Below are 57671 nucleotides of genomic sequence, written 5' to 3' on the forward strand. Positions count from 1 at the left end.
TCATTTGTTCAGCCTCGGTACTGGGGTAAACGCAGCCTGGATTATCTTTGGGTTGGTATTGGTGCGCTGTTGCGTAAGCACCCAAATTATCGTTACTTATTTGGTTCTGTCAGTATTAGCAACGCCTTACCAAAAGATGCGCAGGCCGCTTTAGTTAAATTTTACAGCAGCCATTTTCCGCCGCAAACACCGATGGCCAGGGCGAACATTCCTTATCGTTTAAACACCGACTCAACGGTGCCTGACTTTACCGGTAACAACTACGCCGATGAATTTGTTCTGCTAAAAAGTTACATGGCGAATATCGGCTCTGCCATTCCCACACTTTATAAACAATACTCGGAGCTATGTGAACCCGGCGGAGTGCAGTTTTTAGAGTTTGGCGTTGACCCGGACTTTAACCATTCGATAGATGGGTTGGTGTTGGTGGACACCACAAAACTCAGTGCGAAAAAGCGCAAGCGTTATTTAGAAACGAGATAAGCACTGGCCTGCTGATACCAGTCGCCCAGTACGATACGTTTAGCAGGTTTGCCGTCACCGAGAGTGAAGCAATGCACGGCCGGACGGTGTGTGTGACCATGAATGAGCTTTCTAACGCCGTGCTTTTCCATAACATGCAGCACTTCACTGTGCTGAGCATCCATTTTATAAAGCTGTTCCGGAGTTAATTCAGGTCTTTGGCTACTGGATTTTTGCCGTAGCCGATTAGCTATACGCATACGCCACGACAAGGGTAAGCTGCGCATAATACTTTTGACCAGAGTATTCTGGATAATAGCCCGATAACGCAGGTAACCTTTGTCCAGCGTACATAAAGTATCACCATGCATCAGCAGTATTCGCTCACCATACAAATCAATGACGGTTTCATCCGGAAGAAGGGTTAAACCAACGTCGCTGGCAAAACGCTCGCCCACCATGAAGTCACGATTTCCAGCCATAAAGTAAAGGCGTACACCGCTGTCCGTCATGTGCTTCAGCTGACTTTTTACTTGCGCCGCAAATTCGCTGGTGTCATCGTCGCCCAGCCAGGCATCGAATAAGTCGCCAAGAATATAAAGCGCATCCAGATTCCGGTGTTGCTGACAAAAGTCACTAAAAGCAGCCAGAATATCTGGCCGCCCCGGACTTAAATGTAAGTCAGCAATAAAGCCGGTGGTCATAGAATCATTCTTTAACCGACACACTTTCAATAACCACGTCTTCAACCGGCACGTCCTGATGGAAGCCTGCTGAACCGGTTTTCACGTCTTTAATCGTGTTTACCACATCCATACCTTCAACAACCTCGGCAAATACACAATAGCCATAGCCATTCGGTGTCTCATTCTGAAAGTTTAAAAAGGCATTGTCGTTCACGTTAATGAAAAACTGAGACGACGCTGAATGAGGATCGGGCGTGCGCGCCATAGCCACCGACCCAACCACATTGGGTTTTGCTGTCGGCGCTTCGTTTTCAATATTCGCGCGTGTTTCTTTTTGCTTCATGCCAGGCTCAAAACCACCGCCCTGCACCATAAAGTTGCTAATAATACGGTGAAAAATTGTGCCGTCATAAAAACCGTCACGGGCATACTGTAAAAAGTTATCTACAGTCTTAGGCGCGGTTTCATTGTGCATTTCTAAAGTGATATCACCATGGTTGGTATGTAAAACGACTTGCATTGAATGTACCTGTTTCATTGACTAAACCAGCCAATAGTGTACCAGAGCCGTACCATAGGTGGTATCATAAGCCCCCAGTTTTCATCGCTAACCGTTTAAAAGTAAGAGACACTATTTATGGCATTAACCGTATTTAACACCCTAACCCGCAAAAAGCAGCCATTTGAGCCTATTCAGCCCGGCCACGTGGGTATCTATGTGTGCGGTGTTACCACTTACGACTACTGCCATATTGGTCATGCCAGAACCTATGTCGCCTTTGATATCGTTGTGCGTTATCTGCGCAAGCTCGGTTACGAAGTTAAGTACGTGCGCAACATTACTGACCTAGACGATAAAATCATTAAACGTGCAGCAGAAAACGGAGAAGATTTTCATCAGGTGACCGAGCGTTTTATCGGCGAAATGCACAAAGACTTTGATGCGTTAAATTTGGTTCGCCCTGATATTGAACCCCGGGTTACCGGTCATATGGATGACATTATCCAGATGATTAAAAGCCTTATTGACAACGGCAACGCTTATGAAGCAGGTAACGGCGATGTTCTGTTTGATGTTTCTACATTTAACGATTACGGCAAGCTCAGTCGCCAGGACTTAGAGCAATTGCAAGCGGGTTCACGGGTTGATGTTGATGCGGCCAAGCAAGATCCACTCGACTTTGTACTCTGGAAAAGTGCTAAACCCGGAGAGCCCAGCTGGTCTTCGCCCTGGGGCGAAGGTCGCCCGGGCTGGCATATTGAATGTTCAGCAATGAATAAGAAGCACCTGGGCAAAACTTTCGATATTCATGGTGGCGGCTCTGATTTGTCTTTTCCTCATCATGAAAATGAAATAGCTCAAAGCTGCTGCGCAAATCAATCTGAGTACGTAAAGTACTGGATGCACAGCGGTATGGTACAGGTCGACAATGAAAAAATGTCGAAGTCACTGGGTAACTTTTTTACCATTCGCAGCGTACTGGAACAATACGACGCGGAAACGGTTCGTTACTTTCTGCTGTCGAGCCACTATCGCTCGCAGCTAAACTATACTCAAGAAAATCTGGATCAGGCGCATTCCGCTCTGGAGCGCTTGTACACCGCATTGCGTGACCTAACACCGCAAGCCGCCAGCGACGAGTTACGTAGTAAATACTGGCAGAGTTTTAAACAGGCAATGGACGACGACTTAAACGCACCGGAAGCAATGAGTGTGTTATTTGAAATTGCCCGGGAAATTAACCGCAACCGCGAGAGTGCTCCAGACACAGCCGCGCAGTTAGCGCACGTTTTGCTTGAGCTGGCTGAAGTAATGGGGCTGCTACAACAGTCTCCGGAAGAGTTTTTACAAGGCGATGACGACGATGTCGCCAAAATTGAAGCGTTGATTGCCAAGCGTAATCAGGCCCGGGAAGATAAAGACTGGGCTACAGCAGACGAAGCTCGTGATGAACTAACCAACATGGGTATTGTTTTAGAAGATGGTGCAGAAGGCACTCGCTGGCGTCGCGCTTAACCGACAAACTGATTAAGAGGTTTAACCTATGGCATTTGCACAACTGCAAATCGTCAGCTCGCTGGCTGACGCATACTCAAAAGATGGTGCTGATGCACTTATCTTAATTGGAAATTTTGATTCTATTGACGATTCCGCTCTGGCTGAGACTATCCAGCAGGCACAAATTACCGATCAAAGAGTGGGCAAACAACCCTTACTGTTGAAGGCTGACGGCGTTCCCGGACAGCGTTTGGTCGCTGCGCCTACCGGGCCGTTAAACCGTGACTTCGACGATGTCCGCCAGGTTTTCGATGCAGCACATGCGGCAGCAAAAGTTGCGCAAGATGCCGGTGCCCGCCACCCGGTTATCGCGTTGAATAATGTCAATGTGAATGACGAGCGTTATCAGCAAGCCTTTTTAGCCGCTTACCTTGGCTTTTGTCAGGCACTTTACCAGCCACTGGAAGCTCGCGAAGCTCATGGTGAAGAAGCCATTGAACCGACTCAGAACGTCATTTTAGTTGGAGAGCTCGACGCTGAATGGGCTATGGCAGTTGAAGCCGGTAAACGCGTTGCCCGCGACCTTGCAGGTACCGAACCTGAGCGTATGGCACCACCTAAATTCGCTGAGTATTGCCGCCAGGCCTTTGCCCACACTTCGGTTAAGGTCACGGTTAGTGATGACTACCAGCAGCTACAGCATGAGTATCCTCTACTGGCAGCCGTTGGTCGCTCGTCAATGGCTGTAGAGCGTCACCGCCCTTGTGTTATTCGCCTTGAGTACCACGGTAATAACCCGGAACGTACGGTTATGTTTGCCGGTAAAGGTATTGTTTACGACACCGGTGGTGCTGACTTAAAAACCGGTGGGCATATGGCCGGTATGAGCCGCGATAAAGGCGGTGCTGCAGGCGTTGCCGGCTTCTTAAAAACGGTTTCGGAATTACAGCCAGAACACCTTAATGTGATTGCTGAAATTGGCGCGGTACGTAACAGCATTGGTTCGGATGCTTTTGTTGCCGATGAAATTATTACCGGCCACAGCGGCAAGCGTGTTCGCATTGGCAATACCGATGCCGAAGGTCGCCTGATAATGGCCGACTTGTTGTCGCATTTGCGCGAAGAAGCGTCGAAAAGTGACGGCGAACACGAGTTGTACACGGTAGCAACTCTGACAGGCCACGCAGCCCTTTCAAAAGGTCCATACAGCGCTCTGGTACCCAATGGCCATGCACGTCGTCAAAATCTGGCTCAGGCTCTATTCAATGCAGGCGAAACCTATGGTGACCCAACAGAAATATCCTGGTCCCGTCGTGAAGACTTTGACTTTGTTAAAGGCCGTACTTTATGCGATGACCTGTTGTCATCTAACAACGGTCCTTCTGCCGCTACGCCACGTGGACACCAATTCCCAATGGCATTTCTGACCGGAGTATCCGGTCTGGACAATCATGGCATTGATAGTGAGCATCCAATAAGTTATATCCATATTGATATTGCCGGTAGCGGCGTGGAAGGCGGAGACTGGCAACACGGCAAACCAACAGCAGCTCCGGTTACTTGTCTGGCGGGTCATTACCTGAAGAAATAACCTTTACGAAAGTACTTTATTGAAACAATAAAAAATGCCCGATTCTGATTAAACAGAACCGGGCATTTTTTTATTTAGCATTTACGTTAAGAAATAAAGTCTGGTCCAAAACCATTGGTCCATAAAATGGCGGTGGTTGCCATTAATACAACCATAGCAATAAGACCCGCGGTCACTACCGAGCTCGCGTATAGGAAACCACGTTCTTCCGGAATGTGCATAATAACCGGTAGACCTGAGTAAAGCAGGTAAACCGAATAAGCCACGCCAATAAGGAAAACCGACGCAACAAACCACAATTCAGGATAAACTGACGCTATTCCCGACATAATAACCGGAGTTGCCGCGTAAGCTGCTAATTCAAGCGATTTCGTATAACTGGGATCAGCACCAAAGGTTTTTGCCATCCAGTAAATTAAGTAAGCCAACGCAAACGTGGCTCCCAAAATACCAATATACATTGCAACGCCAAGCATGACGCCGCTGCTTTGGGTAAGATAAATGGACTCGCGTGCACCGACACTCCAGCCAATATGAGCTGAAGCGTAGTAAGCGGCCAAGCAAGGTAAAATTGCTACCAGTAAAATATGAGAACACGAATAAAGAAAGCTCTCACGCTTGCTGTCTATCGATTTCCACTCTTGCGCTGGATGGGCGTATAACCCCCAAATATGATTCAGTATCATAATTTCACTTCCCCATAGTTCGCGGTCATACCGCCGAATTCGTAAATACGTTATAATTTTTGACGCGGGTACTGCTGAAAAATTCACCCCATGCATCTAATATTCAGCACCATCTGTATTCTGTCAAGGCCTTTTGTTATAGAACAAAGGGTTAGTTGTTAATTTATTATTACACCTTTTACGCCAAGAAGGATCGCTGTGAATTATAGTCTCGTCGAACCCTATCTAAATCTGCTCGACCCAATACACTCGTTTTTACTTTGCCGAACGCCTTCAGAGTGGGTTAAGCAGGCGTCGCTGGCTGAGAATCTGCCCGTCATCTTACTGGATCATTTACACTGTGAGCTAAAAGCGGCTCAAAGTGCAGCCTTATTGCTGCGCCGTTATGCCGTTAATAAAGACCACGGACAAACCCTGCTTGACGCTCTGCAGCCATACGAAGATTTGGTTTATCGCGGCCTTGGGAATTTTCAGCAACTTAAACAAAGCAAGCAGTTGTCTCACGCTCTACAAGCCGCTGAGTCACAACCATACGCCGACGAAATTATTGATAAAATGTCCCGTTTAATTCGGGAAGAGCTGCATCACTTCCAGCAGGTTCTTGAAATAATGCAGGTACGAGATGTGCCACTTTATAAGCTCAGCGCATCGCGTTACGCCGCCAGCCTGATCCGGCATGTACGCACTTACGAACCGCAGGCTTTAATTGATAAATTAATTATAGGCGCTCTTATTGAAGCACGCTCTTGTGAGCGTTTTGCCGCACTCGCACCTTATCTGGATGAGGATATAGCCCGCTTTTACGTGTCCCTGTTACGTTCAGAAGCACGCCATTATCAGGACTACCTGGAATTAGCGCAGAAGCTAAGCGATACAGACATTACTGAGCGGGTTAATCAGTTCAGAGAGTGGGAAGCGGAATTAATTACATCTGACGATACTGAGCTACGTTTTCACTCAGGAGTACCGGTGCACGCTTAATTGTGCACCGGCTCTCGGCGGATTATCTGGATAAACCTCAATCGCTAAAGTTCTTCCAGTTTTTTGCCAGCCTCTTTGTCATAATAAACATCTTCATCAAAGTCGCCTTCGGAGCGAGCAACTACGCAGCTGACCATAGCGTCACCGGTTACGTTAACTGCAGTCCGGGTCATATCCAACAAGCGATCCACCCCGATAATAAGGCCAATACCTTCAACCGGTAAACCAACTTGCTGCAGCACCATGGCAAGCATAATAAGCCCAACGCCAGGCACTCCGGCAGTACCGACCGATGCGAGAGTTGCCGTCATAATCACCATAAGGTATTCAGCAACACCTAAGTCCAGCCCATACACCTGCGCGATAAAGACGGTGGCAACACCTTGCATAATAGCCGTACCATCCATGTTGATGGTAGCGCCCAGCGGCACAGTGAAGGAACCCACACTGTTACTAACGCCTAAACGACGGGTAACGGTTTCTAAAGTGATAGGCATAGTCGCATTACTGCTTGCGGTGCTAAAGCCAAACAGTTGAGCGTCACGCATCTTACGCATGAAAAGTCCCGGCTTAACCCGGGCAAGAACGCGCATAAATAAGGGGTAAATAATTAAACCATGAGCGAGCAGCACAAACAGCACAAGCAGGAAGTACTTCGCCAGACTGCCTATCATTTCCACGCCAATTTCCGTAAACAGCTTAGCCATTAACGCAAATACACCATAGGGCGCTACGCTCATCAGAATAACGACTAGCTTCATAATGACCGAATTCAAATCATCGAAAAAGCCTTTTAAACGTTCACCCGGCTTACCGACTAAGGCCATGGAAATACCGAACAACAATGCAAACACAATAATTTGCAGCATATTGCCTTCGGCCATAGCATTAATCGGGTTATCGGGGAACAAGTTAACAATAACTTCACTAACCGACGGCGCTTCGCTGGGCTCAAAAGTGGCGTCCGAAGCGCGCTCAATGCCAGAGCCTGGCTGCACCAAAATTGCCGAACTAATCGCAAAGGTAATCGCTATTGCCGTGGTGATCATATACATGCCAACAGCTTTACCACCTAAGCGTCCAAGCTTACTCGGGTCACTTAAGGAACAAGTGCCGACCACCAGTGACACAAATACCAGTGGCACAACAAGCATTTTCAAAGAGGTAATGAATATTTGACCAACAACGTCGAAAAGACCATTGGTTAAATACAGAGAGACCCAGGCATTATCACCGGCAACGTAACGAATAATGGTACCGAGAATGATCCCAGCAACCATGCCGATAACAATACGGCTAGTCAGGCTGAGTTTTTTCTTTTCGCTCATAAGCGTCCTTTATTATTCATTCTAAAAAACTGCGACAGCCTAGCAGAAAGCTTTTAAATAAGCAGCTATAAAACTGTAAGCCTCGCTGAACACCTTCTATTGTGCGACATCTGACCGGGTTAAGGAAGATTTTAAGGTGTGGATAATAACAGACATACCTTTCGCAAAACGTTCACTTAGCGGTTTACGGATAACATACTGTAATTGTAATACATCAAAACCTTTATGCTGCTTCATTAACCACGCGTCACTGGTCGTCACTTCATCAATTAAGCCAAGCTCTTTTGCTTCCTGACCTGACCAGACCTCGCCTGTTGCAACTTTGTCTATATCCAGCTCACTGCGATTTTCCTGGACAAAAGACTTAAACTGACGATGAATGGCTTCTAAATCCTGTTTAAACTTACGACGCCCTTCATCGGTATTTTCGCCGAAAATAGTCAGAGTGCGCTTATATTCGCCAGCCGTTAATTGTTCAAAATCGACATTATGCTTTTTCAAAAGACGGTGGAAATTCGGTATTTGTGCAACCACACCTATTGAACCGATAAAGGCAAAAGGTGCCGCGAGCAGTTTATGACCGACACAGGCCATCATATAACCACCACTTGCCGCGACCTTATCAATAGCCACATTAACGGTTAAGTTGTGTTCTCTTAAACGCAGTAACTGAGCCGCCGCCAGCCCATAACCATTGACGACACCACCGCCACTTTCCAGCCTCACCAAAACTTCATCTTTTTCAGTGGCCAAGTTTAAAATGGCATTGACTTCATGGCGTAAGCTATCGACTTCCTTCGCGTCCATACTGCCTTTAAAGTCTAGAACAAAAAGCCGTTTCTCTTTGTTCTCCACAGCCTTCTTTTTCTTTAACGCTTTTAGTGCTTTTTTCTGAGCTTTTTTATCCATAAGCTCAATTTTCAATTGTTCACTGAGCTCATTCAGCTCTTTAGATAAATGCGTGACTTGTAAGTCACCTTTACTCTTTTTCTGCTTCTGCGCCGCCTGAGCAATAAGGCCTACAATAAAACCAACAGCCACCACAATAATAGCGGCTTTTAGTAAAAAGCCTCCAATATCAGCAACAAAATCCATACCACTCTCCTAAAACGAAAAAGGCCAGCATAACTGCCGGCCTTTGAATACAAAGTGTTCAATAACCTAGGATTATTCTACCACTTCTTCGTTGGTTACTGGTAACTGCAACATGTCGGCTGCAAACCAGAAAGCAATTTGTTGCTGCATTTCTGCAGTAACATCTGCTGATGCAGAAGAATCAACTAACGAGCCATGCTCTGCATCGCCACCAAAGCGAACGATGCCTGATACCGGCGTGGTTCCATCTTCAGATGTTGTCGTAGTTGAGATGCCCTGCAGACCAAGCAATGCAGCCAAAGGTTCTGTTCCCGCCAGTGGTTTATTCTCCACTGAATTCGGGATAACAGCATCATCAATAGCTTCTATCACATGAATGGGTGTTTCCGATGCGACTACGCTACTTGCATAGTTAACAGGGTCACCTGAATCGATAACGGTCTGAGCTGCAAAGGCGAACTGTTCAAGAGTTGCATTAATTTGCGCGACTTGCTGTTCTGACGCTTGTGCCATAAATCCTGCATAGAATTCTTCAAGAGTGGCGCCGCCAGCGATAGCCTGGTCGGCCGCAGCTTTAAATTCTGGATTAGATGAATACAGCAAAGTTGCTTTAATCGTCGGCCCGAAGCTGTCAGAAGCCAATAGGAAACTCGCTATGCTACCACCAGGCATACCTAAACTTGAGGCTTGAACAGAAAACTGGTTATCAAGTGACACAAGCGGACTGTCTTCACCAAAAGAGGTGTTAGCCAAGGCAGTGAAACCTGTGCCGGCAATTGCCCCCAAAGAGTGTCCAACAAAGTGCACATCACTTCCGTCAAGTTCAGCACCATCACCTGCGATAAAGTTATTCAAACTAACGCGTAAACCGACTAAGTCAGCAATCGATTGACGCAAATTATCGCGTGTCGTAAGCAAGCTGCTCAGATTCATATAAGTTGTAACGTTTTCTGTGCCGGTAGCGGTAATATCAAGATTACCATCGCTATCAACATCAAAGCCTCTATCCCCATGCAGTGGATGATCAATGGCAACAGTTGCAAATCCAGCGATAGCTAACGTCCCGGCAATAGCCGCTGCATTAGATTTATCCTGAGCGATACCGTGTTGGAAAATCACCACAGGCCAACCGTCAGCAGGCGCAGTTAAAGCAGGCAAAGCAGGATCCATTCCGGCGCGAACAGCATTTGCTGTTGCCAAATCAGGAATAGTCACAAAAGCATTAACCGTTTCAGTATCCTGAACAGTCGGCACTGGGTTGTATTTAGTCAAATGGCGCTCTTCATCAACGCCTGGCAAGTCAATTCCATTTGGCTGAGCAATACAGGTTTCAACCAAAGTCTGGATAACTTCTGCTTTATCGGCTGCTATCGACTCTTGAGTGATACCAAGAGTGCCATCAGGAATGGCTCCGCTTTCAATGCCGCCGACGATAGATATCGGACTATCACATTTTGCCGTCCAACGACCTGTTATTGGTGCAGTAGGATTTTCAGCACTAGGTATTGGAGAGTAATAAGGTAAGTCTACTTGTCCGCCATATACTTTTGCCGCACTCGCTGCGGCAAGCGCATTTGGATCGGTGATACCTGCGTCAGTCAAGTCTTCATCTAATGTTCGACCTAAATATGCTGCTTGCAGTTGTGGAGTATTACCAGCCGCCATTTTCTGTCCCAGCAAGGTTTTTGTCATACCCAAAACATCACCCACAGACTGTGTAGTAAAGTTCGAGCTGTAAATCACGCCTTCAGAGTCTACACCATACTGCTCTAAAGAACCTTCATAACTGTTAACCAGGCGCTGCAGAGAGACTGCACTTGCATCACCTGAAACAGGCTTCTCATCGGCATTACGCTTCATTAATGTATAGGTTTGTGATGGTTTAACATCGCGACCGAGGGAGTCTTGAATATTGTCGGTCAATACCACCAGGTAACCGGTTTTAGGTTTGAATGGACGCAGTGGTACAACGGCAACACTGCCCTCACCCGTTGCTTTAACCGTAAAGTCGGTATTGTGTTCAAGCTCACCTGTTACGGCACATACAGCCGCAGGATTTGCAGCGGCACATTGCTCAGAAACAGCGCTGCCGCCCTGAATCGTTTCAAATACCCGTATTGAACCCTGAGCTTCCAGGCTCGCAGCTTCAATAGTGACTTTCTCACCGTTTTCATCAACTGGTAATGAGAAATTAAAAGTTAAGGTTGAGTGCGTACCCCAGCCATCAAGCCCATTGATAGCAACCTGAGGGTTTGCTATATCTGACACATCTTCAACTGGCAAATTCAACGTGCCATCAGTTGAACCGCTTAATAAGATGTTAGTAGGCGCAGATAAAGCACCATTGGACGGGTCAAAAACCACGCGTGACGCAGCAACGCTAACTTCGGTTTCTGTAACAGGAGCTTCGTCGCCGCTGCCGCAGCCTACCAGGCTAAGTGCAGAACCAATCGCAAGCGGGAGTAATAATTTCTTCATGAGGTATCCTCAATTCTTTTTTATGATTTGTTATTTTACGGCTTCTCTTAACGATTTTTATACACCGGTATCAAATAAGATGAAAGGCTTTTTACCGATTTTTCGTTCGTTTGCTGAGAAGTTACTCGAATATCGTTACAATAGCCCACTCACCCGACCACAGTCCAATGGTATTAAGAAACTGTTATGGAAATTAAAACCGTACATGATTATCAGGCAAGCCCTGAATTATTGAAAAATAAGGTTATTTTAGTTACTGGTGCAGGCGACGGAATTGGTCGTCAAGCCGCTCTGAGCTACGCCGAACATGGCGCTACAGTCATTTTACTGGGGCGTACTGTTAGCAAGCTGGAGTCAGTTTATGACGAAATTATCGCTCAGGAAAGTCCTCAACCAGCAATTATTCCGCTGGATTTAAAAGGCGCAACAGAAAGTCATTATCGTGATATGGCGGCCACCATTGCCGATCAGTTCGGCAAATTAGACGGTGTGCTGCATAACGCTGGGCTACTTGGCATTCTGTCCCCTTTTACTCACATTGAAAAAGACAGCTGGGACGACATTATGCAGGTTAACGTAACGGGTCAGTTTGCCATGACTCAGGCACTGATTCCGGTAATGGAAAAATCTCCGAACGCATCATTAGTTTTCACGTCTTCCGGCGTAGGAAGAAAAGGCCGGGCATTCTGGGGACCATATTCTGTCAGTAAATTTGCTACCGAAGGTATGGCTCAGGTTATTGCCGACGAGTATGAAGATACCAAATTACGCACCAACGTCATTAACCCCGGTGCGACCCGCACATCAATGCGGGCAAAAGCGTATCCGGCAGAAGACGCGAAGTCGCTTAAAACGCCAAAAGATCTGATGCCAACTTATTTGTATCTGATGAGTGACGACAGCATTTCTGATAATGGATTATGTTTCGACGCCCAGTAAACCGGCAGCTTCGAACTGACGTATCGGTAAAAAGGAAACGTGTTACACTCAATAACATGCATAATTAATTAGGTTACGTCTATGACATCGAAGCTACAGCAGCGAGCCGTTAATATACTTAGGCTCGCTTTGCCTTTCAGCGCATTGTTCAGTTTGTCAGCAGTTGCTGAGCCCCCGGAAATCGAAGTTTTTGACAACGTCCGCCAGCAACAGTGGGTGGGGGTGAGTCCGGTTAGTCGCGATACTATTTGGATCTCCGGTGAGAAAGGAACTGTAGCCAGAACTACCGATTCAGGAAAAAGCTGGGAATATTTTCAACCCGGACCTGGTGACCTCGATTTTCGCGATATTGAAGCTATTGATGACCGCCGCGCCTATGCGTTAAGCGTTGGTACCGGTGGTCAGTCACGTATTTACTACACTGAGAATGGTGGTAACAGTTGGCGTCTGCGTTATCGCGGCGAGGCGGACAGCTTTTTCAACTGCATGGCACTTTCTCCTAGCGGCGAAGCCTGGGTACATGGCGACAGTGTTGGAGACGAATGGCGGATGGTACGCAGTGCCGATGGCCGCAACTGGATGCAAGTTCGCAGCGCGGTCGCCGAGCCGCCTCAATCTAACGAAGGTGGTTTCGCCTCAAGTGGCAGCTGTGCCCGCTTTAATAAAGACAACTGGATGATTGCAACGGGTAATGCTGATAAAGCTCGAGTATTAATTAAAGGCTCGTTTGGCATTCGCTTTCGTGTGGTAGAAACACCAATGGAAGCAGGGCCTATGGCGGGCATCACCAGTGTGTGGCCTATTGACGATAAAACCTTTTATATTGCTGGTGGTGATTTAAATGATGATTCTGGCGATGAAAATCGCTTGTGGCATTATCAAAACAACGAATTTGAAGCCTTGCCCGGGCCGCCAATTAAAGGTGCTCTTTATAGCTTAAGCCTGGTCGACCACAAGGGTTCCTGGTTGCTGACCTCTAACCCTCAAGGCGCAGCAGCATTAGACCTACAGAATAATGAGTGGTTTAAGCTCTCTGATGCCAATATCTGGAATATTCAGTGTCATGGGGATATCAGCTGCTGGCTGGTTGGTAAAGACGGTTATGTGGGTCGTTTGCAATGGCAGGCGCCGCAACAGCGCCCGAAACTCTAGCGATTAACGCACATTAAGCCGCTGGAGAACTCAATAAAGCCAGCCCACCTAATAAGTGACGGCTATTAAAACCGTGTCGCTTAAGCACATTAGCTACCACCTGGCTTCTGTTGCCTGAGCGACACAAACAAATAATATCGCGCTCACGCAAGTGTGAATTACTGTGTATAAATTGAATGACTTCGGTCAGTGGTACATTAACCACCTCTGCATTGCAGGGAATATCGGACAATACGTGCTCCTGCCGCTCCCGCACGTCAACAATTAATAAATCATCGCGATGCCAGAATTCGTCAGTATCCCCCACCGGAATATTAACTCCATCATCAACACGACAGTCACCGTTTAATTCACAAGGCGTGTAAACAATATGGTGCTCTGAGTCTTGCCCCGGGCAAATAAGCGTACTCTCGCCAATAAAGCACTCATAAGTGCTTGAAGCTGCCTCAGACCCGGTAAATAAAAAGTCTGAACCCACCCGGCTTTTCAGCGCAGCCGATTCACTTAATACATAAACCGGATTACGGTTACCGACTCGAAATAAACGTCGCTCACCGATACTCACACAGCCACTGACACTGCCTTCGCATTCCATTGGAACCACGTCACAGGAATCAGTAGCAGACTTAGGCCAGCCAAACACATCGTACTCGTCTATTGACTGCTCAGGCATAAGTATTGGTAATAACAACTCAATAGACTGGCTGGTAATTGAATCAGCGGATGTCGATACCACCGCTTTCACTTGATAATGCTGGCAGCTGACAATATTCTCAATTCTGCCAGCCAAAGCCGGATGAGGATCGATAACGGCTATTTCTTTAGCTTGCTTATCTATTACCAGGTAACAGCAATGATCATCGTACTTCAGTTGCACAACACCGTCTAACTGAGCGTCGTTATCGTTATTCGTGTCCGCAACAATCAAGCAGGAATTTCTCAATGCATCAGCAGCTTGTTTTATACGTACACAAGCCTCAGTAATTTCCTCTTGTCGCGTTGCCGGACCAAAAGATAATCGAATAGCAGAACCGCTGCGCCACTCTTCCAGCCCCATAGCGTCTAAAACAAAGCTTTTTGTTACCTTAGAACTGCATGCAGAGCCTGAACTCACTCTTATCTGACAGGCGTCAAAAACATCCATAATATCGCGCGAGGCAACTCCTTCTACGGAGAAGTTCAGCGTAGTAGGAACCGAGCGCTCAAAGTCATGGTTAAATACAATAGAAGGGAAAGCTGACCGTAGGGCTTCAATCAACTGAGATCGATAATCCTGTAATTTAGCTTCACTATGAAAGCGACGGTTACTATCATCCAGCATCAATTCAAATAACGCATTTAATGCTGCTATTCCCGGTAAGTTTTCGGTTCCGGAACGCAGACCTGACTCTTGTCCTCCACCAATAATTAGAGGGGTATAAGGGGCTGAATCCCGAACCGCCATAAACCCAATGCCTTTCGGCCCATAAAGCTTATGACCACTAAACGGAGCGTAATCAATGGTTGTTTCATCTAAATTAAGAGCTTTTTTCCCCAATACCTGAACGCAGTCAACCATCCAGGGTACATCCGGGCTTTGCTGACGTATTGTCTCTTCCAGTTGTTTTAAGTTCTGAATAACACCGGTTTCATTGTTAACTGCCATAGTACATATCATGGCAGCATCTTTGACATGCTCAGCAATAAACTGGTTATCCAATAAGCCTTGTTTATCAACTGGAATGGCAACAAGCTCAGCTTTCAGTCCAAGTAACTGATTCCAGTGAGCCAGGGCCTGGGGAACAGCTTTATGTTCTGTCGCACCATACAGGAGGTATTTTTTTCGCTTATCGGGAGCAACCTGCATAGCCGCGTGAATTGCAGAAACCACAGCCGTCTGAATGCCTTCTGTCGCGCCACTGGTAAAAATAAGTCGCCCCGACTGCAAGCCAACAATTTTGCGAGCTAACTGACGTGTGGTATCCAGAATATAGCGAGCTTTTAAGCCCGTAATATGGCTGCTTGAAGGGTTACCAAAAACCGTTTCCATCGTATGCGAAACAGCCTGGATAATTTCGGGAAGTACCGGAGTGGTAGCATTACAGTCCAGATAAAGTTCGTTTGCGTTTGTCTGAATATCTACTGGTTTCATGCCACCCTCCAAATTAACTAAAAGTTATATGTTTATAACCTTTATGACTAAAAGGGTCAATGAATCTGGTTTTCTTTCCAGGCTTGTTCCTTTTTCATCCTGTCTTTTCGCTTGTCACATGGTTCATCACAGTCACAGGCTTTTTCCATGCCCAGAGCGCCAATTCCCCCACAGCTACCGGAAATTGTCTTGCGCTGTACAATATAGCCAACGGCCATCGCCAGCACAACGATAATAAATAAGGCGAATACCATTATAAAGGTTTGCATTAAAACTCCTACTACTGCTCGGCCAACAACGGCTTAAATGCATCACTCATATACTCTTCAAAACCGTTTTCGGTTTTATAAATGAGCATCACTGCCATATTGTGTCTTTTTGCGAAGGACTTTGCTCTTTCCGTCCCCATTACAAATAAAGCAGTTGCATAAGCGTCGGCAGACATTGTGTCCTCGGCATAAACTGAAGTAGAAACCAAGTTATGCTGCACAGGAGCACCGGTTACCGGGTTAATAATATGCGAATATCGTTTACCATCTTCTTCATAGTAATTGCGATAATCACCCGATGTCGCCAAAGCGCCGTCTTTAAATTGGACAACATGTTGCACCGCACGTTCCGTTGAAACCGGTTTTTCTATCGCCAGGCGCCATAATGCTTCATCCGGTTTGCCGCCTTTTGCGATAACCTCACCGCCAATTTCCACCAGGTACTGCTTTATACGCAACTGATCCAATAAGTGAGCAACTCTGTCGACGCCGAAGCCTTTGGCTATAGTAGACAGATCGACGTATAGATCCGGGTTGTCTTTAATCAACTGATGATTTTCTACGCGTAGTTTCTGATAGCCCGTTTTTTCCCGAACCGCATTCAACTCTTCTTCAGACGGTTCTTTTTCTGGTCTTGCCTGAGGACCAAAGCCCCAAAGATTCACCAGAGGACCAACGGTTATATCCAGAGCACCTTCCGTTTCCTCAGCAATTTCGAGACCACGATTAACTACCCGTTCAAGGTCACGGCTAATAACCATAGGTTGGGTACTTTTAAACTGATTAAACTGTGAGAGTTCAGACTCTGGATCATAAGTCGACATTTGTGCATTAACTCTTTTGAGCACTATATCAACTTTCTTCTGAATCTCTTCTTTGTTGTGCCTGGGATCCTTAGAGTAGACAGTGACACTATAGGTGGTTCCCATAGTCTTACCGCTAAAGGATATTTTCTCAGGTGCATCAGAACAAGAAACTAAAAAGGCCAGCCCCAGAAGGGCTAGCCAAATTTTAGCAATCGACAGTTTCGATAGCATCATGAATTAACCACCAAAGTCATCCAACATGATATTTTCGTCTTCAACGCCTAAGTCTTTCAACAAGTTGATAACTGCCGCGTTCATGACCGGTGGTCCACACATGTAGAACTCACAATCTTCTGGTGCGTCGTGGTCTTTAAGATAACGCTCATAAAGAACGTTGTGAATAAAGCCAGTATCACCTTCCCAATTGTCTTCAGGCTGTGGATCAGACAATGCCACGTGCCAGTCAAAGTTTTCATTCTCTTCGGCCAGCATGTCGAAATCTTCAACATAGAACATTTCTTTTTTAGAGCGGGCACCGTACCAGAATGAAACCTTACGATCCGTTTTTATGCGACGCATCTGATCAAACAAATGAGAACGCATTGGTGCCATACCAGCACCACCACCAATAAAGACCATTTCAGCGTCAGTGTCTTTGGCAAAGAATTCACCAAATGGACCTGAAATTGTGACTTTGTCGCCTGGCTTCAGACTGAAAATGTACGATGACATTTTACCTGCAGGCAAGCTTAAGTCGTTAGGTGGCGGCGTCGCTATACGGACGTTCAGCATAATAATGCCTTTCTCTTCCGGATAGTTAGCCATTGAATACGCACGCACAACTTCTTCGTCAACTTTAGACTCAACATCAAAGAAACCGAAACGATCCCAATCTCCGTGATATTCTTCAGAAATATCAAAGTCTTTGTATTTAACGTGATGCGGTGGAGCTTCAATCTGAATGAAACCACCCGCACGGAAAGGCACTTCTTCGCCTTCCGGCAACTGAACAATAAACTCTTTAATAAAGGTTGCCACGTTGTCGTTAGACTTAACCGTACAGTCCCACTTGCGAATACCAAAAACTTCTTCTGGTAATTCAATTTCCATGTCCTGTTTCACGTTAACCTGACACGAAAGACGACAGCCTTCACGAGCTTCACGTTTGGTAATGTGGTCAAGTTCGGTCGGCAGTATGTCACCACCACCCTCTTTAACTGTGACACGACACTGGCCACATGAACCACCACCACCACAAGCTGACGAGACGAAAATACCAGCATTAGCCAGCGCGCCCAAAAGTTTAGTACCTGGCTGGGTCACGATTTTTTTGTCTTCGTCGTCATTAATCAGGATTTCTACATCACCCTGAGGTACCAGCTTTGATTTTGCGAACATAATAATCGCAACCAAAACCAGTACGATGATGGTAAACATCCCTACACCGAGATATATCTCTTGCATCGATTCGTACCTTTTTTTACCGATTCAACACACTGGTTATAAGGATACGCCGGAAAACGACATAAAGCCCAAACCAATCAGACCCACTGAAATAAACGTGATACCCAAGCCACGCAGGCCATCAGGTACATCTGCATATTTCAGTTTTTCGCGCACTGCAGCCAAAGCAACAATAGCTAAAGCCCAGCCAACACCACTACCAATTCCGAACACAACGGATTCGCCGAAATTGTAATCACGCTCGACCATGAAAGCTACGCCACCAAAAATAGCGCAGTTAACGGTAATGAGTGGCAGGAAAATACCCAGTGCGTTGTACAATGCAGGCACATATTTATCCAGCGTCATCTCCAGAATCTGTACCAATGCCGCAATAACACCGATAAAGGTCAGGAATTTCAAAAAGCTTAAGTCTGCATCCGGGAAGCCTGCCCATTCCAGAGCACCTGGCGCCAGAATGTTGTGATAGATTAAATTGTTTACTGGTACTGAAACACCCAGTACAACAATAACCGCCACACCCAGACCAAATGCCGTTTTTACTTTCTTAGATACAGCCAAAAACGTACACATACCTAAGAAGAAGGACAATGCCAGGTTTTCAATGAAAACCGCGCGGATGAACAGGTTGATATATTGTTCCATAACCATTACTCCTTAGGTTCAACTTGTTCAGTGCGGAAGGTACGCAGTACCCAGATAAACCCGCCAATGATGAAGAAGGCGCTTGGTGGCATCAGTAACAAGCCAACCGGTTCGAACCAACCACCTTGTGATGCCAAAGGTAAAATCTGTACATCAAACAAGCTACCAGAACCAAAGAGTTCACGAATGAAGCCAACAACCAACAGCACCACTGAGTAACCTAAACCATTACCCAATCCGTCCAGGAATGACATAAACGGAGTGCTCTTCATAGCGTAAGCTTCTGCGCGCCCCATAACGATACAGTTAGTAATGATTAAGCCAACGAACACTGACAACTCTTTAGAAATTGAGTAAGCGTAAGCTTTTAGTATCTGGTCAACGACAATAACCAAGCTCGCAATAATTGTCATTTGGACAATAATACGTACGCTTGACGGAATATGATTCCGTATAATCGAAATAAATAAGTTAGAGCACGCGACAACCGCAGTTAGCGCAATACACATAACCAAGGTGTTGCTCATTTTTGACGTTACAGCCAATGCAGAACAGATACCAAGAATCTGTAATGCGATGGGGTTGTTGGCGAATATCGGCCCGAATAATACGGACTTCATTTCTTTTGCATTAGCCATTGTTCAACTCTCCCTCACGAAGTTTCTTGAGTAATGGACCGTAACCATTTTCGCCCATCCAGAATTGAACCAGGTACTCAACACCATTACTGGTCAAAGTTGCACCAGAAAGCGCATCAATTTCGTGCTCGCCTTTGGCGCCGCCTTTTACCACTTCAAACTGGACGTTACCGTCCTCGCCGTAAACTTCTTTACCTTGCCAAGTTTTCACCCAGGCCGGGTTAGTGATTTCACCACCAAGCCCTGGAGTTTCAGAGTGCTCGTAGAAGTTAACGCCTTTAACAGTGTCAAAGTCGCCTTCTAACGCCAGCAAGCCGTACATGGTTCCCCATAGACCCTGGCCACGAACATGAAGAACAAGACCTGTTGGTTCGCCGCTTTCATCTTTAACAAGATAAATCTGTGTTAAATTTTCGCGGGTACCTAAACCAGCAGGGTCGTTCTTTTTTTCAAGTTTTTTACTTCTTTCAGGGTCACTCGCTGCTTTGCGATTGCTGAAAGATGTCGGGTCAATGTCATCCTTAACGGATAAATCTTCAAGGCTGACAACCATGGTATCGATGCGTTGCTTGTAAGTTTCAACAACGTCGGTATCGGCTTCCAGAATACCGGCAGCATCCAAAACGTTCTTTTGCATATCAAGTGCCGCATTCTTTTCCTGCATTGGTTTCAAACCAATAGCAGCACCGGAAACAACAATTGAGCAAACCAGGCAAAGCGCCAGCACGACACCAACGGTCTTGCCTAAACTTTCATTTTTCTTAGCCATTGCGCGCTAACCTCCGTTTGATATTTGCCTGTGCTACAAAGTGGTCAAATAACGGTGCAAATACGTTAGCAAATAAGATGGCCAACATGATGCCTTCCGGGAATGCCGGGTTAATGACACGAATCATGACCGTCATAAAACCAATTAACAAGCCGTACGCGAACTTCCCTTTATTGGTAAAGGACGCTGATACCGGGTCGGTTGCCATAAACATCATTGCAAAGGCAAAACCACCCAATACTAAGTGCCAGTACCAGGGCATTGCGAACATTGGGTTTGTCTCACTGCCAACGAGGTTCAGTAAACCGGAGAACAGAACCATACCAGCAAAGACACCCAGGACAATACGCCAGGAGGCAATACGGAAATAAATTAACGCTAAACCACCAACCAGAATAAGTAAGGTTGAAACTTCACCTACTGACCCCTGAATGTTACCAAGGAAGGCATCCCACCAAAGCTGGGTGTTACCGTAATCCATTTCCCCCAGAGCCGCTTTACCCAGGTTTGTCGCGCCAGAAAAGCCGTCGACAGCCGTCCAGATGGAATCACCTGACATACTGGCCGGGTAAGCAAAGTATAAGAATGCACGACCGGTTAGTGCCGGGTTAAGGAAGTTGCGACCAGTACCGCCAAAAATTTCCTTACCGATAACGACACCAAAGGTGATACCTAAAGCAACCTGCCATAATGGCGTTGTTGCCGGCAAAATCAGGGAGAATAAAACCGAGGTAACGAAGAAACCTTCGTTAACTTCGTGCTTACGAATAGACGCAAACAACACTTCCCAGAAACCACCAACAATAAAAGTAACCGCATAAATAGGTACGTAGAAACAGGCACCATACCAAAGTTTCGTGCCCCATCCAGCATCGGCTCCAAGTTCACCACCGAACAAGTGGAACAATCCAACCTGCCAGATATCAGAAAGCGCATAGCCGTCAGCCAAAGCCAAAGCAGCCTGGTTACCAACGTTGTACATACCCCAGAACATTGCCGGGAACGTCATCATCCACACCAGGATCATAATGCGCTTAAGGTCGATACGGTCACGAACATGCGTAGCCGACTTAGTCACAGTACCTGGTGTGTACAAAATAGTGGCTACGGCTTCGTAAAGCGCGTACCACTTCTCGTATTTACCGCCTTCTTCAAATTGCGGTTCAATACGCTCGAGTGTGTCTTTCAAGCTCATGGTTAGCCTTCTTTCTCAATCTTAGTGAGACAGTCACGCAGCACCGGGCCATATTCGTACTTCCCGGGGCAAACATAAGTGCACAATGCGAGGTCTTCCTCGTCCAGTTCCAGACAACCCAACTGCTGACCTTCATCAGTATCCCCTGATAACAAGTCACGCAGCAGTAATGTTGGCAAAATATCCAAAGGCATTACGCGTTCGTAGTTACCAATTGGAACCATTGAACGTGAAGAACCATTCAGTGACGTTGTCATGCTAAATAACTTCTTCGGATTAAAGTGTCCGGCATAAGCGCGTGTAACTGAGTGCAAGTCCGAGCCAGGACGTATCCAGCCCAGAAACTCTTTATAATTGCCTTCCGGAATAACGCTAACCTGATTATGGAAACGACCTAACCAGGCGTGTTCGTTATCCGCAGTGTGACCATGCAGGACTGACCCTGAGATAATACGTTGATTATCACCACTTAGCTCACCATCCGTTAACTCATGCAAGTTAGCACCTAAGCGGGTGCGCAGCAGGCGAGGCTCTTTAACGCCTTCACCGGCAACCGCAACAACGCGGTCAGTAAAGATTTCACCTGTAGTGAATAACTTACCGTAAGCGATAACGTCCTGATAACCAATATGCCATACCGGGCGTTTAATGCTCGCTGGCTGAAGGAAATGTATATGAGTACCAACCAAACCTGATGGATGAGGGCCGGAAAAAGACTCCAGCGTGACATCTGCGTCGCCAGTATCAACTTCAGCGTCACCCGCTTTACAAACAAACAATTTGCCTTCGGTCAGGTTAGAAAGAACCTTCAGACCATCAATGAAAGCTTGTTTCTGTTCATTTATAAATAAAGTTGGGTCGCCAGCTAACGGGTTAGAATCCATCGCGTTGACAAAAATCGCGCTGGCTTCTGCATCTAATGCCGGAGTTTTGCTGTAAGGACGGGTACGAAGCGCAGTCCACTGACCAGACTCAACCAGAATGTCCTGAACTTTCTCACGACCTAATGAATTGAGCTTGTCGCTGTCAAATTTATCAAAAGTAACCTGCTCGTCACCTTTCAATTCAATAACAACCGCCTGCAATACTCGGCGCTCACCACGCAGGATGTCTTTTACTACACCAGCCTCGGGGGCTGTGTACTTGACACCAGGGTTTTTCTTATCCTCGAAAATCAGCTGACCTTTTTTAACCTGGTCACCTTCTTTCACGTGCATGGTTGGGCGCATACCCACGTATTCTTCACCTAGGGTAGCGACTGTCGTCACAGCCTTACCGTCGGATAGTTCTTGCTGGGGCGCCCCTTTAATAGGGATGTCCAGCCCTTTCTTGATCGTAATCATATGCGTTTGCACTACTCGTTAAGGGAAGATTCATCACAACCAGCCACCGGGGCTGGAAACCTGAATAATCAAATAGTTACCGACACAAACAACCGCCTTCAGGGGGCTTGTCATCGGCAACCTGAAACATTTTCCACACTTATCGTTGGGATTTTAGCATTTTTCCCACAACGCTTACCAGTTTACTTTTGGATCAATATCCGCGTCATAATCGACATTATCGAAGCCAAAACCGAATAAGTGCAGGAACTCCTGATGATACCCTTCGTAATCGGCAAGTTGATGGAAGTTATCCTGAGTTACTTGCTCCCAGAGTGCTTCTATTTTTGCCTGAGTTTTATCGTTGGTTTCGTAGCCGTCCATGTGAAGCCGGCCTGCGTCATCCAGCTCCGGATTACTATTATATAGACCTTCAGTAAACAGGCGGTAAATTTGTTCGATACAACCTTCGTGCGTGCCTTCTTCTTTCATCACTTTATAAATTAATGAAATATACAGCGGCATAACAGGAATAGCTGAACTCGCCTGTGTTACCAACGCCTTTAATGAAGAAACGTAAGCTTTCAGATTAAGATCATCGCATTCGGTGACGAGCTCTGATGCCGCGCGATCCAGATCTTCTTTTGCGCGGCCGATGGTTGCATGACCGTAAATTGGCAATGTCAGTTTTTTACCTATGTAAGTATAAGCAGTGGTTTGACAGTTTTCGGCCAAAACGCCCGCATTATGCAGAGCTTTAACCCAGCGTTCCCAGTCTTCACCGCCCATCACTTTTACGGTATTGGCAATATCTTCATCGGTAGCCGGATCAAGTGTCACTTCGTGTACCTGATCTTTGTCCGTATTGTAGGTTTTGGTTGTGTATTGTTTGCCTATTGGCTTTAACACTGAACTGTAGACTTCACCGCTATCGGGGTCTTTACGTTTAGGTGATGCCAGGCTGTAAACAACGAGGTCAATTTTCCCCATGTTTTGCTTAATGTAATCGATACTTTCCTGCTTAATTTCATCAGAAAATGCGTCGCCATTAATTGAATGGAAAGCTAAACCGGCTTTGTTCGCTTGCTGATGAAAAGCGGCGGTATTATACCAGCCAGCTGTCGCTGTTTTCTTTTCTGTAGGCTCTTTTTCAAAACACACACCAAGAGTATGGGCTTCGCTACCAAAAGCAGCCGTAATTCTTGACGCGAGTCCATAACCTGTGGAGCAGCCTATGACTAATACATTCTTGGGGCCATTGGTAATGGCAGGCTTATTACGGACAAATTCGATTTGACGTTTGACGTTTTCGGCGCAACCCACCGGATGAGAATTGGTGCAGATAAAACCGCGAATTTTTGGCTTAATGATCATATTGATGTGTCCCTGTTGTTCGCATTATTTCGGCTATTGTAACCAATCAAACGACAGGAACACATCAGACATGCGGAATTTTTCTTAATTTGCCGCTATTTTCGACCCACCCAGGCAGTTGGGTGAACGTCTGGACTCTCCCAGTTGCTCCCACTCACCTTGAGTATAGGTGTGTAGCGCCAATGCATGGATATGATTCATTAATTCATCCGCTAAGATTTTATTAACCGCACGGTGTCGGTTAATAAGTCGCTCACCGCTGAACTTCGGAGTAACTAAGACCACTTTAAAGTGAGATTCAGCATTAGCACCACCCGAGTGCATATGGCTTTCGTCCGCCACTTCCAGATGCACCGGAGTAAACGCTTCGCGCAACTTATTTTCAATATTTAGCCCAATAGACATAACTGCTCCCCTCTGCGTTTGCCTCTAATCTTCAGTTTAGATTACTTATACTGAATCGCAGAAAATTTTTACAAAAACCTGCTAACTCTACGAATTTTCGACAAATAAAGTTTGTTCAATATTCAGAGTCATCAACTGCCGCATGACAAACTTCCTCACTTGAGGATAAGCTAACGACAGCAGGAAAAACTGCATCCACAACTTCGCCTTTTGAGGCAGAGGCCGGTTTAACCACGTGATAGCGTTGTGCACTGACATTTCCTTCTGCCTGCCACAGTAAAACATCGGTTTTATCAAAAAGCCTGGACAAGGCATCTAAGCCCTCGCTTCTGTATGGGGGAAACGCGGTACTTTCTCCCGATAATCGCCAACCTCTGAGCTCTGCCTCCGATGCCAGCAAAGCCTCATTAATGCGGTTACGACAAAAGCTGAGCTCAATCGTTGCCCGACTCAACTGCCAGTTAGCATTAGGCAGTAACTGTTCGTCCAGAGCTTTAACTTCAGCGCTGCGCAAATCGGTTGTACCTTCCTGACCGCAGCCACTAAGAACTGCGAGGAATAACCCTGCCACCAAAAAATTTTTAAAAGTCATAAGGAAACCTCCAAGGCTTGATATTATAACTGAAAAGCGCAGATAAACCGTTGTCTTAGTGTTAAAATTTCTGGCAGTATAGAACGTAATTTGTCATAGGGATTCAAATCAGTTTCATGTCATCCATCTCATTTTTTCGTAACACACTTATTGCTGGCGGTCTTAGCTTACTCATTACCCCTTCTGCACTTAGCTCCGTATGGATTGAAGCTGATGACGCGGAATTGCGAAACAGTCTGATTGTATTGGCTGAATCAGGGCTTATCAAAACACCTATTCAGCAATTTCCAGTCACCTGGAAAAGCTTATTGCCTGAGCTGGATGCACTTGAATTAAAAGACCTAAGTCCAACCCAGCAATTGGCGTTACGCCATGTGCGTCATCAATTGTCACAAGCTCAGAATGGGCCTAAAACACGATGGTATATTGGTGCAACGGATAGTGAACAAGTCGTTCAGGATTACGGCGACGACACCTATGAAGAAGGTAAAATTAGCCTAAGCCGCAGTATGCACGGTACTAACTGGGCGGCCAGAATTCAGGTGAACTATCGTCAGGACCCTTTTGAAGGCGATCACAAAAAGACTTTGGATGGCAGTTACTTAGCTTACAATATGAATGACTGGAGCTTCAGTCTGGATTCACTGCCACTGCGTTGGGGGCCGGCAGAGCACAGCAGCTTGTTGTTTTCTAACAATGCTCGCCCTATGCCCAAAATTCGAATCGATTACGCTCCTGATTATCCACCCGCCGGAATGAATCCATTCAAAATCAGTTTATTCAGTGCCTATCAGGACGATGGATACAGCGACCATTACCGGGTTAGCGGCATCCGCTTTTCCAGTCAGTTATTTCAGCATTTATGGTTTGGCATTAGCGCTATTGAACAAAGCGGCGACAACCGCCCAGACAACCGAATGTTAACAGCTGATGCCAGAACCGGTTTCGACTGGGGAGCTCATCAATTTTCAGCTTACGCAGAACTGGGTATAGACCGAAAACTGGAAACCGATGACAAGCCAGTATATACCCTGGGAGCGCAATGGATGACCGGCTCTAAAGAGCGTCGTCATAGCTTTACGGTTGAATACAGTCAGTTGGATGGCGGAGAAGAACACGACTTCTATTCGCTGGACGAAAATCAAAAACAGTACTTTCTGAACCACCAGCGTAACCCAGGCTCACCCTTTCCCCGTGAAAGTCAGACTGTATCAGCCAGCTATCGCCAGTTTACAGCCGACGGCTCAGCCTGGACGGCGCTGGTCAGTCATAGTAAAGAGCAAGACGATAACACCCTGTCACGAGCGTTACTACGGCGCACTGAACCAGCCTTTTCCGGTTTAGTTAACCTCTCTTTGCAATACCTTGACGGCAGCAACTACGATGGCGAAGTGGGCGTACAGCTGAGCGGAGAATGGCGCTTTTAACGCGCCAGCTTCTGCCCTACTCCCAGGCTGATGGTGTCCATTACATTCAGCCAGGCCTCATCCAGAGCATTGACTAAGGCAGGATAGCCGTCGCTTTTTAATGGCATGCTTTCAGTAAAGGTTCCTTCCAGCACCGTCTGGTTATCCTGGCTTTTGTACTCCCAATGGCCTGCAACCACTGCCCGCGAGTCATTGCTTCCATAAAAATCATCAACCCAAACCGTTAGCTTGCCATCGCAATTATCAGCCAGCAGCAAGCGTTGCGCACTGCGTTGAAGCTGGTGCGCCAAAGGCGTACTCCAGCGATGCTGCCTTGCACTGTGCCAGCGGGTTTCATCCTGCTGTAACTGTAACCCGGGTTTTGCCGCCGAGTCACCGACAAATACAGGACGCTTATTCGTCTGACACAAGGCTTCTGCAGACTGATTTAGATGAGGAAGTCGATATTGCGTTACCTCATAGGTGTTAGAGGAGCACCCGGCAACCAAAGCAATTGTTGCCCCTATAACAAGCGACTTGAGTGTTTTTGGAAAAGAATATCTGCTATTCATAAGCTTTTGGCTCCGGATCGGGCTCTATAGATGGGCTAAAAATAAGCGAGTTCGGCTGTTCCTGTAACAATTCAATGACCGGTTTTAACTCACGTGAAAGCTGCTCAATTTCAGTCAATGTCTGATTAAGCTGCTGTCGTGTCGGGGAACCTTCACTAAAGCTGCCTGTCAGTTCTTTCAGCTGAATAAGGTTTTGTTGAAATAACTGAGGCAATTGCTTCATCTGTGGTTGTTCAACAATAGCAGCAAGACTTTCCGACACACTATCCAGCTTCTTAGCTGTACTATCGACGGAGCTCATTGCTGCCGAAAAATCGTTAAGCCCCTGCTCCAGTGGCAATTGATTGAATTTATCCATCAATGCCGTTAACTTCTCTTCCAGTCGGGCGAAGTCACTGGCCATTGCCGGCATAACCGGATACCCGGCAAATTTATCGTCGACACTTTCCTCATCAGCATTAGGGTAAAAACGAACATCGACAAACAAGGTATTGGTTAATAGGTTAGAAGCCCGGATATTCGCCCGTAAGCCCTGCTTAAATAACTCAGGCAAACGTTTTTCCCAATTTTCAATATCAGTATCGGCCACCAGCCCCCGTAAGCGCTCGGGTTCAAATCGAATAAGAATAGGGATACGTTTTAACGGAGCTTCATCGCCATTTTCCGGAAACCAACGCAACGGCACTTCTCTGACAGTGCCAACGCGCACGCCCTTAAATTGAACTGGAGCTCCTTTTTCAAGGCCTGCAACTGATTCATCCAGTAAGACAACGTAATCAATACCGTGGATATAACCCTGCTGTTTTGCCTCTTCCAGGCTTTCAAACAGTTCGAATTCCTGTTCGCTGGTCAGCTTATCTCCCCGTGGTTGTCCCTCAGGAACACCAAAGGTTACACTGGCTCCCAATAAAGACTCTATTGAGCCCAGAGCCAAATCCAGCCCCTGAGAATTCCACTGAATAGAAACGCCACGCTGCAACCAGAATCGCGTATTCTCGGTAATAAGCTCGTCATAAGGAGCTTTCACAAAAATTTGATAGCGAGTTTGTCGTTCATCAACCAAAAACTCCGCTTGCTCAACCTGACCAACAGTAAAGCCTTGATACTGCACTGAATCGCCTACCGTCACGCTGGTTTGCCCCTCACTGGTTAAATTTAACCGGCGACCGGGAGTTTCCTGAGAAGTGACCGGCGGTTGCTCCAGGGCTTTAAAGTGCGACTGCTGCTCCTTAGATTCACCCGGCTGCAAACGAATATACGCACCTGAGAGCAAGGTTCCCAGACCGCTAATTCCCTGTCGCCCGATCCTTGGTTTTACTACCCAGATACGGGTATCCGGGTTTAGCATGCGCTCAGTTCCTTCGTTCATCGCTACTTCAATAACCGCCGAAGAAAAATCTTCTGATAGACGCACCTCAGTGACCTGTCCGACGTCTACGTTACGGACTTTCACCTGAGTTTTTCCGGCCTCAATGCCTTCGGCATCCCCTACCGCCACTGTAATAGTAGGCCCGGTTCCGCGAGTATCCTGCCAAACCATCCAAAGTGCCACAGCAAGAGCAAGCAGCGGTACAATCCAGACCGGCGATATACCGGTAAATTTGCGGGCCTTACTAGTTGAACTCTCTGTCATTTATCTGCCTCTCGCCAGAATAAGCGTGTATCAAAACTCATTGCTGCAAGCATAGTAAGAACGACGGCTGCCGCAAATGAAACCGCTGCACTGCCGGGATAAACCGACATTACGGAGCCACTACGAACCAAAGCTACCAGTATCGCAACAACAAAAATATCGATCATCGACCAGCGTCCTATCCAATCCGTCAGTTTAAATAAAATAAGGCGGTGACGAACCGTTTGCGGAGTTTGCCAGCGCGCTAATATGAGCAAAGTCGCAAGCACCAGCACTTTTGCTACGGGGATAACCAGACTGGCTACAAAAACAATAGCGGCTATTGGTTTGTCTCCACTTTGCCATAACTCCGTTACCCCGCCAATTATGGTCGACGGTTGATCGTTACCAAAACGGACAGTTTCCATAACCGGCAACCAATGCGCAGGAATTAACATGATAGCGCCGGCAATAATTAATGCGACCGTTGTCCCCGGCTTACGCCACCAGGACGTTTTCTGCGGCTCTGTACATTGGTAACAAGTATCTGCGCTCTGAGAGTTCAGCGCATAACATACCGGGCAAGTCTGCAAGCCTTGCTCAAATGCGGTCATTCCGGGTTTGGCGTCTGGTGCTGACTGTGACGTTTTAATCAAATGTCGCCAAACGGGTGTATGTTTCGCCCGCTCATAAACAAAAAGCAACAGTACAACAAAGGCACTAAAGCTCCAGAAGCCCTCCAGTAAGCGAATGTCTGCCAGGCTGGAGATTTTAACTAGTGCCACCAAAGTGCCAAGCAGGAAAACGTCGGTCATTAACCAGGGCTTTAAGTGCTCGGTTAAGCGAAGTAAATACAAACTGGCTCGGTTCCGCGCTACATTTTTAGTCTGACTATAAACCCAAATAAGGCTTAACAGATAAATTAACGGAATGAGAATAACCGTTAGAAGAACCAACACAGCCAATACTTTTTCGTGAAAATAAGAAAGCTGCCAGGCAGCATCCATTAAAGTCATGGACTGCTCAACACCGGCCGCGGAATAACGAATAAAGTCGACTGACAAACTGGCCAGAAGCATTACCAGAGCGGCGGTGGCTATTGCCACCAAAGTAAAATGCTCTGTTTTCTTACCATGCTCCAGAATATACCCACAACGTGGGCATTCAGCTCGTTCATTCGCCGAAAGAACGACTCGTCGGCTTACCCAGTCGCATTGCGGGCAGCCGACAACATCATTCTTTTCGTTCTGCGTTATCCTGCTCGACGTCATTTTCTTCAGGCTCCGCTGAAATCATGGCTATTACCGTCCAACCCGGCTGCGGTATCAATTCCCTTTCGGTGGTAAAGATATGGAGCTTTTCGGCATCGTCCAATGCAAACATCGGCAAGGCACGAGTTCCATACTTCTGCTGATAGTCTGCAAAACTAAAACTGTCGGTAATAGGTGTCGACTTAATTTTAGCGCCTTTAAAATGCAGGCTGGCAAGTTTTGAATAAGTTACGCTGTCGCCAAACAAGTTTAATGTTTTGCGGTAATTTTCGGTCAACTGGTGGCTGGCCCGGTAATCCTGCTCTCCACCGTTCAGGCCATGCACTTTTCTGGAACCAAACCAGTCCTGATAATACATCGACACTAAAGGGTTTAGTTGTTTGTAGGGTGACATAACTAACAGTTGACCAAGACCGGTTAAATCAATGTTATTAGCGGCGTGCTCAGATGCCGGATTACCAAAATACACCGGTAAATTATCCATCCGCGCTAACTTGATGTTTTCCCAGTTAGTATCAGCCAGACGAACGGGGATGCCGCTTTCCTGTATGCTTTTTGCAACGGCCCGCGCCATTTGGTTAGCACCGAAAATTAAGAAGCCTTTGGCTTGTGGTTCCAGCAGCCCAAGCATTCTGGCTAATGGTTTCGCGGTTAAACTCTGCAATACAACGGTGGTCATTATCACCAGAAAAACCAGTGGAACAACCGCCGCAGCTTCGGTCCAGCCAGATTCTTCCATTTTTAACGCAAATAATGCAGAAACTGCCGCCGCAACAATACCGCGAGGCGCTATCCAGGATAATAAAACCTTATCTTTAAATCTTAATTCGGTTCCTATCGCAGACAACCACACAGCCAAAGGGCGCACCGCAAACAAAATAATGGCAATTAGAATAACCGCAGGGATTCCCAGCGCATCAAACTCTGAAAAATCCAGTCGGGCGGCCAGAATAATGAAAAGCGCGGAAATAAGAAGCACACTGAGGGTTTCTTTAAACTCCAGTATTTCTTCCATATTGAGGTTACGGGTATTGGCCATAACCATGCCCATAACAGTGACGGTTAGTAAGCCAGACTCATGCTGAATCGCATTAGATAACGCGAAGACACCCAGCACTATGGTTAGGGTAGCAACGTTTTGCAAATAATGCGGAAACCAGCCCCGACCTAAAGCTAAACCCAGCAGGCGGGCTGCCCCCCAACCAAGCGCAAAACCGATAGCAATGGTTGTCGCAAAGGCCTGCAAAGCATGCAGGAAAGCAACATCCTGGCTGGCAATAATAAACTCGTATACCAGTACCGCGAGCAAGGCGCCCAGCGGATCAATAATAATGCCTTCCCAGCGCAAAATATTCGCTAACTTATTAATCGGCCGGATAGACCGTATCATGGGCTGGATAACGGTCGGCCCTGTGACCACAACAAGGGCTCCGAACAAGGCTGAAATTTCCCAGCCATAGCCCATAATAAAATGCGTTAGTATGGCGATAACCACAAAGGTTACCAGCATGCCAATGCTCACCAGGTTAGTTACCATGCGACCATGACCACGAATTTCTTCAAATTTCAGGGTCAGGCTGCCTTCAAATAAAATAACCGCCACCGCTAATGAGACAAAAGGAAAGAGTAAATCCTCAAATAGCGAGTCTGGTTCAAGTAACCCCAGAGTGGGCCCTAGCAGTAAGCCACAAATTAACAACGGCAGTATTGCCGGCAGCTTAATACGCCACGCCAACCACTGACAACTAATGGACAATACGCCAATCAGGGCAAGCATCGATAAGTCAGACATAATTTCTCCGCTGAAAGTAAGTCGTTTTAGAATAGCAGAAGCTAACACTCTGACTACCCTCAAATAACGAATTTAGATGACTATTTTTTAAATGAGAATGGCTATCATTATTCGCTTTGTTTGATATAATCATCGCGTTTCTCTCAAGATAGTTCGTTAAGGAGTCATCTGAAATGCGTAAGTTTCATTCACTATTGGCAATATTTGCTGCGACTTCTGCGACACTGGTGTCCTTCACTAGCGCCGCCGCTGAAGTTAATATTTACTCAGCCCGAAAAGAAGCGCTGATCAAACCCGTTCTGGAAAAATTTACCGAAGAGACGGGCATCGAAGTTAATTTATTAACCGGTAAAGCCGACGCGCTACTTGCCCGGCTTAACTCCGAAGGCAAAAATACCCCGGCAGATTTATTCTTAACCGTTGACGCAGGAGCTTTGCACCGCGCTGTTCAAGCTGACGCATTCCAACCGGTAAGCTCTGACGAAATTAATTCAGCCGTTCCTTCGCATTTTCGCTCTACCGACAACCTTTGGTTCGGATTAAGTTTACGCGCCCGCCCAATTTTTTACTCGCCAGAGCGCGTTAACCCGGACGAACTGGAATCTTATTTAAGCCTGGCGGATGATAAGTGGAACGACCGTATCTGCATTCGCTCTTCCAATAACCTGTATAATCAGTCGTTAGTTGCTGCGCTAATTGAACACCACGGCGCAGAAAAAACGGAAGAATGGGCAGAAAACTTTGTCGCAAACTTTGCCCGTAAACCGGTTGGTGGTGACCGTGACCAAATTAAAGGCGTTGCCTTTGGCGTTTGCGATATCGCAGTTGCTAATACCTACTACTTTGGCCATATGCTGAACTCCGATGACGCAGAAGAACGTGCAGCGGCCGAAAAAGTGAAAATATTCTGGCCAGCTCAGGACAAACAAGGTGCCCATGTGAACGTTTCTGGTATAGGTATCACCAAACACGCTAAAAACGTTGACGAGGCTCAAAAGCTAATCGAGTTCCTAGTCTCTGAAGAGTCACAAAAATGGTATGCTCAGGCAAACTATGAATACCCGGTTCGCGAAGGCGTTGAGTGGAGTGAAACACTCCAGCAATGGGGTGACTTTAAACAGGATGATATTGAAATGGATATTCTGGGTGAAAATAACGGCGACGCCGTGCGCTTAATGAACCGTGCCGGCTGGCGTTAATTTGCTACCAGGAGATGTATAAATGAACCGTGGCACGCTGTTGCTGTTTGCCGTCGCGGTCTTGATAGGGCTACCACTCATTGTGGTAGCTTTGTCGTTACTGAACCCTCAATGGGACACTCTGCAACATCTTTGGCAAACCGTGATACCGGAATACATCGGTCATTCAGTGATCTTATTATTCGCTGTCGGTACCGGCGTTACTTTGCTCGGGGTAAGTACGGCCTGGTGTATTAGTCAGTATGACTTTCCCGGCTGGCGCTGGCTAAGCTGGGCATTACTACTTCCGTTAGCTATGCCGGCCTACATTACGGCCTATACCTATACCGGCCTGCTTGACTATGCCGGCCCGGTCCAGGGCCTTATCCGGGACATTTTCTCCGTCAATATCGGTGAGTACTGGTTTCCGGAAATACGCAGTCTGAATGGCGCTATCTTTGTTCTCTGTATTGTTCTTTACCCCTACGTTTACCTTATTACCCGATCCGCTTTCATGCAGCAATCGACAACCGCGTTTGAAAGTGCGAAAACTCTGGGTGCCAGCTCATTAAGAAGTTTCTGGAAAGTTGCTCTGCCACTGGCGCGTCCGGCTATAGCAACCGGTGTCACTCTGGCCTTAATGGAAACTCTGGCAGACTACGGCACCATGGAATACTTTGGCATCACGGTATTTACCACAGGTATCTTCCGCACCTGGTATGGTATTGGAGATGCACAGGGAGCGCTGCAGCTATCGGCTTTACTGCTGGTATTTGTCATTATTTTAATAATGGTTGAGCGCTACTCAAGACGTCGGGCTCGCTTTTATCAGCAGCGTTCTGCAACCAAGCCTCCTCAGCGCAGGCCATTAAGCGGCTGGCGGGCGGCGTTGGCTTCGCTGGTGTGCTGGCTGCCAGTCGTGCTCGGCTTTATGATACCAGCAGCACAGTTGCTCTGGTGGTCGGTTCAGAAGTCTGAAATATGGCAGCAAAGCGAATTCTGGGTGCTAACCTTTAACACGCTTTGGCTGGGATTATTAGCGGCATTAATTACTGTCGCTCTGGCGTTATGGCTTGCTTATGGTCGCCGTCGCCACCCTACCCGACCTTTGCGCGCCGCTATCAGTCTGGCGGGTATGGGTTACGCTATTCCCGGTATTGTTATAGCAGTAGGGTTGTTGTCACCTTTAGCCTGGCTTGATAATCACATTATCGCTATCAGTGAATGGATGTTTGACTTTAATCCCGGGTTATTATTCTCCGGTACCGTTATCGCGCTCTTATTTGCCTACAGCGTTCGGTTTTTATCGGTGTCCTTGCAAACCGTTAACTCGGGACTGGAACAAATTACACCGCAAATGGACGATACCGCGCGAACTCTGGGCGCCAGCGGTAAACGTATTTTATGGCGGGTTCATTTGCCGTTGCTCCGCAGTCCGTTACTGGCTGCGTTAATTTTAGTACTGGTCGATGTGATGAAAGAACTGCCCGCCACGCTGGTATTACGTCCATTTGACTTTAACACTCTGGCGGTGCGCGCATTCGAAATGGCCTCTGATGAACGCTTAGCCGATGCCGGCCCCCCCGCATTGATGATTGTCGCAGTCGGGTTAATTCCGGTTATCATGCTGTCCCGAGCCTTACGCAGCAAAACACTGAAAGCAGGAGAGTAAATGAGCACATTACTGAATATTGACGCAGTCAGCATCCAGCTCTCCGGTGATCTCATCGTAGATAGACTGAGTTTGTCTCTGGAGCCGGGAGATATAGGCTGCCTGCTCGGTCCCAGCGGCTGTGGTAAAACCACTTTACTGCGCGCTATAGCTGGCTTTATTCCGGTTTCCAGCGGACACGTTGAACTGCATGGAAAAACCGTCTCATCCAGCCGGGTGCAAATACCAACCGAACAAAGAGAAGTTGGTATGATGTTTCAGGACTTTTCGTTGTTCCCGCACTTAACTGTGGCCGACAATATCCGTTTTGGCATTAACCGTTTACCTAAAAAACAGCAAGACGAGCGAGTTAAAGAGCTGCTGATCCGCATTGGCCTCAACGGTTATCAAAACCGCTACCCGCACGAGTTATCCGGAGGGCAACAACAACGTATTGCTCTGGCCCGCGCTCTGGCTCCCAAACCTAAGCTGATGCTGCTTGATGAGCCCTTCTCCAGCCTTGATGCCGAGCTGCGCGAAGTTCTGGCTCACGACGTAAGACGATTGCTAAAAGAAGAAGGTATTACGGCCCTGTTGGTTACTCATGATCAGCAGGAAGCCTTTGCCATGGCAGATAAATCCGGCGTGATGTATTCAGGTCAGCTGCTGCAGTGGGAAACGCCTTATGCTCTTTACCATCAGCCGACGCATCAACTGGTCGCTGACTTTATTGGCCGCGGCGTGTTGCTCAATGGCGAAATAAGAGAACATCAACTGCATTGCGCATTCGGAGTCATAGAGCACTCACAGTTGCACAATAAGCCCGACATGAGTGTTAATTTTTTAGTGCGTCCCGATGACGTATTAATTAATAACGACAGCAGTATGAGGGCTATAGTGGTTGGCTGCGGCTTTCGTGGTTCTCATTATCTCTATACTCTGGAACTGGCCGATACCAGTCACGTACTGGCTGTAGGTCCTTCGCATCAACCGTTAAAAACCGGCGAACAAATCGGAATTGATATCGACTTTGATCACTTAGTGGTATTCGATTCGTCTTTGTGCGAATTGCCTGACTAATTGGTGTGTAAAACAAATGACAAGTTGAATGCCTCACTATAGACTTTGAATAATTGTCATATGTGAGGATTCTATGGATTTTTTAATTGACGCCTGGGATTTCAGTCAACATCCCGCGAAACAACTTCAGTCGCCATCAAGTGCGACAGAAAACACCTGGTTTCATTTTCAGCGTGATGCCGAAGGACTAACCGAATGGTTAACTCAAGCAGGTATACCAGAACCTCTGATTGACGCGGTATTGGAAGAAGATACCCGCCCCCGTTTTCAGCGTTTACCCGACGGTTTTATGCTGTTGCTACGGGGCGTTAATTTAAACACCGGCGAATCCCCCGAAGACATGCTCAGTCTGCGCTTACTCTACTATAAAGGCGCCTTGTACAGCTTTCGTAAACGTCCTTTTTTATCCATAGCAAAATTGCGTGAGCAACTTGACCAAAAATTGGGGCCGGAGTCATTACACGACTTTATCGTTGCCTTAATTGAGCAACTGAATTTACGAATTGAAGATGTGGTGTCTTCGGCAGAGCAACAACTGGAAGCCATTGAGGGTGAAGGCTTTGATAATACGGCATCGGTTCAGGTAAAACTCACGGCTTTACACCGTCGTCTGTTACGACTTAACCGCTTTATCCGTCCACAGTTGGCCGCTTTAGAAAAACTCAGTACAGAAACCGAAAAGGTTATGAACACGGAGTTACACCAGTGGCTTATCAACGAGCGCGATACCACTCAGCGTTTATTCGAACAAATTGACCTGATGCTAGAGCAAGTCTGGATGCAGCGCGAGCAGTTGCAGCAAGCCATAGCCGAAAAGATGAATCGCAACACCTATTGGCTTTCGGTTATTGCCGGAGTGTTCTTACCCCTTAGCTTTTTAACCGGTGTTTTTGGAATAAATATTGGTGGCATGCCAGGGGTAGAAAGTGAAGATGCGTTTATGATTTTCTGTGGTGCGCTGGTGGTTATCGCTATTGTCGAATTCCTGTTATTGCGACGTCTGAGATTCTGGTAAATCTGACTTATATCAAGGCTGTTTAGACCTAAGTCGAATAGGAAATTTAGGCCAACAGAATATGCTTAAAGGCTCTGCATAAAAGGATTTGAGGTAGTGCTATGCAAGCCTATAAAAACGTTTACTCCGAAGCTCAGCAAGATCCTGAAGGTTTTTGGCTGGAGCAAGCGCGTCGCTTAAATTGGTTCAAAACCCCTAAAGTCGCTGCACAGGTCAAAAAGAATGGACTGGCAGACTGGTTTCCGGATGGCGAAGTTAACATCAGTTATTTAGCACTCGATGCACAAATAGAAGCAGGCCGCGGCGAGCAAGTCGCTTTGTATTACGACTCTCCGGTCACCCAAAGCAAAGCAAGTTACACCTTTAATCAGTTGCGTGAACAGGTTGCCTGCTTTGCTCATGTCCTGAAGCAACAAGGCGTAGAAAAAGGCGACCGGGTTATTATTTATCTCCCCATGATCCCGCAAGCTGCTATTGCAATGCTGGCCTGCGCCCGCATTGGGGCAATTCATTCGGTCGTCTTTGGTGGTTTCGCAGCGCACGAACTGGCTGTTCGCATAGATGACGCGGCTCCCAAACTCATTATCACCGCGTCTTGTGGTATTGAGGGGACAAAAGTTCTGCCCTACAAACCTATTGTGGATAAAGCTTTGGCGGAAGCGATCTACAAGCCGCGTACCATTGTCTACCAGCGCGAGCAGTGTCAGGCAGAAATGCAGGAAGGTCAGGACACCGACTGGGAACAGGCATTGGCGACAGCAAGCCCTGTAGAAGCTGTTCCTGTACCGGCAACTCACCCTCTTTATATTCTCTATACCTCGGGCACTACGGGCAAGCCGAAAGGCGTTGTGCGTGACCACGGTGGCTATGCCGTAGCCCTGAATTTTTCCATGAATTACGTTTACGGATTAAAGCCGGGGGAAGTCTTCTTCACGGCATCCGACGTGGGCTGGGTCGTTGGTCACTCTTATATTGTTTATGGGCCACTGCTCTTTGGCTGCAGCAGCGTACTCTACGAAGGCAAGCCGGTTAATACGCCAGACGCAGGAGCCTTCTGGCGTATCGTTCAGGACTATAACGTCAGCGCCATCTTTTCTGCTCCGACGGCTTTCCGGGCAATAAAAAAAGAAGACCCTGAAGGCGAATTTATCCAGCGCTATAACTTAAGCTCACTGAAACGCATTTACATGGCCGGAGAGCGTTTAGATCCGGCTACCTATGAATGGACAACCGAATTAACCGACTTGCCGGTTTACGATCACTGGTGGCAGACCGAGAGCGGCTGGCCAATGTGCGCTAACCCTGTTGGTATTGAAGCGGTAAAAGTAAAACCTGGCTCTTCCACCTTTCCGGTTCCCGGCTATGAAATCAGTGTCCTCGACCCACTGGGAAAAAGTTTAGGCAGCAAAGAAGAAGGGGCAATTTGTGTACGCTTACCTTTACCTCCCGGATGTCTGACTACCGTATGGGGCGATGAACAGCGGCTGCACAGTAGTTACCTCAACGCCTTTCCGGGTTATTACTGCAGTGGCGACGGAGGGTACATCGACGAACAAGGCTATGTTTTTATCATGGGCCGTACAGACGATGTAATAAACGTTGCAGGCCATCGCTTGTCTACCGGAGAAATGGAAGAAATTCTGGCCGCTCACAAAGATGTTGCAGAATGTGCCGTTGTCGCCCAACCCGACGAACTAAAAGGTGAATTGCCGGTTGGTTTTGTTATTCTTAAAAACGCCTCCACTATTGGTCACGAGCAATTGCAACAGGAACTTATCCAGTCAATACGAGCAGAAATTGGCGCTATTGCCTGTCTTAAAACCTTACATGTTGTGTCGCGGCTACCTAAAACACGGTCAGGAAAAATACTGAGACGTCTTATTCGGCAGGTATTACAAGGCCAGGATGTCGCTGTTCCTTCAACCATTGATGATCCGTCAAGTATTGATGCTATTAAGGAAACCATGCGTTAAACTAGCGCCCTTTCTTTTAAACAGGATCAGGGTGTTATGACGTTATCGATTGTTGCGGTCATTATAGGTTTGGCTGTTTTGGTCTGGAGTGCCGACCGCTTTGTTGAAGGTGCAGCCGCAGTAGCAAAACATCTGGGCATGGCGCCATTAGTTATCGGTATGGTCATTATAGGCTTCGGTACATCGGCGCCGGAAATGGTCGTATCGGCATTGGCGTCAATGCAGGGCAACCCCGCATTAGCACTGGGTAACGCTTATGGCTCGAACATAACCAACATAGCGCTGGTTTTAGGTATTACCGCCATGCTCGCCCCTATTGCGGTTAAATCTGTGGTTATCCGCCGTGAAATGCCAGTGCTAATCGCAATAACCCTGTTAAGCGCCCTCTTTTTGCTCGACTATCAAATTACCAGACTGGAAGCTATTCTTCTGTTAGTTGTTTTTGTTGGCTACATGGGCTGGTCAATCTGGATAGGCTCAAAAAGCAGCGACGACAGCTTAGCCGCGGAATTCACCGAAGAACTGGACGCAAACCCTCTGCCAATGAAGCCCGCTATTATTTGGCTTATTGTGGGCTTATTGCTGCTCATTGTCAGTTCACGTGCTTTAGTGTGGGGCGCCGTAAACATTGCGGTATCACTCGGCGTCAGCGATTTAGTCATAGGCTTAACTGTAGTCGCCATTGGTACCTCCTTACCAGAGCTTGCTTCCGCCATTGCGGCAACCCGCAAGAATGAGCACGACCTGGCACTGGGCAACGTTATCGGCTCTAATATGTTCAATACTCTGGCTGTGGTGGGTATTGCCGGTGCTATCGAGCCGGTTTCGCTTGAGCCTCTGGTATTAAGTCGCGACTGGGTTGCTATGGCTGTACTGACATTACTGCTAATGGTCTTTGGTATTCGCAAGGCACGACAAGGGCGAATTAACCGCGTACACGGGTTTATCTTTATCTGCCTGTACTTGCTCTACACATTGTACTTGTTGAAAACCGGCTTCATCGCCCCGCAATAAAACACTATTGCAAATCGTTCGCATTTAACATAGACTGTCACTATCAAGTGAGGTGATAGTCTATGTATGTTTGTCTTTGTAAAGGTATTAACGATAAAGTCATCCATCAGGCCGTAGTTTCTGGTGAGGTGAACTCAATGCGAGACTTACGCCAGCAATACGGTGTGGCCTCACAGTGTGGCTGCTGTAAAAACTGCGCCAAAGATGTTCTTCACGAAGCCCTCGAACAACGTTCCAATCAAGCAGGTAAAGAGACTCAACTTCCGGTTTCCGTATGCTACACTTAATTCATACCTAGTGAATTAAGGAGTAATACGGCTATGAAAGGTGATGCTAAAGTCATCCAGCAACTGAATAAAATACTGACGCTCAAACTTACCGCCATTAATCAGTACTTTCTTCATGCCCGCATGTATCGTAACTGGGGCTTCGAAAGTTTGAACAAGCCTGTTTATAAAGCCTCTATTAATGAAATGAAGCACGCCGATGTGCTTATCGAACGCATTTTATTTCTGGAAGGCATTCCTAATTTGCAGGAACTGGGTAAGTTATACGTTGGTGAAGACCCAAGAGAAATGCTGGAAATGGACCACAAAGTCCAGTTTAACGATGTCAGCGCAATACGAGAAGCCATAAAAGAGTGTGAGATACACAAAGACTATGTCAGCCGTAACGCTTTACGCGATATTCTCGACTCGCAGGAAGAACATCTCGACTGGATTGAAACTCAAATTGATTTGATATCGCGCCTGGGTAATGAGGTCTATTTACAAACCAAAATTCAAGGAGCTGAATAATGCGCAGAGATAACAATGTAGTTGAGCAGCTAAATCGCCTGCTGGCTTTTGAGTTGACCTCAATTGACCAGTACACCTCACATTCGCGTCAGTATGAAGACATGGGTTTAATGAAGCTTTACGAGCGCATTAACCATGAAATTGATGACGAGCGCGGTCATGCAGACTTGCTCATTCGCAGAATTTTATTTCTGGAAGGCAAACCCAACATGAGCAATCGCGAACCTCATACCATAGGTTCGGATGTCCGGGAAATGCTGGAAAATGATTTGCAACTTGAGCACAACAACGCAAAAACATTGCGTGAAGTCATTGAATACTGCGAAGAAGTGGATGATTACGTTACTCGCGAAATGCTGGTCGGTATTTTAAAAGATACCGAAGAAGATCACGCGTACTGGCTACAGATACAACTGAACTTAATGGACCGACTGGGTGAGCAGCTCTACTTACAAAGCATGATGTAATCCAGTCCCCTCTTTCTGCAGACACAAAAAAACCGCCTCAAGGGCGGTTTCTTTTGTATCTGGCGGAGAGAGAGGGATTCGAACCCTCGATACGTTGCCGTATACACACTTTCCAGGCGTGCTCCTTCAGCCACTCGGACACCTCTCCAGAACGGCCGCTATGGTAGGGGTTTTAGCCGTTCTAATCAAGGGGTTTAAGCAATTTTAAAGCGTTTCATGCCATTATTTAATCGTTTTGCCAGTTCGTTCAGCTCGCGACTGGCTTCACTAATTTGCTCTGAGCCCGCTGCCGTTTGCTCAGCGGCCTGAGTAATAGATGTGAAGTTTTGGTTTATCTCTTCCGCTACGGCGGTTTGTTCTTCTGCTGCAGTCGCAATTTGTGCGTTCATGTCGCTCATTTTTGCAACCGAGCTATTCACCGCATGTAGAGACTTACCGGCGGAGCGCGCCTGTTCAACACTTTCTGCTGCCTTTTCTCTGCCTTTTTCCATAACGGTAACAGCGTCATTGGCACTCACTCGCATGGTTTCAATTAAGCTTTGAATATTACGGGTAGAGTCCTGAGTTCGGTTCGCTAACGCACGCACTTCATCAGCAACCACAGAGAAGCCGCGGCCATGTTCGCCAGCACGGGCAGCCTCAATTGCGGCATTCAACGCCAGTAAATTGGTCTGGTCAGCAATGCCTTCTATTACTTCCAGTACTTTATGAATTTCTGCGGTGCTATCAGATAACTGACCAATAACTTTTGACGCACCTTCAACCTGATTTGCCAGCTCTTCAATAGAGCGTATGGTCGCTTCAACTTCACGGCTACCATCAACTGTCTCTTTATCAGTGTCATCCGCCAGTTGAGCCGCCTGCTCTGTATGCTGAGCCACTTCCCGCACCGTCTGAGCCATCTGATGAATTGCCGTTGCACCCTGAGTGGTCTGCTCCTGCTGCTGAACCACTAATTGCTGGTTATCATTCGCTGTTTCAGAAAGCTCATTTGATGAGTTCAGAATCGTATCTGCCGAATCATTAACGTCTTGCAGAATCTCTCTAAGTTGACAAGCCATGCGGTTAACGTCCGCCATCATGCTATCTTCATAGCGTGTTCGGGTTGAAACAGTTAAGTCATCATCAGCAATGCGCTGCAATACTTCAGCCGCCTCTTCGGGCTCGCCGCCTATGGTGTGAGTCAGCTTAACCACAATCCGCCAGGCTGCTATACCACCCGTAATAATAGCGAAAGCCGTCACCCACCACATTAAAGTGGCAAAGTTTTCGCTACGGTCCATAACACCTTCTGTACCTGACGCTATATTCTGCTCCTGATAATCGATGAAGGTATTAATGCGATTCAGCCACTCCGCATAAACCGGAGACAATTCATTCAGTACATACTCCTGCGCCTGTTGTCGGCGATCTGAACTCAGCAAACGTTCAGTTTCCTCGGCGGCGGCCAGTCCTCGCGCCTGCACGTCTTCAATAGCGGCCAATAATTCACGTTCTTTACTGCTAACCAAAGTGCTGTCAGAAAAAATAGCACTCATGCCCTTATCAGCTGTGTTGTAATTCGTCTTTAAATCATCAATTAGCTCACGCAGCGGAGGACGATCAGCGGCATCATCCACAAGCACTAAATCGCGAAGAGCAATAGCCCGGTCATGGACACTGCCACGATAATTAATAGCAAAGCGTTGTTTTTCACTTCCTACTTCATTCACTCTTGTTAGTGTTTTATCTATTTCGCCAACCTGGTACGTACCGACAATTGTCGTTATAACAAGTAACAGTAGAATAAAGGCAAACCCCGCGTACAATCGATTTGCTATAGTCATTTAATGCTCCAGAATGCGATGAACTATTCATCTATGTAATTGAACGATTATACTAATTAGGCTTAAAGATGGATCAAAAAAATTGATATATTGATGACGGTATAATCGGAATGTTCAATTATTGTTTGATAAGCCAACGGAAGATTCTGAGCTCGCTGGGTACGTAGAAAAGGTACTCAGGATGCCACTGCACGCCAATAATGGTTTGTTCGGTCTGCCCTTCAGAAGCTTGTAGAAAACCATCGAGATCCCACCCCACAGCATGCATACCAACGCCGGTTTGCTTTACAATTTGCGAATGCAGGCTGTTAACTCGCAGTTTTTGTTTTTTACAAATTTTCGCCAACTGACTCCGGGGTTCAATAAACACTTGTTTGGTTGGCAATAACCCGGGTCTGTTATAGGTTAGCTGTCGTAGCTCCCGAATATTCTGATTCAGTTCACCGCCCAGTACCACATTAATCAATTGCGAGCCACGACAAATACCTAATAGAGGCTTTTTTTCTTCCAGAGCCCAACGTATCCAGGCAATTTCAAGCTCATCTCTGTCGGGGTCGTATTCGCCGTCACGTTCCGGTGGTTGATTGTACTCAGATGGGCTAATGTCATCGCCGCCGCCAATAATAACGGCGTCAATGCCTTCGTGATCACAGCGGTGTCTGACACTTGCACGCACAGGGGTTGCCCCAAGACACTTAAGAATAAGCCAGGTACACCACCAGGAAGGCGACCACCTTCTGGCGCTTCCGGTTACAACCACTCGCGGTCTTTGAGCCATTGCTGCAACCTTTCCTTCCAGTCTTTTTCTGAAACCCCTATTAGCGGGCGTTCAGCATCAGTGAACGCTTGCTTCCAGTACTCTAAAGCCTGTTCGTCGTTCGCCAGAGCATCCACTATCCACCAAATTTTCCATGGTTCGGTTAAATCCCAGTCTGGGTGTTCAAGCTGACAATTCGGTAAACGATAATGAAATGTCGGGCGGGCTTTAATCTTATTATCTTCCACCGCTTTCATAATTTTTTCTTCATTCAGAAAAGCAAACAGCGGCAACATATCCAGCGCCCGGTTACGGGTGGCATTATGTTCCAGATAATCATTAATTAGTTGCTCCCGGCTTACCTCCTGCTGAGAAACCAGCAAGCGAATGTAGGCTTCAGGATATTTATCAATATAAGGACTCAGCTTTCGTGTTGTATCAACCCGGTGAGCCTCTACCAGCCACCATTGCAACAAAGAAAATGCCTGCAAATAACGCAGCAGGACATTTGGCTCTAACGACGGCACCTCCGGGTTAATATGCACACCATAAGCAGCAATCCAGGACTCATCAGTGCCCTTCGCACCTGCTTCCCGTAAAGCATCGGTCACAGGAATTAACCGCTCACACTGCTCAAGAGTCAATGGCGGGCAAACAATTTCGATAGGTACCAGGTTCTCAGCTATGCTGCCTAACTCGCGCACCCAGGCAGAATTGTCTCCGCCTTCTGCTTTCGCTTTTCGCTTTAAATAGTCCCAGTCTATCTCAACTGTAAATGAACCCAGTTCATCCACTTCAACTTTTTGTTCCGCTTTAGAGACCGCAACCCGTTTCCCCGACAACTGTTGTTGCAGAACTTCGACAGTTCTCTCCAGAGTTAAACCGCTAAACTCCAGTTCGAAACCGACTCTTCGGTCTTCCCCTTCATAATTTAGCGGCTCGGTTAATGCTTTGAACAACGTTTTACTCAATAGAAAATGTCCCCGCTGGTCCCGGAAATACAACTGGGCTTTCAAAGCCATCGTTACTGACACTAGCTACACCGAAAATGTAATTATCGATCACCACATTCTCCAGTGTGTATTCGTTTACGTTACCCACATAGCGGCTGAACTGCCACTGAGGAGCACTGGTTAAGCGCCAGTAAACTTTATAACCCGCAATATTTTCTTTATCTTCCTCTTGCGCCGTCCAGCGCAGGGTTGTATCCGGTTTTACTGCACCTTCTATTTCGACATTAGCAGGAGGCCTTGGCGCCCAAGACATGCTTGCCATAGAAACCGCGTTCAGCGCTGTCAGTTTAGCGGCGTAGTCAAAGTCTACGCCATCGATGGTATCGCCATATTCAATGCCATCTTCCACACGAAGGTCCTGGTGCTGACGGTTATAATTTTCGTTGGTTTCCATAATGCGGATACCGGCATAGCCTAAATCATTAAAAGGTCTATGATGCCCACCACGACCAAAGCGATCTAAGCGATAAACAATCATAGTGTCTAAATTATTGATGTAACGATCAGCCACTGTATCAATGTAGCGGGCTAAGTTGCGTGAAGGAGAATCCACTTCGCCACCATAAAAACGGCGCATGGTTGCTTCGCGATCCGATTCATTCATACGGGTGCCTTCAGCAAAAATACGTGCAGTGGTGTTATCAATAACCCCGTTAATACCTTCAATATTACCAATCATGTCATTATTAAGCACAGCGGTCAGATGCCAGTCGTCATCTTTCGCTTTTTTGGCCAGAATTTTGCCGCCAAACAGACCTTGTTCCTCGCCTGCCAGTGCCGCATAAACAATAGAACCATCAAATTCGTACTGGGTTAGCACTCGTGCCGCTTCTAACGCGCCAGCGACACCAGAGGCATTATCGTTTGCGCCCGGGGCGTCGGAGGTATAATCCATGACATCACTAACTCGCGAGTCGATGTCCCCGGACATCATCACATAACGATTAGGGTCTGTTTTACCACGCTGAACCGCAATGACACTTTTCACTTCCACAGGGTCAGGTATGCGCTCTTCTCCCGAAATCGTGTCGCTGACGTACATCACTTCAAGGCAACCACCACAGGCTTCGGATATGCGCTCAAATTCAGCATAAATCCAGCGCCGCGCAGCACCAATGCCTCGCGTATCAGATTCCGTTTCAGATAAGGTATGGCGCGTGCCGAAATCCACCAGCGTCTGAATATCGCTTTCAATGCGATCAGCCTGCATGGCACCGGCTATTTCATGTAACTTTTCCTGCTCTTTATAGTCAATGCTATCCTGAGCGATAGCACTCAGCGGAGTGGCTAAACCAACACTTACCGCCAGTAATGAACTTGTCCACGATTTGAACATAATTGAATACCTGTTAATTAATGAGCTTGTTTGGATTATGCGGTATATAACGCAGGATGGAAAGCCACGCGCAGGAGCAGCAAACGGTAACCTTTATAACTGCTCCGTTAGTTGCGCAAGCCCGCTTAGAGTCTGAGTCACGTCTGTCAGGGTTATGACGCCGCGCAGTTCTTTAAAACTGGATTCAAGCTCCTTTGCGCGATGCGGCAGGTAGCGTTGAATATAAGACAAATCTGTCGTCAACCCGGCTGCTATTTGATGCTGACATGGCTGCCCTGTTACCAGCAGCGCAAGAAAGTTATCATCCTCGTCAAGAAAACGAATGTATTCTGCCGCCTCTTCAAAGCTGTCGTACTCGCTAATTTCCCGCCCCATAACGCCGTCTTTCTGAGTGGCCTGAGTAACTCTTAACAGTAATATACGCGGCGACAAGTTGCTGTTCTCAGACACTCGACGCAATGCCTTTCTTAGCTCGGAGCTCAGCCGCCGTCCGCCGAGTAAGCGTTCGTTGTTTGCTAACCAAAATTCAGTATCATCAAACAATTTCGGTAAGCCTTCAGAAACGGGCATTAATGCGGCCAGCTGAGGCTCCCAGTCAACGCCGCTTTTATACAAAAATAAGGCGCTGGATAAAGCATAACGAAACATGTTCTGTTCAGCTGACGCTTCAGGACTAAGCAGTTTACAACTCAGTGCTTTAGCTCCTTTGGTCTGGTATTCCTGTAGTACCGATAATTTCAGCTTCTCATTGGAATGTTCGCGCCAAAGTGGAGTTTTTATCGCATTCAATTCGCCGTAGACTAGCTCATCGTCTTTGCTGTGAGTAAGCGTCAGTTGATAACACCTTGCCCCATAACCTGCCGCACGCAATGCGTTCAACGTAGCAATTAAGCTTTTTTCTTTTTGTATAGCCTGCAGCGGCAGTAAGTACTCACGCCAGACTTTATTTATGGGCAGGCTAATACGAAACAAGGTAACTTGCCGCCTTGTGGGCTTCCTGGCTTTTCGCAACTCATTTTTCACGGACTGAACCCACGGTTGCTCAATAAGCTCCGCAATAAGGTCATTCTGGTGTTGCTGCCAGCTGTTCAGCAGGGTCTGATTTGATTTTGTCTGAACTAAAGCGCAGCGCCCTGAGCCATCTTTTAAAATGAATGGCACAGCCTGAACAGCATCAAACCAGTAACTTTCATGCATCCGGGCTGTAACCCTCTGGACTAAATGCTCAACATTGACTTTATAGCGACGACGGGACTTGCTCAACATAGCCGCTAAAAATTGACCAAGTTCGTCATCGCCAGTTTCATCCATACGCTTTAAACGTAAGTAAAGACAAAAGTCTTTTTCTTTAAGCCCAACCACCCGGTATTCATATTCCTGGGTTGCGTCAAACACAAAGTCGTCGCTAAGCCCTGAAAAATAAACCTTTACGCGAGCATACTTCAAACCGGTCAGTTGGGGGTCAAGGCTTAGCTTTAACTGCAGTCCACTGTTGGATATGTCCACAGTCATAGCACTGAATTCCTGACCGTCCGCCAGTTCCATGGTCACGGCGCTGACCAGATTAATCCGTTGCTCACAACGTTGGTACTCACGCCCGGCCACGAAACTTGCAAGCGCCTTCTCTTGTTCCTGCTGGGCTAAGGCTTTGTCTTCCGCTAACTGCTGATGCTGTGTTTTCAACGCTAATATTTGCTGTTTCGTGTCGTTTGTAAAAACACCCTTATACAGTCGTAAGCCGTCTTCAAATAATCGTTTCGCAGCTAAATCAAAATAGTGTACGCGCCCCTGAAAAGGGTAAGGTTCAATTTCGGACTGAATTTTCTTACGAAGATCTATAACACCCAAAGCCGGTTTAGCTAGTTCAGTAATGCGCATACGCGCCTGCAGCTTTTCGGGTCCGCTAAGATGTTTTGTTTTACGTTTAAACAGAGACTCGAATTGAGAGCGGTGATAATCTGTTTTAAGCTCATCAATCAGACTTTCTATTGAAGGGTCACTGCTCATAATGGGCTATTGGTCAGTATCTATATTAAGTTCAACATTTCTTTTACATTAACGCCAAGAGGATCTTCATGCAAACGCTTTTACTCGGTTACGGCGATATTGCAGACCGCGTTGCGCAAAGGCTGAGCGGGCAAAACGAGCAAGTCACTGGAGTTTGCAGAACCCCGGAGAGCAAGCCGGTACGCAAAGGGGTCAATGTAGTTGCTGCAGACTTAAACAGTGAACAAGAGCTTTACCAACTGTTCGAGAATAAATGGGATAATGTTGTCATTACCCTGACCCCGGCAAAAGGCGCAGAAGATAGCTATCATCAGGGCTACGTCGTTCCCTGTCGTCACCTGCAGCAAGTATTGTCGCAGCAAACTCATCAGCCTAATATTATTTACGTTTCCAGCACCGGCGTTTACGCACAACGCGACGGCGAGTGGATTGATGAAGACAGTGAAACCGAGCCTACGTCAGACTCTGGTAAAGCTCTATTGCAGGCTGAATCCATTATCGATGCCTTACCGGGGCAAACCTCTATTCTTCGTTGCAGTGGTATTTACGGCGAAGGGCGTGACTTTTTGCTACGCCAATTAACTCAGGGCAATGTCCAGCTTCGTGACAGCTGGACCAACCGCATACATCAGAACGATGTCGCTGGCTTTATTGTGCATTTACTTACCCAGGTTAATCAACCCAGTCCTGTTTATTTGGTTAATGACGATGAACCGGTCAAACAATACCAAGTTTACCAGTGGCTGGCTGAGCAGCTTGAAGTTGAGCTGACAGGAAGCATTGATACAGACGTTGGTCCAAGAGGCTCTAAACGCTGCATGAATAAGGGCTTAAAAGAAAGCGGTTACCAACTTCAGTATGCGAATTTTCGGGAAGGTTATGCGTCGGCTATTAAACAATGGCAGCGCTGATTGCGCTGCCCATAACTTATACGGCGTCGAAATAATCGAGTATTCCCTCGGCGGCGTCGCGTCCTTCCGCTATCGCCGTCACCACCAGATCGGCGCCGCGCACCATATCGCCACCGGCAAATATTTTCGGGTTGCTGGTTTGCATAGCAAACTCAGTATCGCCGGTAGCCAGCACGGTACCCCAGTCGCTTAGCTCCACCTTGTGCTGCTGTAACCATTCCGGCGGGCTGGGTTGGTAGCCAAAGGCAATAATGACCGCAGTTGCAGGCATGACGAATTCTGAGTCCGGCACAGGCTGTGGACGTCGGCGACCGTCTTCATCAGCCGGGCCAAGCTCAGTGCGTACCATTTTCACGCCGCTAACCTTACCGGAATTGTCCGTAATTACTTCCAGCGGTTGCAGATTAAACTCGAAAGAAACTCCCTCTTCGCGAGCATTCTGCACTTCTTTGCGTGACCCGGGCATATTGCCTTCGTCGCGGCGATAAGCACAGACAACCGACTTCGCTCCCTGGCGTATTGAAGTTCTGACGCAGTCCATCGCGGTATCACCACCACCAAGTACAACCACAGTCTCGTCTTGCACACCAATCAGCGGATACTGAGACATAGGCTCATGAGCCATAAGTTTTTGTGTATTGCCAATCAAGAACGGCAATGCCGGATAAACCCCATCTGCATCCAGACCTTTTAGTTTTCCATCCAGCGCTTTATAGGTTCCCAGGGCCAGAAATACCGCATCATAATTGGCTTCCAGCTCAGCAAAACTGATGTCTTTTCCCACTTCGACACCCAGCTTAAACTCGATACCCATGTCGATGAATATTTCACGACGCAACGTCATTACCGCTTTATCCAGCTTAAATGGCGGAATGCCGTAAGTTAGCAGGCCACCAATTTCCGGGTAGCGATCATACACTACAGCTTTGACACCATTACGCGTCAATACGTCAGCACAGGCAAGACCGGCAGGCCCTGCCCCAATAACAGCAACCCGTTCCTGACGCTGAGTCACGCCGCTTAAGTCTGGCCGCCACCCCTGTTTAAAGGCTTCGTCGACCATCTGTTTTTCAATACTGCCAATAGTTACTGCGCCGAAACCGTCATTCAGCGTACAGGCACCTTCACACAGACGATCCTGCGGACAGACCCGACCACAAACTTCAGGCAGGCTGTTGGTTTTATGCATAAGCTCAGCGGCTTCAATAACCCGCCCTTCATTGGCCAGCTCCAACCACTGAGGAATATAGTTGTGAACCGGGCATTGCCACTCACAATAAGGGTTTCCACAGTCCAGGCAACGATCAGCCTGACCTTTTAGCTGTACATCGGGCATTGGATCATAAATTTCTTTAAACTCAATGCGACGCTCTTCAACCGGACGTTTCGGCGGATCAATGCGCTGCACGTCCAAAAATTGATAAATATTCTTGTTCATTACATCACCTGCACACGTAATTCTGCGGTTGACCGCGCCCGATGCCCTAAAAGCTCTTTCACATCTGCCGCTTTTGGTTTGACGATATAAAAGCTGTTCACTATTTGCTCGAAGTTGTTTAGCAAATCGCGCGAATAGTGACTTCCCGTTGCTTCGTGATGCTCATGAATTAAACCGCGCAAGTGCTCCTGAATAATCGGGGTATCCACTGCTACCGCTTCAACCAACTCGTGGTTAAGCCGACGGTGCAAATCACCGTCGCTGTCTCTTAAATAAGCAAAACCACCGGTCATGCCCGCACCGAAATTGATGCCGCAATCACCCAGCACCACAACAATACCGCCGGTCATGTATTCACAACCATGGTCACCAATACCCTCTACCACAGCTGTCGCGCCGGAGTTACGCACTGCGAAACGTTCACCGGTGCAACCGGCTGCATAAAGTTTTCCGCCTGTCGCGCCGTACAGACAGGTATTGCCCATAATGACGGCTTCGTGCGTGTTATAACGACAGCCTGCTGGCGGCTTAATGGTAATTTCACCACCGGCCATACCTTTCCCAACGTAGTCGTTGGCGTCTCCGGTCAGGTGCAGCTTCAAGCCCCCGGCATTCCATGCACCAAAGCTTTGTCCGGCGGTACCGATAAAACCTAAAGTAATTGGCGCAACCGCCATTCCCTGGTTACCATGCTGGCTGGCAATGTAACCCGATACACTTGCAGCAACCGAGCGGTCATCGTTACGAATGGTCAAAGACCAATGACCTCCGCTGCGCTTATCAACAGAATCTTTACACAACTCCAGCAACCGCTGGTTCAGCTTGCCCTGGTCAAACGGCGGGTTCTTCTCGGTGCAATATAAAGAATGCTCTGAACGTACCCCAGCGGACTGTAACAAGGCATTTAATTGTAACTGCTGCTGGCGTTTGGTTTCACCAGTCAGCCGTTCCAGTAGGTCAACCCGGCCAATGGCGTCGGTTAACTTTTGCAGCCCCAATTGAGCGAGAATGTCACGCACCTCTTCCGCCATAAACTCAAACAGTTTCACCACACGTTCCGGCAAACCGGAGAAATGTTCCCGCCGCAGGGTTTCATCCTGAGTAGCCACTCCTGTTGCACAGTTGTTCAAATGACAAATGCGTAAATACTTACACCCCAGAGCAATCATAGGGGCGGTACCAAAACCAAAACTCTCAGCGCCTAAAATAGCCGCCTTCACAATATCCATACCGGTTTTTAAGCCGCCATCAACCTGCAACCGAATTTTATGGCGCAGATTATTAGCTACCAATGCTTCGTGCACCTCAACCAAACCAAGCTCCCACGGCGAGCCGGCATATTTGACCGAAGTCATGGGGCTGGCACCGGTTCCGCCGTCGTAGCCGGATACAGTAATTAAATCGGCGTACGCTTTAGCAACCCCCGTAGCAATGGTGCCAATGCCAGGCGTAGAAACCAGCTTGACTGAAACTAAGGCTTTCGGGTTCACCTGTTTTAAGTCAAAAATCAGCTGTGCTAAGTCTTCAATGGAATAAATGTCATGATGCGGCGGCGGCGATATCAAGGTAGTACCAGCAACTGCATAGCGCAGTTGGGCAATTTCCGCTGTGACTTTTTCGCCGGGCAGTTGACCTCCCTCGCCGGGTTTTGCGCCTTGAGCAACTTTTATCTGTATAACATCTGCATTAACCAGATAATGAGGCGTGACGCCAAAACGTCCCGAGGCCACTTGCTTAATTCGCGAGTTTTTGGCGTTGTTAAAGCGCTTCGGATCTTCTCCGCCCTCACCTGAGTTTGAATGCCCGCCAATAGTATTCATGGCAATAGCTAAGGCTTCGTGAGCTTCGGCACTTAACGCGCCTATCGACATAGCTGCCGTATCAAAACGCTGAAACAAAAGCTCTTTAGCTTCTACTTTTTCTTTTTTAATTTTTGCCTTTTCAGGCAATTTGATGCTGAGCAAATCACGTAGGTGAGTCACCGGCCTCTCGTTAACAAACTTAGCGTAAACGTCGTAATCTCGCTGCTCGCCTGTTGCCACCGCGCGTTGCAGCGACGTCACAACATCCGGGTTATAAGCATGATATTCCCCACCATGCACATATTTCAGTAAGCCGCCCTGAGCCAGTTTTTTTCGTGTTAACCAGGCGCGGTGAAAGCTCTGCTGAAGATCCTGCTGTATATCGTCAAATCCGGTACCATCAATGCGCGCTGGTACGTTCTCAAAGCATAGACGGCGCACATCTTCGTTCAGCCCAACCGCCTCAAACAAGGAGGAGCCCCGGTAACCAGCCACGGTCGCAATACCCATTTTCGAGAGTATTTTCAGTAAACCTTTATTCAGGCCTTTACGGTAGTTAAGCAGCGCTTCTTTTATATCCAGTGTGACTTTGCCCCGGGCCACCAGTTGTTCCACGGTTTCATACGCAAGGTAGGGGTAAACCGCAGTGGCACCTAAGCCTATTAACACGGCCATATGGTGCGGGTCACGTGCGGAAGCGGTTTCAATAATAATGTTTGAATCACAGCGAAGATCATTTGCAACCAACGCCTGCTGCACGGCACCAACAGCCATGGCTGCCGGGATCGTCAGCTGTTCCCGCTGCAAGTCTCGGTCACTGAGAACCAGAATAACCGTTTGCTCATCCTGAACTGCGGATTTTGCCTGCTCAACCAGACTGTCGATGGCTTGTTGCAGGTTTTGTTGCTTCGGTTCAAAACCCAGCGACAAGGTGGTCGCCCGGTAATGCTGTTCATCAAGTTCCCGTAGCTGTTTTAAATCGGTATACATCAGAATAGGCGATTCAAATACCACCCGGTCGGCATCGCCTGATGCTTCGTTAAATACATTATGCTCACGACCAATGATAGTTGAAAGCGACATAACATGACGCTCACGAATCGGGTCAATAGCGGGGTTGGTCACCTGCGCAAACTGCTGACGGAAATAGTCGTAAAGCAAACGCGGTTGCTTTGAAAGCACTGCGGTGGGCGTATCGTCCCCCATAGAACCCACAGCTTCCTGACCATCTTTCGCCAGAACACTGATAATTTGCTGAATTTCTTCTTCGGAGTACAAATACGCTTTATGAAAAACCAGCATAGTATCGTCGTCATACAAACGCTTACCCAGCTTATCGGCGTGGCTGCGTTCAAAGGGTATTAAGTGACGACGGTGTTGTTCCAGCCATTGTTTGTAGGGGTGACGCTGCTTGAGTTCTTCCTCAATTTGGTCGTTATACCAAATTTTGCCGGTATAGGTATCCACCGCCATCATTTGTCCCGGTCCCAGGCGGCCTTTTTCTATCACTTCCTGCTCATCGTAGTCCCAGATACCCACTTCGGATGCAATGGTCAAAATACCTGAGCGGGTCAGAACATAGCGCGCCGGACGCAGACCATTTCTATCCAGACTGCAGGCCACATGCCGACCATTACTCATGACCACACCGGCAGGCCCATCCCAGGGTTCCATATGCAAGGAGTTAAACTCGTAAAAGGCACGCATGTCATCTGACATAGTGGCATCGCCCTGCCATGCCGGCGGGATAAGCAAACGCATTGCCCTGAATAAATCCATGCCACCAGCCAGTAACAGCTCCAGCATATTGTCTAATGAAGCAGAATCGGAGCCTGACAGGCCCACCAGTGGCTTTGCGTCCTGTAGGTCAGGTAGCAAGGGCGTCTGAAATTTATAAGCTCTTGCCTGCGCCCACTGGCGATTCCCACGTATAGTATTAATTTCACCGTTGTGGGCTAGGAACCGAAACGGCTGAGCCAACGGCCAGCGCGGTTCTGTATTGGTAGAGAAGCGTTGATGGAAAACACAAATCGAGGTTTTCATTTCGGCATCGGCTAAATCGCTGTAATAAGCCGGCAGGTCAACTGCCATCATCAGGCCTTTATAAACTAAAACCAGACTCGACAACGACGAAATATAAAGCTCATCCTGATTAGGCATCAACTTTTCGATGCGTCTCCGCGCCATGTATAAGCGTCTTTCTAAATCTTTTTTACGCCAGCCCGGTGGCGCTGACACCAGAACCTGCTCAATAACCGGTTCAGAGGCTTTAGCACCTTCACCCAGTACTTGGTTATTGACCGGAACTTTACGCCAGCCAGTGACCGCTAAAGTCTCTCGTTGCAGCTCTTGCTCAATAAGGTGGCGGGCGGACTCGCGCTTATCTTTATCGCGACTAAAAAATACCATACCGACAGCGAATTTCTTACTGAGCTGCCAACCTTCAGCTTCCGCGTACTGGCGGAAAAACTGCTCCGGCATTTGCAGCAGCAGCCCGCAGCCGTCTCCGGTTTTACCGTCGGCACCAATACCACCACGATGCTGCATACGGTCCAGCGCCTTTACTGCGGTCGCAATTAAACCTTGCTGAGCTTCGCCATTAATATCAGCGATAAGGCCGAAGCCGCAGTTATCACGGACGTCAGCCGGATCGTAAAGTCCCATGCCTATACCACTCGAATAATTATTCAATAAAGCTAGATTACCATGCAGACATTAACTTCGGTAGGCACTGGAGTTATTATTGTTATAAATATGTTGTATAGACAAAAAGTAAAAAGGCTCCCGAAGGAGCCTTTCAAATCACTTTAAGGTTGCTGCAAATTCGAGCATCCGGTCCAGCGGCACCATGGCTTTTTTGCCCAGAGCTTCATCAACATGAATCTCATGTGTCTCACCACCGTTCTTCAGTGCTTCTTCTATCGCTTGTAAGCCGTTCATTGCCATCCAGGGGCAATGCGCACAACTGCGACACGTTGCACCATTACCAGCAGTGGGGGCTTCAATAAAGGTCTTATTCGGTTGCAACTGTTGCATTTTATAAAAAATGCCTTTGTCGGTTGCCACTATAAAGGTTTCATTTGGCAACTCCTGACTCGCCTTAATAAGCTGCGAGGTAGAACCGACAGCATCTGCCATCGCGACAATATTTTCCGGCGACTCTGGGTGCACGAGAATAGCCGCCTCAGGATGAAGCTTTTTCATATCCTTCAGGGCTTTCGCTTTAAACTCATCATGCACGACACAAGCGCCCTGCCACAGCAGCATATCAGCTCCGGTTTCCCGGGCAATATAGCCGCCTAAATGCTTATCTGGTGCCCAAAGAATTTTTTCTCCTTTGGCATCCAGATGGTCAACAAGCTCAAGCGCCATACTGGACGTTACTACCCAGTCCGCACGAGCTTTTACCGCTGCCGAAGTATTCGCATAGACGACAACGGTCCGGTCAGGATGTTGATCACAAAACTCAGCAAATTTTTCTGGTGGACAACCAAGATCAAGAGAGCACTCGGCTTTCAATGTTGGCATCAGTACTTGCTTATGAGGCGTAAGAATTTTAGCTGTCTCGCCCATAAAGCGAACACCTGCAACAATCAGTTTCTTTGCCGGATGGTCGCGACCAAATCGAGCCATTTCTAAAGAATCGGCCACGCAGCCACCGGTTGCTTCGGCTAACGCCTGAATATCCGGGTCTGTGTAGTAGTGAGCCACCAATACAGCGTCTTCATCAAGCAGAAGCTGCTTAATACGATTAATAGTTTCAGCCTTTTCTTCCGCACTTAACGGTTTAGGCTTTGGCGGAAAAGTATAATCAAGGCTATCCAGAGTTTGAATCTCGGTCATGATACTACGGCTTGTTTTCCAAGTGTTCTTAATAAGTGAGGACTATTATAGCGGAATTCAAGGGACGCTAATAGCTAAGTCAGTATCACCCTTAGGTCATCTGTATGGCTACGTGGTTTTCGTAATGAGTTTTCAGGGAAGTGGTGGGTTGTGCAGGATTCGAACCTGCGACCAATTGATTAAAAGTCAACTGCTCTACCAACTGAGCTAACAACCCAAATTCTGGTAAATATTTTTATCGGCGACGTGGTGGGTTGTGCAGGATTCGAACCTGCGACCAATTGATTAAAAGTCAACTGCTCTACCAACTGAGCTAACAACCCAACGCCAATAATATTGCCCGTTTCTGCTTGGCAACGGCGGCATAGTTTACTGAAATAGTGCGCGTATGCAACTGAAAATTGAAAAAAACTGTGCGACTGCTTAATTCACGAACACATGTTGCCCAGTTGTTACTGATTTAGGCGTTGTTTTGCCAAATTAGCTTCGGTACTTTCCGGGTATTCTTCAATCACTTGATCGTAATATGCTTTTGCATCTGCCGATTTATCTTGCTCACTGGCAATAGCACCAAGCTTTAATAAACAGTCACCCCGTTTATTACTGTCCGGGTAGTCATTAACAACAGTTTCAAATTGCTGTTTTGCTTCGTCGTATTGACGTTTAGCAAAAAATAACTGACCTAACCAGTAGTGAGCGTTAGGAGAGTAAGTTGAGTTTGGAAAGTTCTTAAGAAAGGACTCAAATGCAGGTATAGCTTCATCGTAACGCTTATCTTCAAGGACCAAAGCTATCGCCTTGTCATAAGCATCATTCTCGCTAAGATTTGGAGAATAGCTGCTATTGTCTGTTTGTGTCGGTACCTGTTCCAGGTTATTGTAATCATCGCCTGTACTTCCACTCTGGCTATTGCTCGTCTTCAAATTACTGAAGCGACGATCAATTTCCTGATACAGCTCGCGCTGGCGTTCCAACAATTGCTCCAGACGGTATTCATGCTCTTCTGTTATACCTCTTAATTCAGCAACATCTTGCTGCAAAGAGCCTAACTGATTAAGCATTTCAAGCTGAGCGCCGGAACGAGCTTCGAGCATGCGCTCGATTTGTTCCAGTCGTTGCTCAACGTCATCTGAAGACGACAGCCCGGAAACAGGTGCCTGGGCCATAACAACCCCAGGCACACACAAACATACAGCTAACAGCGTTTTTCTCATTACTATCCGTTACTTTTAAATTAGTAAACTAAAACAGCGCGACGGTTTTTCGAGTATGCGCGTTCGTTTGATTCATTTACCATTGGCTTCTCTTCGCCGTATGAAACAGTCGAGGTTTGAGAATCCTGAACACCTAAGTTGTGCAAGTAGCTCTCAACCGCTTTAGCACGACGCTCACCTAACGCGATGTTGTATTCAGGTGTACCGCGCTCGTCGGTATGACCTTCAATAACAACTTTCACAGATGGGTTCTTAACTAAGTAATCAGCGTGTGCTGATAACAAGTCTGTGTATTCTGACTGAACGTTAGATTTATCAAAAGCGAAGTAAACGATGTGTTCTTTACGTAACGCTTCCATTTTCTCTTTACGTTGTTCTTCAGCCGATTTTTGGCGTTCTGCTGCACCGACTTCAACGCCTGAGTCTTGCTCAGCTTGTTGATTGGTTTCCTGACCTGCGCCCATACCTGAATCAGTTTCCTGGTTTGAGCTACAAGCGGCCAGAGTTGCCATTGGTACAACGATTGCCAGAGCTTTTAAAAGTTTATTAAGCTGCATCCTTTTCGTCCTTATCGTTTTTATCGAACAATTCAACCATTCAGGCTTTTGTTTTACATAAATGGCGACCAAGCCGGTGACTTAACTTCACCATCGGTTGCCGGTAATCGTGCTTTAAAACGTCCATCAATA

At 47.2% G+C, this 57671-nt stretch carries 50 protein-coding genes and 3 tRNA genes (2 of these 53 only partly in view); 17 read left to right on the forward strand and 36 right to left on the reverse strand.

Annotated elements, in window-relative coordinates; all coding sequences use genetic code 11:
* Positions 1 to 483: the 3' end of a GNAT family N-acyltransferase gene (locus ACN0RF_RS05070; protein WP_417438243.1), read on the forward strand. The gene continues 1221 nt to the left of window position 1, outside the view; the window shows 483 of its 1704 coding nt (coding positions 1222–1704); the start codon falls outside the window, past its left edge; the stop codon is at positions 481 to 483.
* Here the strand turns inward: ACN0RF_RS05070 and ACN0RF_RS05075 are convergent.
* A complete protein-coding gene (locus ACN0RF_RS05075; RefSeq protein ID WP_417438244.1) occupies positions 465 to 1166 on the reverse strand; it encodes a UDP-2,3-diacylglucosamine diphosphatase in 702 nt (233 codons plus the stop codon). The two genes, ACN0RF_RS05070 and ACN0RF_RS05075, sit on opposite strands and share 19 nt — an antisense overlap.
* Positions 1167 to 1170: 4 nt before the next feature.
* Positions 1171 to 1668: a peptidylprolyl isomerase gene (locus tag ACN0RF_RS05080; protein WP_417438245.1), complete on the reverse strand. Its 498-nt coding sequence runs from the start codon at positions 1666 to 1668 to the stop codon at positions 1171 to 1173.
* Positions 1669 to 1785: 117 nt separating this feature from the next.
* Here ACN0RF_RS05080 and cysS point away from each other — a divergent pair, with 117 nt between their 5' ends.
* Both cysS and ACN0RF_RS05090 read left to right on the forward strand, forming a co-directional pair.
* Entirely contained in the window at positions 1786 to 3165 is a 1380-nt protein-coding gene (gene cysS, locus ACN0RF_RS05085; RefSeq protein ID WP_417438246.1) for a cysteine--tRNA ligase, read from the forward strand.
* 28 nt (positions 3166 to 3193) lie between these two features.
* A complete protein-coding gene (locus ACN0RF_RS05090) occupies positions 3194 to 4738 on the forward strand; it encodes a M17 family metallopeptidase (RefSeq protein ID WP_417438247.1) in 1545 nt (514 codons plus the stop codon).
* Positions 4739 to 4824: 86 nt separating this feature from the next.
* Here the strand turns inward: ACN0RF_RS05090 and ACN0RF_RS05095 are convergent, their stop codons facing one another.
* Positions 4825 to 5424, reverse strand: a complete 600-nt coding sequence (locus ACN0RF_RS05095) for a Yip1 family protein (protein ID WP_287795909.1) — start codon at positions 5422 to 5424, stop codon at positions 4825 to 4827.
* Positions 5425 to 5622: 198 nt separating this feature from the next.
* Here ACN0RF_RS05095 and miaE point away from each other — a divergent pair, with 198 nt between their 5' ends.
* Complete coding sequence (miaE, locus tag ACN0RF_RS05100; protein WP_417438248.1) at positions 5623 to 6405, forward strand: tRNA isopentenyl-2-thiomethyl-A-37 hydroxylase MiaE; 783 nt, start codon at positions 5623 to 5625, stop codon at positions 6403 to 6405.
* A gap of 44 nt (positions 6406 to 6449) precedes the next feature.
* Here the strand turns inward: miaE and ACN0RF_RS05105 are convergent, their stop codons facing one another.
* From ACN0RF_RS05105 to ACN0RF_RS05115, 3 genes are all read right to left on the reverse strand, one after another.
* Positions 6450 to 7733, reverse strand: coding sequence for a dicarboxylate/amino acid:cation symporter (locus tag ACN0RF_RS05105; RefSeq protein WP_417438249.1), 1284 nt, complete (start codon positions 7731 to 7733; stop codon positions 6450 to 6452).
* 96 nt (positions 7734 to 7829) lie between these two features.
* Positions 7830 to 8828 carry a protease SohB gene (gene sohB, locus ACN0RF_RS05110; protein ID WP_417438250.1) on the reverse strand — a complete coding sequence of 333 codons (999 nt, stop codon included), beginning with the start codon at positions 8826 to 8828 and terminating at the stop codon, positions 7830 to 7832.
* A 72-nt stretch (positions 8829 to 8900) separates the two neighbouring features.
* The gene (locus ACN0RF_RS05115; RefSeq protein ID WP_417438251.1) at positions 8901 to 11306 is read right to left on the reverse strand and encodes a VolA/Pla-1 family phospholipase; all 2406 of its coding nucleotides are present in this window, start codon (positions 11304 to 11306) and stop codon (positions 8901 to 8903) included.
* Positions 11307 to 11492: 186 nt separating this feature from the next.
* Between ACN0RF_RS05115 and ACN0RF_RS05120 the strand changes: the two genes are divergently transcribed.
* Both ACN0RF_RS05120 and ACN0RF_RS05125 read left to right on the forward strand, forming a co-directional pair.
* The gene (locus ACN0RF_RS05120) at positions 11493 to 12245 is read left to right on the forward strand and encodes a YciK family oxidoreductase (RefSeq protein ID WP_417438252.1); all 753 of its coding nucleotides are present in this window, start codon (positions 11493 to 11495) and stop codon (positions 12243 to 12245) included.
* A gap of 81 nt (positions 12246 to 12326) precedes the next feature.
* The gene (locus ACN0RF_RS05125; protein ID WP_417438253.1) at positions 12327 to 13397 is read left to right on the forward strand and encodes a WD40/YVTN/BNR-like repeat-containing protein; all 1071 of its coding nucleotides are present in this window, start codon (positions 12327 to 12329) and stop codon (positions 13395 to 13397) included.
* Positions 13398 to 13410: 13 nt separating this feature from the next.
* Here the strand turns inward: ACN0RF_RS05125 and ACN0RF_RS05130 are convergent, their stop codons facing one another.
* The 12 genes from ACN0RF_RS05130 to ACN0RF_RS05185 all read right to left on the reverse strand — a co-directional run bounded on the left by ACN0RF_RS05130 (position 13411) and on the right by ACN0RF_RS05185 (position 25007).
* Positions 13411 to 15528, reverse strand: a complete 2118-nt coding sequence (locus ACN0RF_RS05130) for an aminotransferase class V-fold PLP-dependent enzyme (protein ID WP_417438254.1) — start codon at positions 15526 to 15528, stop codon at positions 13411 to 13413.
* Positions 15529 to 15584: 56 nt separating this feature from the next.
* Entirely contained in the window at positions 15585 to 15797 is a 213-nt protein-coding gene (nqrM, locus tag ACN0RF_RS05135) for a (Na+)-NQR maturation NqrM (RefSeq protein WP_034819948.1), read from the reverse strand.
* Between the two features lie 11 nt (positions 15798 to 15808).
* Positions 15809 to 16837 carry an FAD:protein FMN transferase gene (locus tag ACN0RF_RS05140; protein WP_110012662.1) on the reverse strand — a complete coding sequence of 343 codons (1029 nt, stop codon included), beginning with the start codon at positions 16835 to 16837 and terminating at the stop codon, positions 15809 to 15811.
* Positions 16838 to 16840: 3 nt separating this feature from the next.
* Positions 16841 to 18067 carry an NADH:ubiquinone reductase (Na(+)-transporting) subunit F gene (nqrF, locus tag ACN0RF_RS05145; RefSeq protein ID WP_011234296.1) on the reverse strand — a complete coding sequence of 409 codons (1227 nt, stop codon included), beginning with the start codon at positions 18065 to 18067 and terminating at the stop codon, positions 16841 to 16843.
* A 36-nt stretch (positions 18068 to 18103) separates the two neighbouring features.
* Positions 18104 to 18712, reverse strand: a complete 609-nt coding sequence (nqrE, locus tag ACN0RF_RS05150; protein WP_110012797.1) for an NADH:ubiquinone reductase (Na(+)-transporting) subunit E — start codon at positions 18710 to 18712, stop codon at positions 18104 to 18106.
* A gap of 5 nt (positions 18713 to 18717) precedes the next feature.
* The gene (locus ACN0RF_RS05155; RefSeq protein WP_417438255.1) at positions 18718 to 19350 is read right to left on the reverse strand and encodes an NADH:ubiquinone reductase (Na(+)-transporting) subunit D; all 633 of its coding nucleotides are present in this window, start codon (positions 19348 to 19350) and stop codon (positions 18718 to 18720) included.
* Complete coding sequence (locus ACN0RF_RS05160; RefSeq protein ID WP_417438256.1) at positions 19343 to 20119, reverse strand: Na(+)-translocating NADH-quinone reductase subunit C; 777 nt, start codon at positions 20117 to 20119, stop codon at positions 19343 to 19345. The genes ACN0RF_RS05155 and ACN0RF_RS05160 overlap by 8 nt, the downstream gene beginning before the upstream one ends.
* Positions 20112 to 21314, reverse strand: a complete 1203-nt coding sequence (locus ACN0RF_RS05165) for an NADH:ubiquinone reductase (Na(+)-transporting) subunit B (protein WP_417438257.1) — start codon at positions 21312 to 21314, stop codon at positions 20112 to 20114. Before ACN0RF_RS05165 ends, ACN0RF_RS05160 begins: the two co-directional genes overlap by 8 nt.
* A gap of 2 nt (positions 21315 to 21316) precedes the next feature.
* Positions 21317 to 22657: a Na(+)-translocating NADH-quinone reductase subunit A gene (locus ACN0RF_RS05170; protein ID WP_417438258.1), complete on the reverse strand. Its 1341-nt coding sequence runs from the start codon at positions 22655 to 22657 to the stop codon at positions 21317 to 21319.
* Positions 22658 to 22831: 174 nt separating this feature from the next.
* Positions 22832 to 24010 (reverse strand): enoyl-ACP reductase FabV, encoded by a 1179-nt coding sequence (gene fabV / locus ACN0RF_RS05175; protein WP_034819919.1) that lies wholly within the window; start codon positions 24008 to 24010, stop codon positions 22832 to 22834.
* An 84-nt stretch (positions 24011 to 24094) separates the two neighbouring features.
* Complete coding sequence (locus ACN0RF_RS05180; RefSeq protein ID WP_034819916.1) at positions 24095 to 24415, reverse strand: BolA family protein; 321 nt, start codon at positions 24413 to 24415, stop codon at positions 24095 to 24097.
* A 115-nt stretch (positions 24416 to 24530) separates the two neighbouring features.
* On the reverse strand, positions 24531 to 25007 hold the full coding sequence (locus ACN0RF_RS05185) for a hypothetical protein (protein ID WP_273024865.1): 477 nt from the start codon (positions 25005 to 25007) through the stop codon (positions 24531 to 24533).
* A 116-nt stretch (positions 25008 to 25123) separates the two neighbouring features.
* Between ACN0RF_RS05185 and ACN0RF_RS05190 the strand changes: the two genes are divergently transcribed.
* Positions 25124 to 26434 carry a capsule assembly Wzi family protein gene (locus ACN0RF_RS05190; RefSeq protein WP_342487504.1) on the forward strand — a complete coding sequence of 437 codons (1311 nt, stop codon included), beginning with the start codon at positions 25124 to 25126 and terminating at the stop codon, positions 26432 to 26434.
* Here ACN0RF_RS05190 and ACN0RF_RS05195 read toward each other — a convergent pair.
* From ACN0RF_RS05195 to ACN0RF_RS05210, 4 genes are read right to left on the reverse strand one after another with little or no spacing between them, the layout of a single operon-like run.
* Positions 26431 to 26985 (reverse strand): PqiC family protein, encoded by a 555-nt coding sequence (locus ACN0RF_RS05195; RefSeq protein WP_417438259.1) that lies wholly within the window; start codon positions 26983 to 26985, stop codon positions 26431 to 26433. The genes ACN0RF_RS05190 and ACN0RF_RS05195 overlap by 4 nt on opposite strands.
* Positions 26978 to 28618, reverse strand: coding sequence for an intermembrane transport protein PqiB (gene pqiB / locus ACN0RF_RS05200; protein ID WP_417438260.1), 1641 nt, complete (start codon positions 28616 to 28618; stop codon positions 26978 to 26980). Before pqiB ends, ACN0RF_RS05195 begins: the two co-directional genes overlap by 8 nt.
* The gene (locus ACN0RF_RS05205; RefSeq protein ID WP_417438261.1) at positions 28615 to 29868 is read right to left on the reverse strand and encodes a PqiA/YebS family transporter subunit; all 1254 of its coding nucleotides are present in this window, start codon (positions 29866 to 29868) and stop codon (positions 28615 to 28617) included. Before ACN0RF_RS05205 ends, pqiB begins: the two co-directional genes overlap by 4 nt.
* A complete protein-coding gene (locus ACN0RF_RS05210) occupies positions 29831 to 31660 on the reverse strand; it encodes a cation:proton antiporter (RefSeq protein ID WP_417438262.1) in 1830 nt (609 codons plus the stop codon). Before ACN0RF_RS05210 ends, ACN0RF_RS05205 begins: the two co-directional genes overlap by 38 nt.
* A 173-nt stretch (positions 31661 to 31833) precedes the next feature.
* Between ACN0RF_RS05210 and ACN0RF_RS05215 the strand changes: the two genes are divergently transcribed.
* The 9 genes from ACN0RF_RS05215 (at position 31834) to bfr (ACN0RF_RS05255) (ending at position 40835) form a co-directional block, all read left to right on the forward strand.
* The gene (locus tag ACN0RF_RS05215; protein ID WP_114981580.1) at positions 31834 to 32859 is read left to right on the forward strand and encodes a Fe(3+) ABC transporter substrate-binding protein; all 1026 of its coding nucleotides are present in this window, start codon (positions 31834 to 31836) and stop codon (positions 32857 to 32859) included.
* 22 nt (positions 32860 to 32881) lie between these two features.
* Positions 32882 to 34510: an ABC transporter permease gene (locus tag ACN0RF_RS05220; RefSeq protein ID WP_287796387.1), complete on the forward strand. Its 1629-nt coding sequence runs from the start codon at positions 32882 to 32884 to the stop codon at positions 34508 to 34510.
* Positions 34511 to 35569, forward strand: coding sequence for an ABC transporter ATP-binding protein (locus ACN0RF_RS05225; RefSeq protein ID WP_286825150.1), 1059 nt, complete (start codon positions 34511 to 34513; stop codon positions 35567 to 35569).
* Positions 35570 to 35642: 73 nt separating this feature from the next.
* Entirely contained in the window at positions 35643 to 36584 is a 942-nt protein-coding gene (locus ACN0RF_RS05230) for a CorA family divalent cation transporter (RefSeq protein ID WP_417438263.1), read from the forward strand.
* A gap of 101 nt (positions 36585 to 36685) precedes the next feature.
* The gene (locus ACN0RF_RS05235) at positions 36686 to 38557 is read left to right on the forward strand and encodes an acetate--CoA ligase (RefSeq protein WP_417438264.1); all 1872 of its coding nucleotides are present in this window, start codon (positions 36686 to 36688) and stop codon (positions 38555 to 38557) included.
* A 36-nt stretch (positions 38558 to 38593) separates the two neighbouring features.
* Entirely contained in the window at positions 38594 to 39571 is a 978-nt protein-coding gene (locus tag ACN0RF_RS05240) for a calcium/sodium antiporter (RefSeq protein WP_110012675.1), read from the forward strand.
* 62 nt (positions 39572 to 39633) lie between these two features.
* Positions 39634 to 39858, forward strand: coding sequence for a (2Fe-2S)-binding protein (locus ACN0RF_RS05245; RefSeq protein WP_114981584.1), 225 nt, complete (start codon positions 39634 to 39636; stop codon positions 39856 to 39858).
* Between the two features lie 33 nt (positions 39859 to 39891).
* A complete protein-coding gene (gene bfr / locus ACN0RF_RS05250; protein WP_034819886.1) occupies positions 39892 to 40368 on the forward strand; it encodes a bacterioferritin in 477 nt (158 codons plus the stop codon).
* The gene (gene bfr / locus ACN0RF_RS05255) at positions 40368 to 40835 is read left to right on the forward strand and encodes a bacterioferritin (protein ID WP_110012677.1); all 468 of its coding nucleotides are present in this window, start codon (positions 40368 to 40370) and stop codon (positions 40833 to 40835) included. The genes bfr (ACN0RF_RS05250) and bfr (ACN0RF_RS05255) overlap by 1 nt, the downstream gene beginning before the upstream one ends.
* A 60-nt stretch (positions 40836 to 40895) precedes the next feature.
* Here the strand turns inward: bfr (ACN0RF_RS05255) and ACN0RF_RS05260 are convergent.
* From ACN0RF_RS05260 to ACN0RF_RS05285, 6 genes are all read right to left on the reverse strand, one after another.
* Positions 40896 to 40983 (reverse strand) — tRNA-Ser (locus tag ACN0RF_RS05260).
* Positions 40984 to 41029: 46 nt separating this feature from the next.
* Positions 41030 to 42661 (reverse strand): methyl-accepting chemotaxis protein, encoded by a 1632-nt coding sequence (locus ACN0RF_RS05265; protein ID WP_417438265.1) that lies wholly within the window; start codon positions 42659 to 42661, stop codon positions 41030 to 41032.
* A gap of 118 nt (positions 42662 to 42779) precedes the next feature.
* Positions 42780 to 43439, reverse strand: coding sequence for a gamma-glutamyl-gamma-aminobutyrate hydrolase family protein (locus ACN0RF_RS05270; RefSeq protein WP_417438266.1), 660 nt, complete (start codon positions 43437 to 43439; stop codon positions 42780 to 42782).
* A complete protein-coding gene (locus tag ACN0RF_RS05275; RefSeq protein ID WP_417438267.1) occupies positions 43412 to 44389 on the reverse strand; it encodes an amidoligase family protein in 978 nt (325 codons plus the stop codon). Before ACN0RF_RS05275 ends, ACN0RF_RS05270 begins: the two co-directional genes overlap by 28 nt.
* On the reverse strand, positions 44382 to 45767 hold the full coding sequence (locus ACN0RF_RS05280) for a M28 family metallopeptidase (protein ID WP_011234322.1): 1386 nt from the start codon (positions 45765 to 45767) through the stop codon (positions 44382 to 44384). Before ACN0RF_RS05280 ends, ACN0RF_RS05275 begins: the two co-directional genes overlap by 8 nt.
* Before the next feature lie 93 nt (positions 45768 to 45860).
* On the reverse strand, positions 45861 to 47774 hold the full coding sequence (locus ACN0RF_RS05285) for a PilZ domain-containing protein (protein ID WP_417438268.1): 1914 nt from the start codon (positions 47772 to 47774) through the stop codon (positions 45861 to 45863).
* A gap of 68 nt (positions 47775 to 47842) precedes the next feature.
* Between ACN0RF_RS05285 and ACN0RF_RS05290 the strand changes: the two genes are divergently transcribed.
* Positions 47843 to 48685: an SDR family oxidoreductase gene (locus ACN0RF_RS05290; protein WP_417438269.1), complete on the forward strand. Its 843-nt coding sequence runs from the start codon at positions 47843 to 47845 to the stop codon at positions 48683 to 48685.
* A 16-nt stretch (positions 48686 to 48701) separates the two neighbouring features.
* Here ACN0RF_RS05290 and ACN0RF_RS05295 read toward each other — a convergent pair whose 3' ends face one another.
* From ACN0RF_RS05295 to tolB, 8 genes are all read right to left on the reverse strand, one after another.
* Positions 48702 to 50123 (reverse strand): FAD-dependent oxidoreductase, encoded by a 1422-nt coding sequence (locus tag ACN0RF_RS05295; protein WP_417438270.1) that lies wholly within the window; start codon positions 50121 to 50123, stop codon positions 48702 to 48704.
* Positions 50123 to 54589 carry a glutamate synthase large subunit gene (gene gltB / locus ACN0RF_RS05300; protein ID WP_417438271.1) on the reverse strand — a complete coding sequence of 1489 codons (4467 nt, stop codon included), beginning with the start codon at positions 54587 to 54589 and terminating at the stop codon, positions 50123 to 50125. Before gltB ends, ACN0RF_RS05295 begins: the two co-directional genes overlap by 1 nt.
* Positions 54590 to 54727: 138 nt before the next feature.
* The gene (gene nadA / locus ACN0RF_RS05305) at positions 54728 to 55768 is read right to left on the reverse strand and encodes a quinolinate synthase NadA (protein WP_417438272.1); all 1041 of its coding nucleotides are present in this window, start codon (positions 55766 to 55768) and stop codon (positions 54728 to 54730) included.
* A gap of 141 nt (positions 55769 to 55909) precedes the next feature.
* Positions 55910 to 55985 (reverse strand) — tRNA-Lys (locus tag ACN0RF_RS05310).
* A 30-nt stretch (positions 55986 to 56015) separates the two neighbouring features.
* Positions 56016 to 56091: transfer RNA gene (locus ACN0RF_RS05315), tRNA-Lys, on the reverse strand.
* Positions 56092 to 56220: 129 nt separating this feature from the next.
* Positions 56221 to 56934, reverse strand: coding sequence for a tol-pal system protein YbgF (ybgF, locus tag ACN0RF_RS05320; protein ID WP_417438273.1), 714 nt, complete (start codon positions 56932 to 56934; stop codon positions 56221 to 56223).
* Positions 56935 to 57002: 68 nt separating this feature from the next.
* Positions 57003 to 57539, reverse strand: a complete 537-nt coding sequence (gene pal, locus ACN0RF_RS05325) for a peptidoglycan-associated lipoprotein Pal (protein WP_034819855.1) — start codon at positions 57537 to 57539, stop codon at positions 57003 to 57005.
* Positions 57540 to 57592: 53 nt separating this feature from the next.
* On the reverse strand, positions 57593 to 57671 hold the 3' end of the coding sequence (tolB, locus tag ACN0RF_RS05330; protein ID WP_417438274.1) for a Tol-Pal system beta propeller repeat protein TolB. 1271 nt of this gene lie beyond the right edge of the window; 79 of the gene's 1350 nt are visible here — the last part of the coding sequence; its start codon lies off the right edge, out of view; its stop codon occupies positions 57593 to 57595.

It is taken from the genome of Idiomarina sp. (genome assembly GCF_048260185.1).
GTDB lineage: Bacteria > Pseudomonadota > Gammaproteobacteria > Enterobacterales > Alteromonadaceae > Idiomarina.

Coding starts and splice junctions, on each gene's coding strand:
- ACN0RF_RS05185 (WP_273024865.1), bottom strand. CDS start 25,007: ATGACTTTTAAAAATTTTTTGGTGGCAGGGTTATTCCTCGCAGTTCTT.
- ACN0RF_RS05075 (WP_417438244.1), bottom strand. CDS start 1,166: ATGACCACCGGCTTTATTGCTGACTTACATTTAAGTCCGGGGCGGCCA.
- nqrE (WP_110012797.1), bottom strand. CDS start 18,712: ATGGAACAATATATCAACCTGTTCATCCGCGCGGTTTTCATTGAAAAC.
- ACN0RF_RS05140 (WP_110012662.1), bottom strand. CDS start 16,837: ATGATGCTATCGAAACTGTCGATTGCTAAAATTTGGCTAGCCCTTCTG.
- ACN0RF_RS05285 (WP_417438268.1), bottom strand. CDS start 47,774: ATGAGCAGTGACCCTTCAATAGAAAGTCTGATTGATGAGCTTAAAACA.
- bfr (WP_034819886.1), top strand. CDS start 39,892: ATGAAAGGTGATGCTAAAGTCATCCAGCAACTGAATAAAATACTGACG.
- gltB (WP_417438271.1), bottom strand. CDS start 54,589: ATGGGACTTTACGATCCGGCTGACGTCCGTGATAACTGCGGCTTCGGC.
- ACN0RF_RS05090 (WP_417438247.1), top strand. CDS start 3,194: ATGGCATTTGCACAACTGCAAATCGTCAGCTCGCTGGCTGACGCATAC.
- ACN0RF_RS05270 (WP_417438266.1), bottom strand. CDS start 43,439: ATGGCTCAAAGACCGCGAGTGGTTGTAACCGGAAGCGCCAGAAGGTGG.
- ACN0RF_RS05180 (WP_034819916.1), bottom strand. CDS start 24,415: ATGTCTATTGGGCTAAATATTGAAAATAAGTTGCGCGAAGCGTTTACT.
- ACN0RF_RS05125 (WP_417438253.1), top strand. CDS start 12,327: ATGACATCGAAGCTACAGCAGCGAGCCGTTAATATACTTAGGCTCGCT.
- ACN0RF_RS05210 (WP_417438262.1), bottom strand. CDS start 31,660: ATGTCTGACTTATCGATGCTTGCCCTGATTGGCGTATTGTCCATTAGT.
- ACN0RF_RS05235 (WP_417438264.1), top strand. CDS start 36,686: ATGCAAGCCTATAAAAACGTTTACTCCGAAGCTCAGCAAGATCCTGAA.
- ACN0RF_RS05245 (WP_114981584.1), top strand. CDS start 39,634: ATGTATGTTTGTCTTTGTAAAGGTATTAACGATAAAGTCATCCATCAG.
- sohB (WP_417438250.1), bottom strand. CDS start 8,828: ATGGATTTTGTTGCTGATATTGGAGGCTTTTTACTAAAAGCCGCTATT.
- pal (WP_034819855.1), bottom strand. CDS start 57,539: ATGCAGCTTAATAAACTTTTAAAAGCTCTGGCAATCGTTGTACCAATG.
- ACN0RF_RS05105 (WP_417438249.1), bottom strand. CDS start 7,733: ATGAGCGAAAAGAAAAAACTCAGCCTGACTAGCCGTATTGTTATCGGC.
- ACN0RF_RS05170 (WP_417438258.1), bottom strand. CDS start 22,657: ATGATTACGATCAAGAAAGGGCTGGACATCCCTATTAAAGGGGCGCCC.
- ACN0RF_RS05120 (WP_417438252.1), top strand. CDS start 11,493: ATGGAAATTAAAACCGTACATGATTATCAGGCAAGCCCTGAATTATTG.
- ACN0RF_RS05115 (WP_417438251.1), bottom strand. CDS start 11,306: ATGAAGAAATTATTACTCCCGCTTGCGATTGGTTCTGCACTTAGCCTG.
- ACN0RF_RS05160 (WP_417438256.1), bottom strand. CDS start 20,119: ATGGCTAAGAAAAATGAAAGTTTAGGCAAGACCGTTGGTGTCGTGCTG.
- ACN0RF_RS05155 (WP_417438255.1), bottom strand. CDS start 19,350: ATGGCTAATGCAAAAGAAATGAAGTCCGTATTATTCGGGCCGATATTC.
- ACN0RF_RS05215 (WP_114981580.1), top strand. CDS start 31,834: ATGCGTAAGTTTCATTCACTATTGGCAATATTTGCTGCGACTTCTGCG.
- ACN0RF_RS05230 (WP_417438263.1), top strand. CDS start 35,643: ATGGATTTTTTAATTGACGCCTGGGATTTCAGTCAACATCCCGCGAAA.
- bfr (WP_110012677.1), top strand. CDS start 40,368: ATGCGCAGAGATAACAATGTAGTTGAGCAGCTAAATCGCCTGCTGGCT.
- ACN0RF_RS05265 (WP_417438265.1), bottom strand. CDS start 42,661: ATGACTATAGCAAATCGATTGTACGCGGGGTTTGCCTTTATTCTACTG.
- ACN0RF_RS05130 (WP_417438254.1), bottom strand. CDS start 15,528: ATGAAACCAGTAGATATTCAGACAAACGCAAACGAACTTTATCTGGAC.
- nqrF (WP_011234296.1), bottom strand. CDS start 18,067: ATGCAAGAGATATATCTCGGTGTAGGGATGTTTACCATCATCGTACTG.
- nadA (WP_417438272.1), bottom strand. CDS start 55,768: ATGACCGAGATTCAAACTCTGGATAGCCTTGATTATACTTTTCCGCCA.
- ACN0RF_RS05220 (WP_287796387.1), top strand. CDS start 32,882: ATGAACCGTGGCACGCTGTTGCTGTTTGCCGTCGCGGTCTTGATAGGG.
- ACN0RF_RS05290 (WP_417438269.1), top strand. CDS start 47,843: ATGCAAACGCTTTTACTCGGTTACGGCGATATTGCAGACCGCGTTGCG.
- ACN0RF_RS05280 (WP_011234322.1), bottom strand. CDS start 45,767: ATGTTCAAATCGTGGACAAGTTCATTACTGGCGGTAAGTGTTGGTTTA.
- ACN0RF_RS05165 (WP_417438257.1), bottom strand. CDS start 21,314: ATGAGCTTGAAAGACACACTCGAGCGTATTGAACCGCAATTTGAAGAA.
- ACN0RF_RS05095 (WP_287795909.1), bottom strand. CDS start 5,424: ATGATACTGAATCATATTTGGGGGTTATACGCCCATCCAGCGCAAGAG.
- ybgF (WP_417438273.1), bottom strand. CDS start 56,934: ATGGCCCAGGCACCTGTTTCCGGGCTGTCGTCTTCAGATGACGTTGAG.
- ACN0RF_RS05225 (WP_286825150.1), top strand. CDS start 34,511: ATGAGCACATTACTGAATATTGACGCAGTCAGCATCCAGCTCTCCGGT.
- nqrM (WP_034819948.1), bottom strand. CDS start 15,797: ATGCAAACCTTTATAATGGTATTCGCCTTATTTATTATCGTTGTGCTG.
- ACN0RF_RS05240 (WP_110012675.1), top strand. CDS start 38,594: ATGACGTTATCGATTGTTGCGGTCATTATAGGTTTGGCTGTTTTGGTC.
- ACN0RF_RS05195 (WP_417438259.1), bottom strand. CDS start 26,985: ATGAATAGCAGATATTCTTTTCCAAAAACACTCAAGTCGCTTGTTATA.
- ACN0RF_RS05205 (WP_417438261.1), bottom strand. CDS start 29,868: ATGACGTCGAGCAGGATAACGCAGAACGAAAAGAATGATGTTGTCGGC.
- ACN0RF_RS05080 (WP_417438245.1), bottom strand. CDS start 1,668: ATGCAAGTCGTTTTACATACCAACCATGGTGATATCACTTTAGAAATG.
- ACN0RF_RS05190 (WP_342487504.1), top strand. CDS start 25,124: ATGTCATCCATCTCATTTTTTCGTAACACACTTATTGCTGGCGGTCTT.
- pqiB (WP_417438260.1), bottom strand. CDS start 28,618: ATGACAGAGAGTTCAACTAGTAAGGCCCGCAAATTTACCGGTATATCG.
- fabV (WP_034819919.1), bottom strand. CDS start 24,010: ATGATCATTAAGCCAAAAATTCGCGGTTTTATCTGCACCAATTCTCAT.
- ACN0RF_RS05295 (WP_417438270.1), bottom strand. CDS start 50,123: ATGAACAAGAATATTTATCAATTTTTGGACGTGCAGCGCATTGATCCG.
- cysS (WP_417438246.1), top strand. CDS start 1,786: ATGGCATTAACCGTATTTAACACCCTAACCCGCAAAAAGCAGCCATTT.